Below are 57,671 nucleotides of genomic sequence, written 5' to 3'. Positions count from 1 at the left end.
CCGGCGGGCCAAGCAGGGCCTGATCAAGCGGCCGTCGTTCCGCCTGCCCTGGTCCCCGGTCACCGAGATCGTCACGATCGTCTTCCTGCTGCTCGTGCTCGGCCTCATGTGGAACGACCCGGACACGGGCCGCAAGACCCTGATGCTGATCCCGGTCATCGTGGTCCTGCTCGTCGCGGGCTGGTTCGCCGCCCGCCGCCGCATCCGGCGCGAGGCGACCCAGGAACTGGCCAAGCTGACCGACGGCGAATAGCGCCGCCCCCCACTGTCAGCGGCAGCCCCTACGGTGGCGTCATATCGAAGATCGCCCATGTCTTCGAGGTGGCGCCACCGTGCCGTTGGGCATCGTGGTGACGGTGCAGGACCACCGGGGCTTCGCCGCACGTTGCGAGTCGGGGGTGGTCGGGTAGGCCCAAGGCATGGCCCTTGTACCCCTGCCCCTGGAATTCCACCTCAAGGTGGGTCAAGTCGGCGCATCGGTCGCCCTGTTCGCGGCGGGGGTCCTCGGCCGGGCGCGGCGGTGGTCCGGCGCGCAGGGCGCGGCCGCCCCTGGGTGCGAGCAACCGCCTCAGCCTTGCCAGTGCGCCCCCGTCCGGCCCCGCGCGGACCTCACCGGCGTGCCGCTCGGCCCGGTCGCCGCCGCCGAGACGGACCTGCGCACCTGCGTCTCGGAGCTCGCGTCCGACCTGGCGTCCCGGTTGGGCAGTGAGTCGACGGGCAGTGGCGGCATGGCACACCCCTGACCGGTACCACCGGGGTCCCGGGGTCGCATACTGGATCACGTATCACCCGGGAACCGCTGGGGAGCCGCATGAAGCAGCACGAGCCCGATCCGGAGCCGCCCCCGCCCGGCGGCATCCTGTGGGACATCGCAGGTGAGGTGCGGTCTCTGCTCGCGCTTCCGGCGGCGCTCACCCTTCAGGTCGCCCACCCGGCCGTCGGCGCCGGCGTAGACGAGCACTCCGTGTTCCGCACGGACCCCTGGGGCCGCGGCGAGCGCTCCCTGCGCTCGGTGATGCTGTGGGTCTACGGCGGTGACGCCGCCGCGCAGGAGGGGCGCCGCCTGCGGCAGCTCCACCGCACCATCCGCGGCACCGACACCCGGGGCCGCAGCTACCACGCGCTGACCCCCGCCTACTACGCCTGGGTCCACGCCACCGGCTTCCCCGTCTACCGCCAGGCCCAGCGCTACCTCGGCCGCCGTCCCTTCACCGAGACGCAGGAGCGCCGGCTCTACGCGGAGTGGCTCCAGGTCGGCCGGATCCTCGGCCTGCACGACCGGGACATGCCGCAGACCGTCGAGGAATTCTGGCCCTACTACCGCAAGGTCCTGGCCGACGAGATCGAGCTGACCACGGTCGTCCGTGAACTCGTCGCGGTCGACGTGCCTGTCCCGCCGCCCGACCGCGGGCCGCTGCCGGTCAGGCTCGCGCTGCGCGCACTGTGGCCGGTGCTGCTGCCCCCGCTGGCCCGCTTCCGCCGCTTCCTCACGATCGGGCTGATGCCGCCCGACGCGCGGGAGGCCATCGGCCTGCCATGGACCCCGGCCCAGGAGCGCGGGCTGAGACGGTTCGGCGCGGTCGTACGGCGGGTGGCGCCGCTCCTGCCGGAGCGCCTGCGCTATCTGCCGATGGCGAGACGGGCACGAGCCGCCGAAGCGGCCCGCGCCCGCTGACAGGCACTCCGTGCGTCAGTGGTCGTGCACCGAGTTCGTCGCGGCGATCTGCTTCCACGACTTCGGCTTCGCCGGCGCCACCCCGGCCCGCGCCACCCGGTCCCGCTGCGCCGCGGCCGTGCCCGGCTTCGACGCCTGGTAGAGCCACGTGTCGAAGAGACCGGCCAGGGGCTTGCCCGAGACCTTCTCGGCGAACTTCACGAAGTCGGAGACCTTCGCGTTCCCGTACGCGTGCTCCTGCGGCCAGCCCTTGAGGATCGCGGCGAACTTCTTCTCGCCGACCTCGTTGCGCAGCGCCTGGATGGCCAGCGCGCCGCGGTCGTACACGGCGATGTCGAACTGGTTCTCCGCGCCCGGGTCACCGGGCTTCACCTTCCAGAACGCGTCGTCGGCCGGGTGCTGCGCGTACACGTAGTCCGCCAGCTCCTGTGCCGTGCCCTCGCCCTCCTTCTCCGACCACAGCCACTGGCTGTAGCGGGCGAAGCCCTCGTTGATCCAGATGTCCTTCCAGCCGTCGACGGAGACGCTGTCGCCGTACCACTGGTGCGCCAGCTCGTGCACGATCACCGACACGTTGGAGCCGTTCGCGAACTGCGCGGGGGAGTAGAAGGGCCGCGTCTGCGTCTCGAGCGCGAAGTGCGACGGCACGTTCGGGACGTACCCGCCGAGCGCGTTGAACGGGTACTTCCCGAACTTCGTCTCCAGCCACTCGGCGACCTCGGTGGTCCGCTCGACGCTCGCGCGCGCCGCGCCGTAGTTGTCGCCCAGGTCTTTGCTGTACGCGTTCACGACCGGCAGGCCGTCCGCCGTCTTGTCGGTCGTGATGTCGAACTTGCCGACCGCGAGGGTGGTCAGATACGTCGCCTGCGGCTTGTTGGAGCGCCAGTTGAAGCGCGTCCAGCCGAGCTTCGACGACTGCGACTGGAGCACGCCGTTGGAGATCGCCTGCGTCCCGTCCGGCACGGCCACCGACACGTCGTACGTCGCCTTGTCGCGCGGGTGGTCGTTCGACGGGAACCACCAGGCCGCGGACTCCGGCTCGTTGGCGAAGACGGCCCCGTCCGCGGTGCGCTGCGGGGACGTGAAGCCGTACAGCTTCACGTCGGACGGTTTGCCCGCGTAGCGGACGACGACGGTGAACGTCGATCCCTTGGGCAGGCCCGCCGGCGGAGTGATCTCGAGCTCCTCCACGCCGGACGTGGCGAACTTGGCCTTCTTGCCGTTGACGAGGACCTCGCTGACCTTGAGGCCGAAGTCGAGGTCGAAGCGCGAGAGGTCCTGCGTGGACGTGGCGAGGATCGTCGCCGTGCCCTCCAGGAGGTCCGTCTTCGGCTGGTACTTCAGCCGCAGGTCGTAGTGGGAGACGTCATAGCCGCCGTTCCCGTAGTCCGGGTAGTAGGGGTCGCCGATGCCCGATGCCCCAGGCGCGAAGTCCGCCGCCGATGCCGGGATCGCCAGCATGAGAGCGGCCGCCAGTGCGCCCGGGGCGATGAGTCTGCGGTACACGAAAGCTCCAAGTCGTAGGGCCGTGAACGTTGTTGCCGACCCTATTCAGCCCCTCCCGCCCCGGTCATGTCCATGGCCTCACGTGTCACACGATCGCCATTCGGCCGACATGTGCCATAACGTCCCACACACCTTTCATCGCACCTTTCATCGTCACGGACTGCCCTCTTTTGCGCGGGAGTTGACCGGGGTAGCTTCCGCCCCATGCCGATACCTGAGAGACGCACGCGCCCCCTGTGGAGGACGCTTGCGACAGCGGCCGCCGCCGCACTCCTTGCCGTCCTCGTCTCTCCCGGGGCCGCCCAGAGTGCCGCGCCCCGCGAGTCGAAGCCCGTCTACTCGTACGACAAGGCCATCCGCGAATCCGTCTGGGTCGACACCCGGCTCGACGGGGACGGCGACGGAAAGACCGACCGGGTCGCCGTCGACATCATCCGGCCGCGCGAACCCGCGCAGCAGGGCCGCAAAGTCCCCGTGATCATGGACGCGAGCCCGTACTACTCCTGCTGCGGCCGCGGCAACGAGAGCCAGCTGAAGACGTACGACGAGCATGGCAACGTCGTCCAGTTCCCGCTGTACTACGACAACTACTTCGTGCCGCGCGGCTACGCCTTCGTCGCCGTCGACCTCGCCGGAACCAACCGCTCCGACGGCTGTGTCGACGTCGGCGGCCGCTCCGACATCCAGTCCGGCAAGGCCGTCGTCGACTGGCTGAACGGCCGCGGCAAGGGCTACACGACCCGCACGGGCACCGAACGCGCCAAGGCCGGCTGGACCAACGGCAGAACCGGCATGATCGGCAAGAGCTACGACGCCACCATCGCGAACGGCGTCGCCGCCACCGGAGTCGAGGGCCTGAAGACGATCGTCCCGATCGGCGGCATCTCCTCGTGGTACGACTACTACTTCCAGCAGGGCGCGCCCCTGTACGACAGCGGACCCGAGTGGCTGTCCGACTACGTCGAGAGCCCCGAGGCCCGCGCGCGCTGCGCCACCGTGCAGAAGCGACTTGTCGACGAAGCGCCCAGGACCGGCGACTGGACCGGCCTGTGGGACGAGCGGAACTACGTGCCCGACGCCGGCAAGGTCAAGGCCAGCGTCTTCGTCGTGCACGGCATGCAGGACCTCAACGTCCGCGCCAAGCACTTCGGCCAGTGGTGGGACGCCCTCGCGAAGGCCGGCGTCGACCGCAAGATCTGGCTCGCGCAGACCGGCCATGTCGACCCCTTCGACTCCCGCCGCAGCGCCTGGGTCGACACTCTCCACCGCTGGTTCGACCATGAACTCCTCGGCTACGACAACGGCGTGGACCGCGAGCCGATGGCCGACATCGAACGCACCCCCGACCACTGGACCACTGACCGCGTCTGGCCGCCCCGCACCACCGACGCCGTGCGCCTGAGCCCCGCCAAGGGCAGCGCCGCCGGTGTCGGCAAGCTCGGCCTGAAGCACGGCTCGGGCACCGAGACGTTCACCGACGACCCGAAGCTGAGCGAGACCGACTGGGCCGCGCAGATCGACAAGTCGACGCCCGACAAGGCCGGGTTCATCACCGAGCCGCTCGGCAAGGACCTGCGCCTGTCCGGCTCGTCGAAGGTCACCGTCACCGCCACCCCGTCGACCACGACCGCCCACCTCTCGGCCGTCCTCGTCGACCTCGGCCCGGCCACCATCCGCGACTACGCCGACGCCGGGGAGGGCATCACCACGCTCACCGACCGCACCTGCTGGGGCGCGAGCACGGCCGGCGACAGCTCCTGCTTCCTGCGGACCGAGGCCAAGACCGCCGACGTCGACCGGACCGTGTTCAGCCGCGGCTGGGCCGACCTCGGCAACTACGCCTCCGACCGCACGGGCAGGCCGCTCACCCCGGGCAAGCCCTACACGATCACCCTCGACCTGGCCCCGAGTGACCATGTCGTGCCGGCGGGCCACCGCCTCGCGCTGATCGTCGCGGGCACCGACAAGGACCTCATCGACCCGCCGTCCACCAAGCCCACGCTCACCCTCGACCTGGCCAGGACGTCCGCGCGCGTCCCGTTCGTCGGCGGAGCCCACGCGTTCGCGTCCGCCACGGCCGGCACCCACACCGCCGCGCCGCGCACGTCGGCACCCGAGCGCCTGGCCGACCCCCGCCCGTTCCGCCCTGTCCCGGGAGGCAGTGCCCGATGACACCGCGCTCCATGACACCCCACATCCGTACCCTCGCCCTGGCCGCGACGGCGGCCGCCCTCGCCGCGCCCCTGCTCACGGCCCCGGCCCAGGCGTCCTCCGCGGTGCCGCGAACCGGCTTCGAGCAGCGCGACGGAGCCGACTGGACCAGTCAGCCCGAGGAGCAGGACTTCCTCGCGGCGGTCGACAAGGGCAGTGACCGCGTCTCCGTCGACACGGCCGGCACGACCAAGCAGGGCAGGCCCGTCCAGCTCGTCCGCATCGGCGAGCACCGGACCGCGAACACCGTGCTGCTCATCTGCAGCCAGCACGGCAACGAACCGTCCGGCCGCGAGGCGTGTCTCACCACGATCCGTGATCTCGCCTACGCCAAGGACAAGAAGACGCAGGCCTTCCTGTCCCGCACCACCCTGCTCGTCGTCCCCACCGCCAACCCCGACGGCCGCGCCGCGAACACCCGCGGCAACTCCGACGGTGTCGACATCAACCGCGACCACATCGCCCTGGACACCGCCGAGGCGCGGGCCATGGCCGCCGTCATCCGCGACCGCAAGCCCGACGTGATCTACGACCTTCACGAGTACGGGGCCACACCCAAGTACTACGACAAGGACCTCTTCGACCTCTGGCCGCGCAACCTCAACACCGACACCCAGGTCCACGACGAGGCGGAGACCCTCTCCAGGGCGTACGTCCGTCCTGCCGCCAACTCGGGCGGATACTCCACCGGCACGTACGGCATCTGGACCGACCCGGTGACCGGTGAGCCCGTCAAGCAGACCGCGGGGGACGGGCAGGAGCGCATCCTGCGCAACGTCTCCGGCGTGAAGCACGCGGTCGGACTGCTCATCGAGAGCCGCGTCGACCCCCAGACCGACGCGGAGAAGGCCGACCCGGCGCTCAACAACCGGCGTCGGGTGAAGAGCCAACTCTCTGCTCTCGGCGGCTTGTTCACGTTCACCGATCAGCATCGTGGCAGGATCGAGGCGGCCACCGGCGCCGCCCGCGTGGCCGGCTACCGCGACCGCGGACCCGTCTACGTCGGCGGCGCGGACAACGACCCGGCCGAACCCGCGGAGATCATCCAGAACCCGCCGTGCGGCTACCGTCTCGACGCGGCGCAGTACGCGGCCGTGAAGGACAAGCTGGCGCTGCACGGGATCACGGTGCGCAAGGACCGGGCGGGGGAAGGGGTGTTCGTGCCGCTGCGTCAGTCCGAACGGGCGCTCGTGACGCTGCTCCTCGACGCGCGTGCTCCGTACCACCTCATCGAGGGGGAGCCCGACACAACCTGCTGAATCCGGGGCATTCGCCTCATTTGTGGTAGGTCCTGAGGGGTGAACAATCCCGAAATCAAACCTGCCGCGGAGGCGACGGGGCGACGGAGTCCGGCGACCGACCGGGTGGTGTTCGGCGTGACAGCCGCACTCACCGTGGCGTTCGTCATCTGGGGCTCCGTCGCCACCGACTCCCTTGAGGACATCTCGACACGCCTCCTCAAAGGGCTGATCCACAACGGCGGTTGGGCGTTCATGCTGGCCGCGTCCGGCTTCGTCGTCTTCGCCCTCTGGCTGGCGATCAGCCGGTACGGGAAGATCACGCTGGGCGACGAGGGCGAGACGCCCGAGTTCAGGACCGTCTCCTGGGTCGCCATGATGTTCAGCGCCGGCATGGGCATCGGCCTGATGTTCTACGGAGTCAGCGAGCCCCTCGCCCACTACACCACGCACCCGCCGGGCACCCAGCCCGTCGACTCCGCCCAGGCCATGGAGACGTCCATGGCCACGACCCTCTTCCACTGGACGCTGCACCCCTGGGCGATCTACGCCGTCGTCGGACTGGCCATCGCCTACAGCACGTTCAGGCGCCGCCGCCGGCAGACCATCAGCTCGGTCTTCGTGCCGCTGATCGGCGAGCGGCACGCGCACGGGGCCTGGGGCCGCGTCATCGACATCGTCGCGATCTTCGCCACGCTCTTCGGCTCCGCCGCGTCCCTCGGCCTCGGCGCCCTGCAGATCGGCAGCGGATTCGAGGTGCTCCACTGGATGGACACGGCGAGCACAGGGCTTCTCGTCACCATCATCGCGGTCCTCACCGTCGCCTTCGTCGCCTCGGCGGTGTCCGGGGTCGAGAAGGGCATCCAGTGGCTGTCCAACATCAACATGGTCCTCGCCCTGATCCTGGTCGTGTTCGTGTTCATCGCCGGGCCGACGATCCTGGTCCTCGACCTCGTGCCCACGTCATTGGGCGCGTATCTCGGTGACCTGCCCCAGCTCATCGGCAGGACGGAGGCGTCCAGCGGCAGGGGCGTCGCGGCCTGGCTGGGCAGCTGGACGGTCTTCTACTGGGCGTGGTGGATCTCCTGGACGCCGTTCGTCGGCATGTTCATCGCCCGCATCAGCAAGGGCCGCACGATCCGGCAGTTCGTCGGCGGCGTCATCCTCGTGCCCAGCACCGTCAGCCTCATCTGGTTCGCGGTCTTCGGCGGTACGGCGATGAGCCTGAAGGAGGGCGGCGCACTCGGCAGCGCCTCCACCCCCGAGGCCCAACTCTTCGGTGTTCTGCACGAGTTCCCCATCGCCACCGCGACGAGCCTGCTCGTGATGATCCTCGTCGGGATCTTCTTCGTGTCCGGCGCCGACGCGGCCTCCATCGTGATGGGCACGCTCTCGCAGAAGGGAGCCCTCGAACCCGGCCGCTTCGTGGTCATCTTCTGGGGCGTCGTCACCGGAGCCGTCGCCGCCGTCATGCTCCTCATCGGCAACGGCTCGGGCAACGCGCTGACAGGCCTGCAGAACCTGACGATCCTCGTCGCCGCGCCCTTCACCCTCGTCATGATCGGGATGTGCGTGGCCCTGATGCGGGACCTGCGCCACGACCCGCTGATCGTCCGCGGCGACCTGGGCGTCGAGGCCGTCGAGGCGGCGGTCATCGCCGGACACGAGCAGTACGACGGCGACTTCGAGATCCGGATCGGGCCGGGCCAGGGCACGGAGCGCGAGGGCGACCCGATCGGCTAGGGCCTCTCGTTCGGATCAGGCCGGACCAGGGAGGGGGGTCTGGCGCCGTGCATCGCAAGGCGGAGCAGGGAGCCCACGCGGAGCGTCGGCGACTGACGACAACGCCGCGAGGCGCGATGCCAGGCCCCGCGAGCCCGGCGTGATCCCAACGAAAGGCCCTAGCCTCCGGTCCGTGCGGTCGAAGCGCTCAGGAGACGGCGAGCCCGGCCGCCTCCTGGGCGCAGCCCCACGCGACCGTCACACCGGCCCCGCCCTGGCCGTAGTTGTGGACCAACACCCCGCCCCACGGCGCCCGTTCACGCTCCACCCGCACCTCGGGCCGCGTCGGCCGCAGCCCCACCCGATGCCCGATGACGCGCGCCCCCGCGATCTCGGGCCGCACCCCCGCGCACCGCGCCACGATCGCCTCCGCCACGGCGGGATCGGGTTCGAGCGACCAGTCGTTCTCCTGCGTCGTGCCGCCCAGGATCAGCCGGCCGGGCTGCGGAAAGAAGTACGTCGAGGTGTCGGGGGAGTCACCGCCGCCGGTGAACCACGTGTCCACGCCCGGGTTCTCCACGAGGACGAGCTGCCCGCGCAGGGGGCGCACGGAATCGTCCGGTACGAGCGTCCGGGCGCCGATGCCCGTGCAGTTCACCACGACCGGAGCCGCCGCGCCCGCCTCCGCGAGGTCCGTGACCTCCCGCGTTTCCACGCGCCCGCCGGCCGCCAGGAAGCGCTCCTTCAGCCACTCCAGGTGCACCAGCATGTCGACCAGCGGAAGCCGTGCCCACAGGCCCGCGCCACCGCCGTACTCCGCCGCGGTCGCCGGACGAAGCCCCGCCACCCCGTCCGCCCACGGTCCCAGACCGTCGAGGACGGTGTCGGCGTGCACGCCCTCCGCCATGCGCACGCCCGCGGGACCGGGCCGCGCCGCCAACTCCTCGTACACGCGCAGGGACCGCAGCGACCAGTTGGTCACCCGCTCCACCGGGTCGATCCTGTACGGCCACCACAGCGCGCCCGCGACCGCCGACGTCGTCAGAGGCGTGGGATCCCGCGTCCAGACCCGCACGCGCCGCCCCATGCCCACGAGTTCCAGAGCCGTCGTCAGGCCGATGACCCCGCCGCCGACCACGATCACATCACTGCTCGCGTCACTGTCCACGAACGGACCGTAGCGGAATGCGTCCTGCCGTGCTCACATCAGCTCTCGGGTGGGAATACTCCGGACATGTCTGCCGAGTACGCGACCTTCGGCCTGGCACCGGCCATGCGCGCCGGTGGAGTTCTCACGAACGGGGACTACCAAGTCCACCGGGAGTTCCTGGACTTCATCGTGAACGGCTCGCCGCTGCTGTTCCAGCTCTCCGACCTCGACGCCGTCTCCCCGCTCGCCTCCGACATCCCGCCGGCGATCTTCACGGCCCACGTCCGCAGCCTGCTCCTCGAAGCGGACGCGCCGCTGCCCGGCGGCCGCTACGTCATCTACGGGTGCCCCGAGTGCGAGGACCTCGAATGCGGGGCCGTCACCGCGGTCATCGAGGCGGACGGGCCCGACGTCATCTGGCGGAACTTCGCCTGGCAGACCGAGGAGCAAGCCGACCTGGAACTCAACGGCTACCACGGCATGGGCCCGTTCCGCTTCCACGGCGACGCGTACCGCGAGGCCCTGCGGCCACTGCTCGACGGCGCCGCGGAGCCGGCCCCGGACCGCCGTGTCCTGCTCATCGGGGCCCGAGTCGCCGTCCTCGCCAAACTCGCCGCCGCTCTGCGCACCATCGGCATCGGCGCCGAGATCACCCAGGACGTGGCCGGTGTGCCGCCCGAGGAACTGCGTACCTACGGCGCGGTCGCCTTCGGTCGCGCCGTCAGCGAGTCGGACCGGGCCGCGGTGCGCGAACAGTTCGAGCGGGTGGGCGTCGAGGCGGCGTACGTGGACGGGCTCGCCCCGATCATCCCGCTTCTCGTCGCCCAGATCGAGAGCGCCCTGGACCGCCGCGCCGTCCCGCAGCGGCGCCTCACCCGCCTCGTCGCCGCCGACGGGGAGGCGGGCCTGGAGGTCACCTCCGCCTGCCGGGTCCGCCTCACCGCGTACCGCCTCGACCGGCTCTACCGCGCCCACGCCGAGGACGTCTTCGACGCCGTACTCGAACCGGGCCGCCACCGCATCGCGCTCGACCCGAAGGCGACCAGGGGCGAGTCGTTCGTCGTGGCCCGCACCACAGGGAGCGTGCTGGTGGCGCCCATGGCCCGGTGAGGGGGGTCTTGCGCCGACGGGGAGCGGCGGGCGTGGGCGGTCCGCCCGATCGCTAAAATCGGCGGTCTGATGACTGCCACTCTCGTAGCCAAGAACCTCGCCGCCGGGCACGGCGACCGGTCCCTGTTCTCCGGGCTCGACCTCGTGGTCGCGCCCGGCGACGTGATCGGGCTCGTCGGCGCCAACGGCGCCGGGAAGTCCACGCTCCTCAAACTCCTCGCCGGCCTCGACACCCCCGAGCAGGGCGAGCTGCGGCTCTCACCGCCCGGCGCGACCGTGGGGCACCTGCCCCAGGAGCCGGAGCGCCGTCCCGGCGAGACTGTGCGCGAGTTCCTCGCCCGGCGCACCGGCGTCGACGCCGCGCAGCGCGCCATGGACGAGGCCACCCAGGCCCTCGTCGACGGGGCGCCGGGGGCCGACGACGCCTACTCCGTCAGCCTGGAGCGCTGGCTCGACCTCGGCGGCGCCGACCTCGACGAGCGCGCCGAGGAGATCACCGGGTCCCTCGGCCTCGGCGTCGGCCTCGACCAGGCGATGACCTCGCTCTCCGGCGGCCAGGCCGCCCGCGCGGGTCTCGCCTCGCTGCTGCTGTCCCGCTACGACGTGTTCCTGCTCGACGAGCCGACCAACGACCTCGACCTGGACGGCCTGGAGCGCCTGGAGTCCTTCGTGCGCGGGCTGCGCGCCGGCACGGTCGTCGTCAGCCACGACCGCGAGTTCCTGACCCGCACCGTCACCAAGGTCCTTGAGCTCGACCTCGCCCAGCAGGAGATCAACCTCTACGGCGGCGGATACGAGGCCTACCTGGAGGAACGCGAGGTCGCCCGCCGGCACGCCCGCGACGAGTTCGACGAGTACGCCGACAAGAAGGCAGCCCTCGAAGGCCGCGCCCAGATGCAGCGCGGCTGGATGGACAAGGGCGTCAAGAACGCCCGCCGCAAGGCCACGGACAACGACAAGATCGGCCGCAAGTTCCGCAGCGAGGCCAGCGAGAAGCAGGCGGCCAAGGCCCGGCAGACGCAGCGCATGATCGAGCGCCTCGACATCGTGGACGAGCCGCGCAAGGAGTGGGAGCTGCGTATGGAGATCGCGGCGGCGCCGCGCTCCGGCGCCGTCGTCGCCACGCTGCGCGACGCCGAGGTGCGGCGCGGCGACTTCACGCTCGGTCCGGTCTCGCTCCAGATCGACTGGGCCGACCGCATCGCGATCACCGGGGCCAACGGCGCCGGGAAGTCGACGCTGCTCGGCGCGCTCCTCGGCCGGGTGCCCCTGGACGCGGGGCACGCGACGCTCGGCTCCGGCGTCGTCGTCGGTGAGGTCGACCAGGCGCGGGCCCTGTTCCACGGCTCGGAGTCGCTGCTCGACGCGTTCTGCGCGGCCGTGCCGGACACCGAGCCGGCCGACGTGCGCACGCTGCTCGCGAAGTTCGGCCTGAAGGCCGAACACGTCCTGCGGTCGGCGGCCACGCTGTCGCCGGGCGAGCGCACCCGCGCCGCGCTGGCGCTGCTCCAGGGCCGCGGCGTCAATCTGCTCGTCCTGGACGAGCCGACCAACCACCTCGACCTGCCCGCCATCGAGCAGCTGGAGTCGGCGCTCGACTCCTACGAGGGCACGCTCCTGCTCGTCACCCATGACCGCCGCATGCTGGACGCCGTCAGGACGCAGCGGCGCCTCGAGGTCGCCGACGGCAAGGTGACGGAGCTGTCCGTCTGACGTTTCTGCGGTGTGCGGCGTGGGCCGGCGTGTGCGCGTGGGCCGGCGTGTGTTGCGTAGGCCGACGCGTGGCCCTGGCTGACGTGTGCCGCCCGCGTCGGCGTGGCGCCCGGGGCCGGTCACCTGTGTGGTGACCGGCCCCGGGTGTGTCAGCGCCCCTTCGGGTCGAGCAGGCCCGCGCGGCGCAGCGCCTCGGCCATCTCGCTGTTCGCGGGCGCGGGTGCGGACGCGCCACCACGCCGCTGTCCCTGAGACTGCTGCCGCTGACCTTGCCCCTGGCCCTGCTGGCGTCGGCCCTGGCCGCCCTGGCCCTGACCGCCGCCCTGTGCCTGGCCCTGGCGCTGCTGCCCCCGCTGCTGCGGCGGGCGCCCGCCACGCTCCCGACGGCCACCACCGGCACCGGCCCCGGCCCCGCCCCCGGCACCCGGCTCGCCCGCCGCCGCCTCGTCGTCGAGGCGCAGCGTCAACGAGATCCGCTTGCGCGGGATGTCCACGTCGAGGACCTTCACCTTGACGATGTCACCCGGCTTCACGACGTCCCGCGGGTCCTTCACGAACGTCTTCGACATCGCGGACACATGCACGAGCCCGTCCTGGTGCACACCGACGTCCACGAACGCGCCGAACGCCGCCACATTCGTCACGACGCCCTCGAGGACCATCCCGGAGGCCAGGTCGGAGATCTTCTCGACGCCGTCCTTGAAGGTCGCCGTCTTGAAGGCGGGACGCGGGTCGCGCCCGGGCTTCTCCAGCTCCTTCAGGATGTCCGAGACCGTCGGCAGACCGAACTTGTCGTCCACGAACTCGGCCGGCCGCAGCCCGCGCAGCGCCGCCGCGTTCCCGATCAGGGACGCGACCTCGCCGCCCGTCGTCTTCACCATGCGCCGGACCACGGGGTACGCCTCCGGGTGCACGGACGACGCGTCGAGCGGGTCGTCGCCGCCGCGGATCCGCAGGAAGCCCGCGCACTGCTCGTACGCCTTCGGGCCCAGCCTGGACACGTCCTTGAGACCCTTGCGGGACGTGAACGGGCCGTTCGCGTCGCGGTGCGCCACGATGTTCTCAGCGAGGCCCGAGCCGATGCCGGACACGCGGGCCAGCAGGGGAGCGGACGCCGTGTTCACGTCCACGCCCACGCCGTTCACACAGTCCTCGACGACCGCGTCCAGGGAGCGCGACAGCTTCACCTCGGACAGGTCGTGCTGGTACTGGCCGACACCGATCGACTTCGGGTCGATCTTCACCAGTTCGGCCAGCGGGTCCTGGAGGCGGCGGGCGATCGACACGGCGCCGCGCAGCGACACGTCCATGTCGGGCAGCTCCTGCGAGGCGAAGGCCGACGCCGAGTACACCGACGCGCCCGCCTCCGAGACCATCACCTTGGTGAGGTTCAACTCCGGGTGCTTGGTGATCAGTTCACCGGCGAGCTTGTCGGTCTCGCGCGACGCCGTGCCGTTCCCGATCGCGATCAGGTCGACCTTGTGCTCCTGGGCGAGACGGGCCAGCTTGGCCAGCGCCTCGTCCCACCGGTTCGCGGGCACGTGCGGGTGGATGACGTCCGTCGCCACGACCTTGCCCGTCGCGTCGACGACCGCGACCTTCACGCCCGTACGGAAGCCGGGGTCGAGGCCCAGCGTCGCGCGCGTGCCCGCCGGGGCGGCGAGCAGCAGGTCCCGCAGGTTCGCCGCGAAGACCTGCACGGCCTCGTCTTCCGCCGCCGTGCGCAGCCGCAGCCGCAGGTCGAGGCCGAGGTGCACCAGGATGCGGGTCCGCCAGGCCCAGCGCACCGTGTCGGACAGCCACTTGTCCCCGGGCCGTCCCTGGTTCCTGATCCCGAACCGGTCCGCGACGATCGGCTCGTACGAGGACGGGCCACCGGCCGTGTCTCCCGGCTCCTCAGGCTCCAGGGTCAGGTCGAGGATCTCCTCCTTCTCGCCGCGGAGCATCGCGAGGATCCGGTGGGAGGGCAGCGCGGTGAACGGCTCCGAGAAGTCGAAGTAGTCGGCGAACTTCGCGCCCGCCTCCTCCTTGCCCTCGCGGACCTTGGCGGCCAGCTGTCCCCTGCCCCACATGCGCTCACGCAGCTCGCCGATCAGGTCGGCGTCCTCCGAGAAGCGCTCGGTGAGAATGGCGCGGGCGCCGTCGAGCGCGGCCTGCGCGTCCGCGACGCCCTTGTCGGCGTCGACGAACGCGGCCGCAGCGGCGGCCGGTTCCACCGTGGGGTCCCCGAGCAGCCCGTCCGCCAGCGGCTCCAGCCCCGCCTCACGCGCGATCTGCGCCTTGGTGCGGCGCTTCGGCTTGAACGGCAGGTAGATGTCCTCGAGGCGCGCCTTGGTCTCGGCGGCCATGATCTGCGCCGCCAACTCGTCGGTCAGCTTGCCCTGTTCCCTGACCGAGTCGAGGACCGACGCGCGCCGCTCCTCCAGCTCCCGCAGATAGCGCAGCCGCTCCTCGAGCGTGCGCAGCTGCGCGTCGTCGAGCATCTCGGTCGCTTCCTTGCGGTAGCGCGCGATGAACGGGACCGTCGAACCGCCGTCGAGCAGCTCGACGGCGGCCTTCACCTGCCGCTCCCGTACGCCGAGCTCCTCGGCAATCCTGCCTTCGATGGACCCCGTGATGGGACCTGCGCTGGGTGTTGCCACGATGCCGTACCGCCTTCTCAACTGAGGGTGCGCGGCAATTGTGGCAGGTGGTGCCGACAACGGGGGGCAGCCCACCGGCCTGCCGGCGCCGGGTGTCCGTTCAGGCGGCCTTGCCGATCAGGTCGGCCGGGAACGCGCCGGCGCCGAGCGCGGTGCCCATGAAACCGCCCGCCAGCTCCGTGAGCCGGGCCACGCCCGCCTCGCCCAGGTGCGCGTACGGCGCCCGGTCGAGCCGGTCGGTCTGCGCCTCCAGATCGTGGCGCAGCGCCACCCCGAGCTCGGTCAACTCGCCCTGCGCGTCGAGCACCTTGCGCTCCCGCAGCCGGTCGGCGGCCGCGTCGAAGTCGTCGTGGGTCCAGCCGCGCGTGGCGAGCAGCCACTTCGGGGCCATGCCCTTGCCGGTCGCCACATGGCTCACCAGCGCCTCGACGGGGTCGAGGTCGGCGGCGAGCAGCGCGGCAAGGTGCCCGTCGCCGCGGTGCTCACGCAGCAGGGTGGCGGCGTGCCAGTACGCGAGGTGCGGCTCTTCGGGCACCGGCAGGTCGGCGTGGCCGGCGTAGAGCGGCCGGGCGTGGCGGGTGCAGGCCTCCGTGGCCCGCAGCGCGAGAGTGGCGGCCTCGGCCATTTCCGGGGAGGTCACGATCTCGTCGCCGAGGAGCCTGCGCAGCGTCGAGTCGACGGCACGCGCGCGTGCCGCGAGGACCGTCTCCGGGGAGGCCGTCTCCCACACCGCGGGCACGTGTTCGGCGACGAGTTCGTGCTTGAAGTTGTAGAACGTCGCCGTCACGGTCCCCGCGCCGACGGCCCCCATCGCCGCCGCGCGGGCCGCGAAGTACGCCGCGCTCCGATGGGTGATCCCGATGGCGCCCAGCTCCTTGCCCAGGTCGGGCGAGAAGTAGTGCATCGAGTGGAACGGGTTGAGCATGTTGTGGCAGCGGCGGGCGGCGCGGGGGTCTGAAGCCGGGGAGGTCGTCATACGGGTACGTTACCGACTGGTTGGTACGGGTGGAACGTGCGGGGCGCGGACCATTCGCCGAACCGTTCGCCGAGCCGCCGGCCGGACGCTCCCACCGCACCAGGCGCGGATGGCAGGAAAGGTGGGGTACTCGTCGTTGCGGCCGTCGTGCCGTGCCCGAAGACTGGCCGTATGGCCGCCCGCACCGTGCTCATCCTGTTGTTCGACGACGTCCAGAGCCTGGACGTGACCGGCCCGGCAGAGGTCTTCGCCGGCGCCGCCCTCTGCCGAGGGCCGCGCCCCGCGGACACGTACCGCATCCGCACCGCCTCCCTCGACGGCGGCCCCGTCCGCACGTCCAGCGGGCTCACGCTCGTCCCCGACCACGCACTCGCCGACGCGCCCACGCCGCACACGCTCCTCGTCCCCGGCGGTCGCGGCACGCGCCGCCCGGATCCGCGCCTGACCGCCTGGCTGCGGGAGCACGGCCCGCGCGCACAACGTCTCGTCTCCGTCTGCACGGGCGCCATCCTGCTCGCCGGGGCGGGCCTGCTCGACGGCCGCCGGGCGACCACGCACTGGGCGTACTGCGACCGCCTCGCGCGCGACCACCCCGCCGTCGAGGTCGACCCGGACCCCATCTACGTACGCGACGGGAACGTGGTGACCTCGGCCGGCGTCACCGCGGGCATCGACCTCGCCCTCGCGCTCGTCGAGGAGGACCACGGCCGCGACACCGCGCTGACGGTCGCCCGCCACCTCGTCGTGTTCCTGCGACGCCCGGGAAACCAGGCCCAGTTCAGCGCCCAGCTCTCCGCCCAGACCGCGCGGCGCGAGCCGCTGCGCGAGGTCCAGCACTGGATCACCGAGCACCCCGACGACGACCTCTCCGTCGAGTCGCTCGCCACCCGCGCCCGCCTCTCGCCACGCCACTTCGCCCGCGCCTTCCAGGCGGAGACCGGCATGACCCCAGGCCGGTACGTCGACCTGGTCCGCCTCGAACAGGCGCGCCGCCTCCTGGAGGACACCTCCGACGGCGTCGAGAAGATCTCCCGCACCTGCGGCTACGGCACCCCCGAAGCCATGCGCCGCGCCTTCGCCAGAACGCTCGGCGCGTCCCCGGCCGAGTACCGCCGCCGCTTTTGCGCACCCGGAACCCGGACACCGGGCCGACGCTCGTCCGAAGCCCGCACATCCTGACCGAAAGGCACTCGATGAAGATCGCCATCGTCCTCTTCGACCGCTTCACCGCGCTCGACGCCGTCGGCCCCTACGAGACGCTCGGCAGGCTCCCCGACGCGGAACTCACCTTCGTCGCCGAGCGGACCGGGCCCGTGCGGTCGGACACCGGGCGGCTCGCGCTCACCGCCGACAAGGCACTGTCGGAGCTGACCGAGCCGGACGTCGTCATCGTCCCCGGCGGCCCGGGCCAGAGCGCGCAGATGGAGAACGAGGTGCTGCTCGACTGGCTGCGCACCGCCGACACCACCAGCACCTGGACGACCTCCGTGTGCACGGGTTCCCTGCTCCTCGCCGCGGCCGGTCTGCTCGACGGCCGGCGCGCGACGTCGCACTGGCTGGCGCTCGACACGCTCAAGCAGTTCGGCGCCGAGCCGACGGGCGAACGGGTCGTCGTCGACGGCAAGTACGTCACCGCCGCCGGGGTCTCCTCAGGCATCGACATGGGCCTGACCCTCGTCGGCACGATCGCGGGCGACGAACACGCGCAGGCCGTACAACTGCTCACCGAGTACGACCCGCAGCCGCCCTACGACGCGGGTTCGCCCGAGAAGGCCCCCGTGCACCTCGTCGAGAAGCTCCGCGCGCAGAGCCGCTTCGTCCTGGAGTAGTCCGAGATGGTCCGGGAGACCGGCTTCACCCTGAGGTGGTTCGGGAGGTTCTCCTCACCCTGACGTGGTCCACGTGAAGTGCGGCTTCCTACGCTCAAGGAACGCGGCGACGCCCTCCGCGGTGTCGCCGCTTCCACGCGCCTGCTCGGCCCAGTGCGCCGCCCGGTCCACGCGCCCGTCGGCGAACTCCTTCGCCGCTGCCTGCGTCAACTGCGAACGCTCACCGAGAATCCGCGCGAACTCGCCGACGCGCTTGTCCAGTTCGTCCCCGGCGAGCACCTCGTCCACGAGCCCGGTCCGCAGGGCACGCTCCGTACCGATCAACTCGCCCGAGAACAAAAGGTACTTGGCCGTCGCGGGACCCACCAGGGAGGCGAGGCGGCGCGTCGAGCCCGCCGGGTAGACGATCCCCAGCTTCGACGGGGTGACCCCGAACAGCGCGTCCTCGGCCGCGAACCGCAGGTCACAGGCCGCCGCCAGCTGACAGCCGCCGCCCACGCAGTACCCGCGCACCGCGGCCAGCGTCGGCTTGGCGAAGGCCGCGAGCGCCTCCTCGGCCGCGACCGCGAGCTCCTGCGCCCGCGACCCGGAGCCGCCGAGCGTGGAGATGTCGGCGCCCGCGCAGAACGTCTTGCCCGCCCCGGTCAGCACCAGCACCCGCACCGCCGGGTCGGCCTCGAGCCGGGCGAGCAGCGGCGGGAGCGAGCGCCACATGCCGTCCGTCATGGCGTTCCGTTTGGGGGCGTGGTCGATGACGACGGTGGCGATGCCGTCGGTGACCGAGTGTGTGAGCTGCGGCGGCGTGTGCGACATGCGCCGGATGCTATCCGCAGGCCTCGGACGTGCGATCAGCAAGGAGTGGCCGGCGAGGAGCCGTCATGGCGCGGTCCGGCCGACACGTCGTCGGGTTCATGACGGCCGATGACGAGGCCAAACACGTACAACCTGAAGTGCCCTGGAAGAGGAAACTAGAACGGCAGGATCAGTCGCACACCTGACGCTGTCATACGCCAACGGTCAAATTGCGTCGATACTCGCTGACTTCTGGTCAGTCATTCGGTATGGACCAGTGGATTCCCAACACTCGATGCGTGGTGACAATCGAGCGCAAGGGCGGCGACCGGACGATGAGCGACCAGGGGTGGGGGTCCCGCCCGCGTCCTCAAGACACTGGGGGAGCGCCCCCCGTGCAGGAACCGGGAAGTCCGCTGCCGTACGAGGGCGTCTGGCGCTTCACGGCGCAGGCCGTCGACGCGTCCGTGCCGCAGGCCCGGCACGCTGTGCGTGACCTGCTGTTCCGGCAGGGCGTACCCGCCTCCGACGACCTCGTCCAGGGGCTGCTGCTCATCGTCTCCGAGCTGGTCACCAACGCCGTGCGGCACGCGGCCCTGCTCTCGCCCGTCCTCGCGGTGGAGGTCGCCGTCGGCGCCGAGTGGGTGCGCGTCTCCGTGGAGGACGAGCACCCCTACCGTCCGACGGCCCTGGAGGCCACCGACGGGCAGACGGGCGGGCGCGGCCTCCTCCTCGTACGCGAGGTCACCCGGGAGGCGGGCGGGGTGTGCGACGTCGAGCACACGGCGAGCGGGGGCAAGGTGATCTGGGCCGCCCTGCCCCTCAAACCCGCCGGCGTCTGAGCGGCGGACTCACCAGCCGGCGGACGGTCCCGTCAGCTCCCGGATCGCGGGCCGCGCCGAGTCCAGCACGGTCATGAACCATGCCGAGAACGGCCCCTTGGCGTGCCGTACGGCCAGCTCCTCCGCCGTCACATACGCGGTCTCGCCCACCTCGGAGGGGTCCGGCCGCAGCGGCGCCTGGACCATCCCCACGAACAGGTGGTTGAACTCCTGCTCCACCAGGCCCGAGTCCGGGTCCGGGTGGTTGTAGCGCACCGTCCCCGCCTCCGCGAGCAGCGAGGGCGAGACCCCCAGCTCCTCGAACGTCCTGCGGGCGGCCGCGGCGAACGGCGCCTCGCCCGGATACGGGTGCCCGCAGCACGTGTTCGACCACACACCGGGGGAGTGGTACTTGCCGAGCGCGCGCTGCTGGAGCAGCAGCCGGCCCTGTTCGTCGAAGAGGAACACGGAGAACGCTCTGTGCAGCTGTCCGGGCGCCTGATGCGCGGAGAGCTTCTCCGCCGTGCCGATCGTCCTGCCGTCCTCGTCCACGAGTTCCAGCAAGATCGCTTCTCCGGTGCCGGTCGACGAACTGTTCGCCGCGGTGGCAGGTGTGGTCGGCATACCCATCCTTCGCTTCGGTCCTCGAACCCCAAGTCTGCCGTACGGGACAGACAGTCCCGGCACTTGGCAGCGCCCGCATGTCCCGCCCGGAGGGCCGGGCGGGACATGCACAGGGTCAGACGCCGAAAGCGGCCGGGTAGGTGATCGTGCCCTGCGGCACCTGCCAGGAACCGTCTGCCGCGCCCACGACGAGCGCCATCATCGCCTCGTCGGGCACCTCGAATCCGGGCCGGATGCCGTACCCGGAGGCGGGCGTGAAGCCGAACCTCGGGTAGTACTCCGGGTGCCCGAGCACGAGGACGAGCCGCTCCCCACGCGCGCGTGCCGCGTCGAGCACCGCGCTGACGACGGCCGAACCGGCGCCTGTGCGCTGGTGTCGCGGAAGTACCGCGACGGGTGCCAGGGCCGCCGCGGGCGCGCCGCCGACCAGGCAGCGGGTGATCAGCGCGTGCGCCGCCACGGTGCCGTCCGGCGCCTCGGCGACGTACGACAGGCCGGGCAGCCACGCGTCGGTGTCGCCTCCACCAGGTCGGCCTCCGCCTGCGTCGGGAAGGCGGCGGCGTTCACGGCGTGCACGGCCGCGGCGTCGGCGGCCGACTCCGGCCGTGTGGGCCACGACGTCGCGGGGCGCAGCGCGTAGCCGGTGTATCCGTAGTCCTCGCCGTGGTCGCGCCGCATCGCCAGTTCGGCGCGCGTGCCCGCGAGGGCGTCGGCCATACCGGGTGCCTGCGGGTCCGCGGCGTCGGCGCGCTCGGCGAGCGGGCCGTAGTACTCGTCCCAGTCGGACTCGGGCTGCCGGTGGACGCCGAGCACGGAGTACCCGGCGCCGGTGCAGGCCCGGACGTTCTCCTCGGTCGTCCGCAGCGCGTAGTGCGGCTCCCAGAAGGCGCGTGCCTCGGGGGACGGATCGGCGGTGGTCCACTCGCACTCGGTGAGCACGAGCGAGCCGCCCGGGGCGAGTAGCCGCTTCCACCGCCGCAGTGCCTCGTCGAAGCCGATGGAGTACGCCGAGCTCTCGGCCCAGATCAGATCGAACGAAGCATCCTGATGGGGGAGTTCGCCCATGTCGGCGTTGGCGGGGTGGATCCGGCCGGCGAGGCCCCGCGCCTTCGCGGCGGCGCGCAGCTCATCGAGGAACGGCTCGTGGAGGTCGACCGCGGTGACCTCGCCGCCGGTCTCGGCGGCCAGGAGCAGAGCGGAGCGGCCGGGGCCGCAGCCGAGGTCGAGCACGCGCGGGCGCTCGGGCAGCGGCCCCACGAGGGAGAGGAGACGCAGGGTGGTGGAGTCGGAGCCGGGGCCCTGCCGGGGAAGTCCGTGGTGCAGGGCGAAGAAGGCGTCACGTACGACGTTGTCTGTCAACGGTTCGAACCCTTGGGTGTGAGGGCCTCGCCGACGCGCACCCCGACGACCGAAAAGGGGCGTGGGGAGGGTCAGCCGGCGGCCCGGGAGATGGGGATGCACCTGTCGCTGCGCGGGGCAGCGCTCACCGCGACGACAGTCATCAACCCACCTCCTCAAAGATCCATGGCCAAGCTAGCACGCAGCGTGCGCACCTGCCCCTAAATGATGAGCGGTCAGTGGCAGAGCTTCGCCTCGTGCTCCGCGTGTCCGACCGGCTCCAGCTGGAACGTGCAGTGCTCGACGTCGAAGTGGACGCCGAGGCAGCCCTGGAGCTCGTGGAGCATCTTCTCGTGTCCGATGGCGTTGAGGGCCTCCGAACTCACGACCACGTGCGCGGACAGGACGGGCATGCCCGAGGTGATCGTCCAGGCGTGCAGGTCGTGGACGTCCAGGACGCCGGGGAGCCCCGCGATGTGCGCGCGTACCTCCGCCATGTCGACGCCCTTCGGAGCCGCTTCGAGCAGCACGTTCAGCGTCTCCTGCAGCAGCTTCACGGTCCGCGGGACGATCATGAGGCCGATGGCGATCGACGCGATCGGGTCGGCGGCCTGCCAGCCGGTGGCCAGGATGATCGTCGCCGAGATGATCACGGCGACCGAGCCCAGCGCGTCCGCGGCCACCTCGAGGAAGGCGCCGCGCACATTGAGGCTGTCCTTCTGGCCGCGCACCAGGATCGACAGCGAGATCATGTTCGCGACGAGGCCGATCACGCCGAAGACGATCGTCAGCCCGCCCTGGGTCTCGGCGGGTTCCATGAACCGCTGGATCGCCTCGACCAGCACATAGCCGCCGACGCCGAGCAGCAGCAGGCAGTTGGCGAGCGCGGCCAGGATCTCGGCGCGCGCGAAGCCGAAGGTGCGCTGTTCGCTCGCGGGGCGGTTGGCGAAGTGGATGGCGAGCAGCGCCATGCCGAGGCCGAGCGCGTCGGTCGCCATGTGTGCCGCGTCCGCGACCAGGGCGAGCGAGTCCGCGAGAACCCCGCCGACGATCTCGACCACCATCACGGTCAGCGTGATGCCGAGCGCGATGCGCAGCCGGCCCAGGTGCGCGGCCGAGGCCGTGCCCGTGGGCGCGTGACTGTGCCCGTGATCGTGTCCGGCCCCCATGGAAACCGCCCTCCGTCCGTTGCTCGGCGCACCTCGTCGGCCGCCCCCGCGATCACAGTGAACTACGGGTAGGGGGTATCTGCAAACACTGCACTGAACACCGTTGTCATGTGCCCTGACCTGCGGAAATGGGTGCAGGTCAGGGCGTCGCGAGGCTCAGTTGCCGGCGGTCTCCGGGTGCCGCAGCCGCCAGCCCGCCCACGCCGACTCGACCATCTCGCGCACCCCGCGACTCGTCGCCCAGCCGAGCTCCTTCGCCGCGAGTTCGGCGACGGCCACCGCGCGCGGGGAGTCGCCCGCGCGGCGCGGCTCGACCACGGCCGCCCGCGGGTCGCCGCTGACCTCGGAGATCAGGTCGACCAGTTCGCGTACGGAGACGCCCTCGCCGGAGCCGATGTTCACCGTCAGATCGCCCGTCGCGCCCGGCTCCGTGACCCGGCGCGCGGCCGCGAGATGGGCCTCGGCGAGATCGGCGACGTGCAGATAGTCACGTACGCAGGTGCCGTCCGGCGTCGGATAGTCGTCGCCGAAGATCCGGGGGGCCTCGCCGCGGCTCAGCCGGTCGAAGACCATCGGGATCACGTTGAAGACGCCGGTGTCCGCGAGCTCGGGGGCGGCGGCGCCCGCCACGTTGAAGTAGCGCAGGCACACGGTCGCCATGCCGTGGGCGCGGCCGGCCGCCCGCACCAGCCACTCGCCCGCCAGCTTCGTCTCGCCGTAGGGGCTCATCGGCGCGCAGGGGGTGGACTCGGTGATGAGGTCCACATCCGGATTGCCGTACACGGCGGCGGACGAGGAGAAGACGAAGCGCCGCACGCCGGCCGCGGCGACCGTGTCCAGGAGTACCGCCAGGCCGCCCACGTTGTCGCGGTAGTAGAGCTCGGGCCGCTCCACGGACTCCCCGACCTGCTTGCGGGCCGCGAGATGCACCACACCGGTCACGGAGTGCTCGGCGCACACCCGCTTCACCAGCTCGGGGTCCAGGGCCGAGCCCCTGACCAGCTCGATGTCCGACGGCAGCCGTTCGGCCACCCCGGTCGAGATGTCGTCGAGGACGACCACGTCCTCACCGGCGGCAGCCATCGCCCGCGCCACATGTGCCCCGATATAACCCGCTCCACCTGTGATCAGCCATGTCATGGTCGACCACCCTAGGGTGTGCCCCTATGTGCTCTCGCGACGTGCCGTCCCGGGCCTTCGCGGGACCGGCAGTTTGTGGGGCGGGGCCTTGATCGACAATGATGACGGGGCGGTCGCGCACACTCAGACCGCTCTTATCGGGCCGTAAACGGGCGGTGAACGTCGGCTTCTCATCATCCGATAGCCTCTGCCGACGTGCCGCCCGGCCGATCTCGGCCCGGGGCGCCCCCATCACGCCTGTGCCCCGCTGCGCCGGCGTGCAGGCAATCCAAGGAGTGAGTTCGTCTGTCGACCGCCATCGTCACCGGTCAGCCGGTACCCGGGTCGTCGCTCGAGGGCGAGCTGCGGGCACTCGGCTTCGACGTGCGGCTCGCCCCGGACGCCGCACAGGCAGGGACGGCGCTCGCCGCGGTCCCGGCAGGACAGCGGGTCGCGCTCGTCGACGCGGGCTTCGTGGGCCACACCCACGCCCTGCGTCTCGGCCTCACCGACCCCCGCTTCGCCGCCTCGGCCGTCCCCGGAGCCGTCTCCGTACAGCCCGCGGCCCGCGAGGCGCTGACCGGCGCCCTGCGCGACACCGCCCAAGAGCCTTCCCCGACGGACTTCGGTACGCGCGCCGGCACCCTGGCCGGCGTGCTCGCCGATCGCGTCGCCGAGCGCCTGGCAGCGGCATACGGCACCGAGGTGCACCGCCCCGACCTCGGTGAGCTCGTCGCCGCCGTGCCCGCCGACCCGCAGGCCCGCAACGAGGCCCGCCAGGCGGTCGCCGCCGTCGACGACGAGGCGATCCGGCTGCGTACGGCGGTCAAGGCGCGCGACGGCTTCTTCACGACCTACTGCATCAGCCCGTACTCCCGCTACATCGCCCGCTGGTGCGCCCGGCGCGGTCTCACCCCGAACCAGGTGACGACCGCCTCGCTGCTCACCGCGCTGATCGCGGCGGGCTGCGCGGCCACCGGCACCCGCGTCGGCTTCGTCGCCGCGGGGCTGCTGCTCCTCTTCTCCTTCGTCCTGGACTGCACGGACGGGCAGCTCGCCCGCTACTCCCTGCAGTACTCGACGCTCGGCGCCTGGCTCGACGCGACCTTCGACCGCGCCAAGGAGTACGCCTACTACGCGGGCCTCGCGCTCGGCGCATCGGCCGCGAGCGGCAGTGGGGGAGGCGACGACGTGTGGGCGCTCGCGCTCGGCGCGATGGTCCTGCAGACCTGCCGCCATGTCGTGGACTTCTCCTTCAACGAGGCGAACCACGACGCGACGGCCAACACCAGCCCCACCGCGGCCCTCTCGGACAAGCTCGACAGCGTCGGGTGGACGGTCTGGGTGCGCCGGATGATAGTGCTGCCGATCGGCGAACGCTGGGCCCTGATCGCGGTGCTGACCGCGCTGACGACGCCGCGCATCACGTTCATCGTCCTGCTGATCGGCTGCGCACTCGCGGCGACGTACACCACGGCCGGCCGCGTCCTGCGCTCGCTGACCCGCCGCGCCACCCGCACGGACCGGGCCGCGCAGGCCCTCACGGAGCTCTCCGACAGCGGGCCCCTGAGCCAGCTGCTCCAGCGCGCGGTGCGCGGTGTGCCTCGTCACACGGCCCCCGCGATCGCCGCACTCGGCGCCCTGGTCCTCGTACTCGCCACCGCGCTGTCGGACTACGGCAGCTGGTGGCCCGTCCTCGGCGCCGCCGTCTACGCGCTGACCTCCGCCGCGGCCGTCTCGCGCCCCCTCAAGGGCCCCCTCGACTGGCTGGTCCCGCCCGTCTTCCGCGCCGCCGAATACGGCACGATCCTGTTGATCGCAGCGAAAGCGGACGTAAACGGAGCGTTGCCGGCGGCTTTCGGACTGGTGGCCGCGGTCGCCTACCATCACTACGACACGGTGTACCGCATCCGCGGTGGCACCGGCGCGCCCCCGCACTGGCTGGTCCGGGCGATCGGCGGGCACGAGGGCAGGACGCTGGTGGTCACTGTGATCGCCGCACTGCTCACCAACACAGATTTCACTGTCGCGCTCACGGTTTGCGCCGTGGCCGTGGCACTGGTGGTGCTCGTCGAGAGCATCCGCTACTGGGTGACCGCCCACAGGCGCGGCGCACCCGCCGTACACGATGAAGGAGAACCCGCATGATCGGCCTCGTGCTGGCTGCCGGCGCCGGACGGCGTCTGCGTCCCTACACCGACACCCTGCCCAAGGCCCTGGTGCCGGTCGGCCCCGAGGGTGACGAGGAGAGCCTCACGGTTCTGGACCTGACCCTCGGCAACTTCGCCGAGATCGGTCTCACCGAGGTCGCGATCATCGTCGGGTACCGCAAGGAGGCCGTCTACGAGCGTCGCGAGGCGCTCGAGCAGAAGTACGGCGTCAAGATCACCCTGATCGACAACGACAAGGCCGAGGAGTGGAACAACGCCTACTCCCTGTGGTGCGGCCGTGACGCGATCAAGCACTCCGTGATCCTCGCCAACGGCGACACCGTGCACCCGGTCTCCGTCGAGAAGACGCTGCTCGCCGCCCGCGGTGACGGCAAGAAGATCATCCTCGCCCTCGACACGGTGAAGTCCCTCGCCGACGAGGAGATGAAGGTCGTCGTCGGCCCCGAGGGCGGCATGACGAAGATCACCAAGCTGATGGACCCGGCTGAGGCGACCGGTGAGTACATCGGCGTCACGCTCATCGAGGGCGAGGCGGCCGACGAGCTCGCCGACGCGCTCAAGACCGTCTTCGAGACGGACCCGCAGCAGTTCTACGAGCACGGTTACCAGGAGCTCGTGAACCGTGGCTTCAGGATCGACGTAGCCCCGATCGGCGACGTCAAGTGGGTCGAGATCGACAACCACGACGACCTCGCCAAGGGACGTGTTATCGCGTGCCAGTACTGACGAGGCTCATCCCCTCGCCGGTTGTCGTCGACATCCGGGCGGGGGCGATCGACGACCTGGCGACCGTTCTCGCCGACCAGCGGATCTCGTCGTCCACCGGACGCCTGGCCATCGCGATCAGCGGTGGCTCGGGCGCCGTCCTGCGCAAGCGCCTCGAGCCGCAGCTGCCCCGTGCGGAGTGGTTCGAGGTCGGCGGCGGGACGCTCGACGACGCGATCAAGCTCGCCGAGGCCATCAAGAAGGGCCGCTACGACGCGGTCGTGGGCCTCGGCGGCGGCAAGATCATCGACTGCGCCAAGTTCGCCGCGGCGCGCGTCGGCCTGCCGCTTGTCGCCGTCGCGACGAACCTGTCGCACGACGGCCTGTGCTCGCCGGTCGCGACGCTCGACAACGACGCGGGCCGTGGCTCGTACGGTGTGCCGAACCCGATCGCGGTCGTCATCGACCTCGACATCATCCGTGAGGCCCCGGTCCGCTTCGTGCGGTCCGGGATCGGTGACGCCCTGTCCAACATCTCCGCGATCGCGGACTGGGAGCTGGCCGCGCGCGAGCGCGGCGAGGACATCGACGGCCTGGCCGCCGCCATGGCCCGCCAGGCCGGCGAGGCCGTGCTGCGCCACCCCGGCGGCGTGGGGGACGACGCGTTCCTCCAGGTCCTGGCCGAGGGGCTGGTCCTCACCGGTATCGCGATGTCGGTGTCGGGCGACTCCCGTCCGGCCTCCGGTGCCTGCCACGAGATCAACCACGCCTTCGACCTCCTCTTCCCCAAGCGCGCCGCCAGCCACGGCGAGCAGTGCGGCCTGGGCGCGGCCTTCGCGATGTTCCTGCGGGGAGCGCGCGAGGAGTCGCTGTACATGGTCGAGGTCCTGCGCAGGCACGGCCTGCCCGTGACCCCCGAGGAGATCGGCTTCACCGTGGACGAGTTCGTCCAGGTCGTGGAGTTCGCGCCGCAGACCCGTCCGGGCCGGTACACGATCCTCGAGCACCTCAATCTGTCCACCGACCAGATCAGGGACGCCTACGCCGACTATGCAAAAGCCATCGGTAGCTGAGCTGCGCCCGGTCGTTCACCCCGCAGGGGTGAAGGACCGGCGCAGCGGCGAGCACTGGGGCGGCCGGCTCTACATGCGCGAGATCTCGCTGCGCATCGACCGCCACCTCGTGAACACCAAGGTCAGCCCCAACCAGCTGACCTACCTGATGACCGTGTGCGGCGTCCTCGCGGCGCCCGCGCTGCTGGTCCCGGGTGTCTGGGGCGCCGTTCTCGGCGTCGTCGCGGTCCAGCTGTACCTGCTGCTCGACTGCGTCGACGGCGAGATCGCCCGGTGGCGCAAGCAGTACTCGCTCGCCGGCGTCTGGATGGACCGCGTCGGCGCGTACCTGACCGACGCCGCGGTCCTCGTCGGCTTCGGCCTGCGCGCCGCCGACCTGTGGGGCTCGGGCCGGATCGACTGGCTGTGGGCCTTCCTCGGCACGCTCGCCGCGCTCGGCGCCATCCTGATCAAGGCCGAGACGGACCTGGTCGGCGTGGCCCGCGCGCAGAGCGGCAAGGAGCAGGTCAAGGAGTCCGCGTCCGAGATCCAGGCCTCCGGCATGGCGCTCGCCCGCAAGGCGGCGTCGGCGCTCAAGTTCCACCGCCTCATCCTCGGCATCGAGGCGTCGCTGCTGATCCTGGTCCTCGCGATCGTCGACCAGATCCGGGGCGACCTGTTCTTCACGCGCCTGGGCGTGGCGGTTCTGGCCGGCATCGCGCTGCTCCAGACCCTGCTGCACCTGGTGTCCATCCTGGCGTCGAGCAGGCTGAAGTGAGTACGCGGATGAAGGTCGGCGCGGTGATCATCACCATGGGCAACCGCCCCGAGGAGCTGCGCGCCCTCCTCGACTCCGTCGCCAAGCAGGACGGCGACCGGGTCGAGGTGGTCGTGGTCGGTAACGGCTCCCCGGTCCCGGACGTCCCCGCCGGTGTCCGCACCGTCGAACTGCCCGAGAACCTCGGTATCCCGGGCGGGCGCAACGTCGGCATCGAGGCCTTCGGGCCCTCGGGCTCCGACGTGGACGTGCTGCTCTTCCTCGACGACGACGGCCTCCTGCCGAACACCGACACCGCTCAGCTGTGCCGCGAGGCCTTCGAGGCCGATCCGAAGCTGGGCATCATCAGCTTCCGGATCGCCGACCCGGAGACCGGTGTCACCCAGCGCCGTCACGTCCCGCGCCTGCGTGCCGCCGACCCGATGCGTTCCTCGCGCGTCACCACGTTCCTCGGCGGCGCGAACGCGGTGCGCACCGGTGTCCTCGCCGAGGTCGGCGGCCTGCCCGACGAGTTCTTCTACGCCCACGAGGAGACCGACCTCGCCTGGCGTGCCCTCGACGCGGGGTGGATGATCGACTACCGCGCGGACATGGTGCTGCACCACCCGACCACGGCTCCCTCCCGGCACGCGGTCTATCACCGCATGGTCGCCAGGAACCGGGTCTGGCTCGCCCGCCGCAATCTGCCCGCGCTCATCGTCCCCGTCTACCTCGGGGTCTGGCTGCTCCTCACGCTCGCCCGACGCCCTTCCGGACCTGCGCTCAAGGCCTGGTTCGGCGGGTTCAAGGAGGGCTGGACGAGCCCGTGCGGCCCCAGGCGTCCCATGAAGTGGCGTACGGTGTGGCGCTTGACCCGACTGGGCCGACCTCCCATCATCTGACAAGCTCGTGTCTGAGAGCATTCGGCCCGTACCCCGGTCGTTGGCCCGTGCCTATGCCCGACCAGGCTGCGCACTTTGAAGACGAAAGTTTCCACTAGTGAGTGAGACAACGCATGACGGCGGTGTCGCGGTGACCGCGCGTCCGTCGCCCGACGAGGGGCTGTCCCCGGCCGACCTGGCCACCAAGTACGGTCTGACCGTCAGTGGTGCCAGGCCGGGCCTGTTCGAGTACGTCAGCCAGCTGTGGGGGCGGCGTCACTTCATCCTCGCCTTCTCGCAGGCGAAGCTCACCGCCCAGTACAGCCAGGCCAAGCTCGGCCAGCTCTGGCAGGTGGCGACGCCGCTGCTGAACGCGGCCGTGTACTACCTCATCTTCGGCCTCATCCTGCACGCCAGCCGGGGCATGTCGATGGACGTATACATCCCGTTCCTGGTCACTGGCGTCTTCGTCTTCACCTTCACGCAGAGCTCGGTGATGGCGGGCGTGAGGGCGATCTCGGGCAATCTGGGTCTGGTGCGCGCCCTGCACTTCCCACGGGCCTCGCTGCCGATCTCGTTCGCGCTCCAGCAGCTCCAGCAGCTGCTGTTCTCGATGATCGTCCTGTTCATCGTCGCGATCGGCTTCGGCAGCTACCCGGGTATGTCCTGGCTGCTGATCATCCCGGTGCTCGCGCTCCAGTTCCTCTTCAACACCGGACTCGCGCTGATCATGGCGAGGATGGGCTCGAAGACCCCGGACCTGGCGCAGCTGATGCCGTTCGTGATGCGTACGTGGATGTACGCGTCCGGTGTGATGTTCTCCATCCCGATCATGCTGGCCGACAAGCCCGCGTGGGTCGCCGACCTCCTGCAGTGGAACCCGGCCGCCATCTACATGGACCTGATGCGCTTCGCGCTCATCGACGGATACGACTCCGGGAACCTGCCGCCGCACGTGTGGGCGGTCGCGGCCGGCTGGTCGGTGCTGGTCGCCGTCGGCGGCTTCGTCTACTTCTGGAAGGCAGAGGAGCGGTACGGCCGTGGCTGACGAAGACATCCTGGGCAAGAACGCAGGCAAGGGACACATCCCGACCGTCATCGCGGACGGGCTGCACATCGTGTACCGCGTCAACGGTGCCAAGACGGGCAAGGGCAGCGCCACCGCCGCGCTGAGCCGCATCGTCAAGCGGGGCTCCGACGACGCCGCGCGCGGCGTGCGCAAGGTGCACGCCGTCAAGGGCGTCACCTTCACCGCGTACCGCGGCGAGGCGATCGGCCTGATCGGCTCGAACGGGTCCGGCAAGTCGACCCTGCTGCGCGCGATCGCCGGGCTCCTGCCGGCGGAGAAGGGCAAGGTCTTCACCGACGGCCAGCCCTCGCTCCTCGGTGTGAACGCGGCGCTCATGAACGACCTGACGGGCGAGCGGAACGTCATACTCGGCGGGCTCGCGATGGGTATGTCCCGCGAGCAGATCCGGGAGCGTTACCAGGAGATCGTCGACTTCTCGGGCATCAACGAGAAGGGCGACTTCATCACGCTCCCGATGCGCACCTACTCCTCCGGTATGGCGGCGCGGCTGCGCTTCTCCATCGCGGCGGCCAAGGACCACGACGTCCTCATGATCGACGAGGCCCTGGCTACGGGTGACCGCAAGTTCCAGAAGCGCTCCGAGGCCCGCATCCGCGAGCTGCGCAAGGAGGCCGGCACGGTCTTCCTCGTCAGCCACAACAACAAGTCGATCCGCGACACCTGCGACCGCGTGCTCTGGCTGGAGCGCGGCGAGCTGCGTATGGACGGACCGACAGCTGAGGTACTCAAGGAGTACGAGAAGTTCACGGGCAAGTAGCCGGGACGGCCTCCGGGCAACCCTCTGCTCCCGTTTCGCGTCTCAAGGCCCCGCCGGGAACTCTTCGGCGGGGCCTTGATATGCATGTAGACGGCAATTGTTTCTCTCCGAGGTCAAGCGAGGTTCAACTTCCTTGCGCGCAGGGAATCTTGGAGCCAATCGGTGTGTTGTTGTGATCCGCAGGAAACCCCGTCGGGGCAGGGCCGGTTGTACAACGTAAGCTGTACCGGTGCCGATTCGCGGCAAAGGGGCGATAATGCGCGACACCCTGACTCAAGGGTCGGTCTGCCGTGCGTAAGGCTGGGCGGCGTGTCCGAAATGGGATGTTTTGGGTCAGCAGTGTAGAACGGGAGATGTGACGGCAATGGCTATGGAAACTTTCCAGCTCCACGATGCTTTCGCCGTCCTGGTACCGGGCAGCGCGTGGTGACGGGATCATCGGGAGCGCCCGCCGCCGGGTCCCCGGCCGGTGCGACACTCGACAAGGCCGCCGACGAGAACTTCCCGGTGGCCCCTTTCTTCCTGCCCCGGGACTGGCGCGACGACCTCATGGCGGTCTACGGCTTCGCCCGCCTCGTCGACGACATCGGTGACGGCGACCTCGCTCCCGGCGGTGCCGACGCCCGCCTCCTGGGCGTGTCACCCGAACGGGCCGACGGGGACCGGCTGGCTTTGCTCGACGCTTTCGAGGCCGACCTTCACCGGGTGTTCGATTCCACCCCCCGTCACCCCCTTCTGCGCGCCCTGCAGCCCACCGTGCACCGCCGCGGCCTCACCCCCGAACCCTTCCTCGGCCTCATCGAGGCCAACCGCCAGGACCAACTCGTCACGCGCTACGAGACGTACGACGACCTGCTGGCCTACTGCGAGTTCTCCGCCAACCCGGTCGGCCGCCTCGTCCTCGCGATCACCGGCACCGCGACCCCGGAGCGCATCCGCCGCTCGGACGCCGTGTGCACGGGCCTGCAGATCGTCGAACACCTTCAGGACGTCGCGGAGGACCTGAGGCAGGGGCGCATCTACCTGCCCGCCGAGGACATGAAACAGTTCCATGTCCAGGAGTCCGACCTCGCCGCTCCCACGGCGGGCGCATCGGTGCGCGCCCTGGTCGCGTTCGAGGCCGAACGCGCCCTCGGTCTCCTGAATGAAGGCACCCCCCTCGTGGGTAGCGTCCACGGCAGGCTGAAGCTGCTGCTTGCCGGGTTCGTGGCTGGGGGGAAGGCGGCGGTCACCGCGATCGCCGCCGTTTCGTACGACGTACTTCCCGGACCGCCCAAGCCCACCAAGCTCCGGTTGCTGCGTGAGGTGGGAGCGACTCTGCGAGGAGAGGGGTGAGCCGGACCGTGGAGTCAGATCAGCAGGTGTCGGCAGCGGTACTCGCCGCATACAGCTACTGCGAGACCGTGACCGGACAGCAGGCACGTAACTTCGCCTACGGCATCAGGCTGCTGCCGACGGCCAAGCGGCGCGCCATGTCGGCGGTGTACGCGTTCTCGCGCCGCGTCGACGACATCGGCGACGGAGCGCTGCCGCCGGACGTCAAGGCCGACCGGCTCGACGAGACCCGGGCACTGCTCGCCCGGGTGCGCGACGGCGACGTGGCGGAGGACGACACCGACCCGGTGGGCGTCGCCCTCGCGCATGCCGCGCACCGGTTCCCGATCCCGCTCGGCGGCCTCGACGAACTCATCGACGGCGTCCTGATGGACCTGCGCGGCGAGACGTACGAGACCTGGGACGACCTCAAGGTCTACTGCCGCTGCGTCGCCGGCGCCATCGGCAGGGTCTCGCTCGGCATCTTCGGCACCGAGCCGGGTGCGCGCGGCGCCGAGCGTGCCTCCGAGTACGCGGATACGCTCGGGCTCGCGCTCCAGCTCACCAACATCCTTCGCGACGTGCGGGAGGACGCGGCGGACGGCCGCACCTACCTGCCCGCCGACGACCTCGCCAAGTTCGGCTGCTCGGCCGGCTTCGACGCCCCCACACCGCCGGCGGGATCGGACTTCGCGGGCCTCGTGCACTTCGAGGTGCGCCGCGCCCGCGCCCTGTTCGCCGAGGGGTACCGGCTCCTTCCGCTGCTCGACCGGCGCAGCGGCGCCTGCGTCGCAGCCATGGCCGGCATCTACCGGCGCCTGCTCGACCGCATCGAGCGCGAGCCCGAGGCGGTCCTGCGCGGCCGCGTCTCGCTCCCCGGGCGCGAGAAGGCGTACGTCGCCGTGCGTGGCCTGTCCGGTCTCGACGCCCGCAGCGTCTCCCGGCAGCACCTCAGGAGGCGTGTCTGATGAGCCCGTCCGACAGAGCGGTCCGCACCGACGGGAAACGGCGGGCAACCCTCCACGCCGACCCGGCGTCCATGACTTCAGCGGCTTGCCGTGCGTCTTTCAACCATCGCGCGCACACTGACGGAACGGCCGGAGGGGAGGGCGCATGAGTACCGGGAACATGCGGCCCGACGGGCCGGGCGCGGACATCGCCGAAGAATCCGGACGGCAGACCGCGGTCGTGGTCGGCGGTGGTCTCGCCGGGACCACGGCCGCACTCGCGCTCGCCGACGCGGGCCTCGACGTCACCCTGCTCGAAGGGCGCCCGAGGCTGGGCGGTCTCGCGTTCTCCTTCAAGCGCGGCGACCTCACCATCGACAACGGTCAGCACGTGTACCTGCGCTGCTGCTCCGCATATCGCTGGTTCCTCGACCGCATCGACGGCACGGCCCTGTCGCCCCTGCAGGAACGTCTCGACGTACCCGTCCTCGACGCCGACAGGAACCGGCTCGGCAGACTGCGCCGCACCGCACTGCCCGTGCCGCTGCATCTCGCCGCGAGCCTCGCCACGTATCCGCATCTCTCGCTCGCCGAGCGCGCCAACGTAGGGCGTGCCGCGCTGGCCCTCAAGGGGCTCGACCTGGACGATCCGGCCCTGGACGAACGGGACTTCGGTAGCTGGCTGGCCGAACACGGCCAGTCGCGGCGCGCCATCGAGGCCCTCTGGGACCTGGTGGGCGTCGCCACCCTGAACGCCGTCGCCGGCGAGTCCTCGCTCGGGCTCGCCGCCATGGTGTTCAAGACCGGGCTGCTGTCCGAACCGGGCGCGGCCGACATCGGCTGGGCACGCGTCCCCCTCGGTGAACTCCACGACACTCTCGCCCGCAAGGCGCTCGACTCCGCGGGCGTACGCACCGAACTCCGTACACGCGTCACCTCCATCTCCCGTACCGAGAACGGACGTTGGAGCGTGGAGGTTCCCGGGGAGCGGATCGCGGCGGACACCGTCGTCCTCGCCGTGCCCCAGCGCGAGACGTACGACCTGCTGCCCGACGGCGCGCTCGACGACGCCGAGCGGCTGCTCGCCATCGGGACCGCGCCGATCCTCAACCTGCACGTCGTCTACGACCGCAAGGTCCTCAAGCGGCCCTTCTTCGCCGCGCTCGGCTCGCCGGTGCAGTGGGTCTTCGACCGCACGGAAGCGTCCGGACTGCTGAGGGGCGGGCCCGAAGGGCCCTCGGCCGAGGGTGGCGGTGGGGGACGCGTGGGCCAGTACCTCGCGGTGTCGCAGTCGGCCGCGCAGGACGAGATCGACGAGCCCGTCGCCGTGCTCCGCGAGCGCTACCTGCCCGAGTTCGAGCGGCTGTTGCCGGCAGCTCGGGGTGCGAAGGTACTCGATTTCTTCGTCACCCGGGAGCGCACGGCGACTTTCGCGCCGGCTCCCGGTGTCGGCGCGCTGCGGCCCACGGCCCGCACCAACGCCCCCGGCCTGTACCTGGCCGGCGCGTGGACCGCCACCGGGTGGCCCGCGACCATGGAAAGCGCGGTACGCAGCGGTGTCAGCGCCGCCGATGCCGCTCTCGCCGCACTCGACCGCCCACGCGGTCATCTGTTCCGGGAGGCGGCATGAAGCTCGATCTCCAGGGGGCGGACCATCCGGCCCCCGGCGACGCAACAAAAGGAGACCCTGTGCCCGCTGTGCCCTCGGCCGAACCGGCCGCCGACGCGGTGGACGTGACCGCGCTGCTCGAGCGCGGCCGGACCCTGGCCACCCCGGTGCTGCGGGCCGCCGTGGACCGCCTCGCACCCCCGATGGACACCGTCGCCGCCTATCACTTCGGCTGGATCGACGCCCAGGGCAACCCGGCCGACGGCGACGGCGGCAAGGCGGTACGCCCCGCGCTCGCCGTGCTGTCCGCCCAGGTCCCCGGCGCGGCGCCCGAGGTGGGCGTACCCGGCGCGGTCGCCGTCGAGCTGGTGCACAACTTCTCCCTCCTGCACGACGACCTGATGGACGGCGACGAACAGCGCCGCCACCGGGACACCGTCTGGAAGGTGCACGGCCCGGCGCAGGCCATCCTCGTCGGCGACGCGCTCTTCGCCCTCGCCAACGAGGTGCTCCTCGAACTCGGCACCGTCGAGGCAGGCCGCGCCACGCGCCGACTGACCGCCGCCTCGCGCGCCCTGATCGACGGGCAGGCGCAGGACATCAGCTACGAGCACCGCGAGCGGGTCACCGTCGAGGAGTGCCTGGAGATGGAGGGCAACAAGACCGGCGCCCTGCTGGCCTGCGCCTCCTCCATCGGCGCCGTGCTCGGCGGCGCCGACGACCGGACCGCCGACCAGCTGGAGAAGTACGGCTACCACCTCGGCCTCGCCTTCCAGGCCGTCGACGACCTGCTCGGTATCTGGGGCGACCCGGAGGCCACCGGCAAGCAGACCTGGAGCGATCTGCGCCAGCGCAAGAAGTCACTGCCCGTCGTCGCCGCGCTCGCCGCGGGCGGCCCCGCGTCCGAGCGGCTCGGTGAACTCCTCGCCGCCGACGCGAAGAGCATCGACTTCGACACCTTCTCCGAGGAGGAGTTCGCGGCCCGCGCGGCCCTCATCGAGGAGGCCGGCGGCCGCGACTGGACCGCCGAGGAGGCGCGCCGGCAGTACGCCGTCGCCATCGAGGCCCTGGACTCCGTCCAGATGCAGGACCACGTGCGGGCGCAGTTCGTCGCGCTCGCGGACTTCGTCGTCGTACGAAAGAGATGATCGCTATCGGCCGCATATGACTCGCAGTCGCCGGCCGGTGCCCATCCAGGGCATCGGCCGACGGCGGACCCAGCAGAGATCGAGCACTGCACGAAGGGGAAGCCATGACAGCGACGACCGACGGAAGCAGCGGAGCGGCAGCTCCCGGCGCGACCTCGGCCACCACTGCCCAATTGACCGACACGAGCCCCGGGGCGGCCGGGACGCACGACGCCGCCAGCGCTGTCCGTCGCGCCACGGACTTCCTGCTCGCCCGGCAGGACGCCCAGGGCTGGTGGAAGGGCGACCTCGACACGAACGTCACGATGGACGCCGAGGACCTGCTGCTGCGCCAGTTCCTCGGGATCGGGGACGAGGCGACCACCCGCGCCGCCGGGCTCTTCATCCGGGGTGAACAGCGCGACGACGGCACCTGGGCCACGTTCTACGGCGGCCCCGGCGAACTCTCCACCACCATCGAGGCGTACGTGGCCCTGCGCCTGGCCGGGGACGCCCCCGACGCGCCGCACATGGCGAAGGCCTCCGCCTGGATCCGGGAGCGGGGCGGCATCGCCGCGAGCCGCGTCTTCACCCGCATCTGGCTGGCCTTGTTCGGCTGGTGGAAGTGGGACGACCTGCCCGAACTGCCCCCGGAACTCATCTACTTCCCGAAGTGGATGCCGCTCAACATCTACGACTTCGGCTGCTGGGCCCGACAGACCATCGTGCCGCTCACGGTCGTCTCCGCGAAGCGCCCCGTACGGCCCGCGCCCTTCCCGCTCGACGAGCTGCACACCGACCCGCGCAACCCCAACCCGGCCAGGCCCCTTGCTCCGATTGCGAGTTGGGACGGCGCCTTCGAGCGGCTCGACAAGGCGATGCACCTGTATCGCAAGTTCGCGCCGCGCAGGCTGCGCAAGGCGGCCATGAACTCGGCCGCCCGCTGGATCATCGAACGCCAGGAGAACGACGGCTGCTGGGGCGGTATCCAGCCCCCGGCGGTGTACTCGGTCATCGCCCTCCACCTGCTCGGCTACGACCTCGAACACCCCGTGATGAAGGCGGGGCTGGAGTCGCTCGACCGGTTCGCCGTGTGGCGCGAGGACGGGGCCCGGATGATCGAGGCCTGCCAGTCGCCCGTGTGGGACACCTGTCTGGCCGTGATCGCCCTCGCCGACGCCGGTCTGCCCGCCGACCACCCCCGGCTGGTCAAGGCCGCCGACTGGATGCTCCGGGAGCAGATCGACCGGCCCGGCGACTGGTCCGTCCGCAGGCCCCAACTCGCCTCCGGCGGCTGGGCGTTCGAGTTCCACAACGACAACTACCCCGACATCGACGACACCGCCGAGGTCGTCCTCGCGCTGCGCCGCGTCCGGCACCCGGACACCGTGCGTATGGAGAAGGCCATCGAGCGCGGCGTGCGCTGGAACCTCGGCATGCAGTCGAGGAACGGCGCCTGGGCCGCCTTCGACGTCGACAACACCAGCCCGTTCCCCAACCGGCTGCCGTTCTGCGACTTCGGCGAGGTCATCGACCCCCCGTCCGCGGACGTCACCGGGCACGTGGTGGAGATGCTTGCCGTCGAGGGCATGTCGCACGATCCGCGCACCCGGCGCGGCATCGAGTGGCTGCTCGCCGAACAGGAGCCGAACGGCGCCTGGTTCGGCCGCTGGGGTGTCAACTACGTATACGGGACAGGGTCGGTGCTGCCGGCCCTGACCGCCGCCGGGCTGCCCCCCTCGCACCCCGCGGTCCGCCGCGCCGTCGCCTGGCTCGAATCCGTCCAGAACGACGACGGCGGCTGGGGCGAGGACCTGCGCTCCTACCGCTACGAGGACTGGAAGGGCCACGGCGTCTCGACCGCCTCGCAGACCGGCTGGGCGCTGATGGCGCTTTTGTCGGCGGGGGAGCGGGACTCCAAGGCCGTCGAGCGGGGCGCCGCCTGGCTGACCGAGACCCAGCTGGAGGACGGCACCTGGGACGAGCCGTACTTCACCGGCACCGGCTTCCCGTGGGACTTCTCGATCAACTACCACCTCTACCGCCATGTCTTCCCGCTCACGGCACTCGGCCGGTACGTCCACGGGGAGCCGTTCGCCGACCAGGCGTCCTTGCCGGGCAAGGGGGGCTGATGGCCCGATCCCCGGCGGCCCCGCGCCTGCCGGACGCCGCCCCGCTGCTGGTCGCCTGCGCGCTCGGCATCGAGCACCTCGCCCTGCGCACCGGCGCCCGCACCGGAGCACCGGCCCCCGTGACCGTGCTGCGCACGGGCATGGGCCCCAAGGCGGCCGAGCGGTCCGTGGCCAAGGTGCTCGAGGACCCCGCCCTGCAGGACGCGGCGGTCGTCGCGACCGGCTTCTGCGCCGGCCTCGCCCCCGGGATGCACCCGGGTGACCTGGTCGTCGCCGAGGAGACCCGCGACCCGTACGGCTCCACGCCGTGCACCGGCACGGAACTCCTCGTCAAGGAGCTGATCAGGGCCGTACCGGGACGGACCGTGCACACCGGTCCGCTCACCGGCTCCGACCATGTCGTGCGCGGCCACGAGCGCGGTGACCTGCTGGCCATGGGCGCGATCGCCGTGGACATGGAGTCCGCGGCCACGCTGCGCACGGCGGCCGCGCGGGGCCCGCGTCCGGTTGCGGCCGTACGAGTGGTCGTGGACGCTCCAGAACATGAACTCGTCCGTATCGGCACGGTGCGCGGTGGAATATCGGCTTTCCGCGTTCTTCGTGCCGTGCTTCCCGCATTTTTCGAATGGCACCGTTCTTTGCTGCTCCCTCGGAGGTGAGCCAGATGGCCATGCCGCTTCGCCAGTCCATCAAGGTCGCGACGTACCTCTTTGAACAGAAGGTTCGCAGGCGCGACAAGTTCCCGCTCATTGTCGAACTGGAGCCGCTCTACGCCTGCAACCTCAAGTGCGAGGGCTGCGGGAAGATCCAGCACCCCGCCGGAGTGCTGAAGCAGCGGATGCCCGTGGCGCAGGCCGTGGGCGCCGTCCTGGAGTCCGGCGCGCCGATGGTGTCCATCGCCGGCGGCGAGCCGCTCATGCACCCGCAGATCGACGAGATCGTCCGGCAGCTGGTGGCGAGGAAGAAGTACGTCTTCCTCTGCACGAACGCGTTGCTCATGCGCAAGAAGATGGACAAGTTCACGCCTTCGCCGTACTTCGCCTTCACGGTGCACATCGATGGGATGCGCGAGCGTCACGACGAGTCCGTCGCCAAGGAAGGCGTCTTCGACGAGGCGGTGGAGGCGATCAAGGAGGCCAAGAAGCGGGGCTTCCGGGTCACCACGAACTCCACCTTCTTCAACACGGACACCCCTCAGAACATCATCGAGGTCCTGAACTACCTCAACGACGACCTCGAGGTCGACGAGATGATGCTCTCGCCCGCCTACGCCTACGAGAAGGCGCCCGACCAGGAGCACTTCCTGGGCGTCGAGCAGACTCGCGAGCTCTTCAAGAAGGCCTTCGCGGGCGGCAACAGGCGCCGCTGGCGCCTCAACCACTCGCCGCTGTTCCTCGACTTCCTCGAGGGCAAGGTCGACTTCCCGTGCACGGCGTGGGCGATCCCGAACTACTCGCTCTTCGGCTGGCAGAAGCCCTGCTACCTGATGGCGGACGGGTACGTGACCACGTACAAGGACCTCATCGAGAAGACCGACTGGGACGCCTACGGGCGCGGCAAGGACGAGCGCTGCAACAACTGCATGGCGCACTGCGGTTACGAGCCGACGGCCGTCCTCGCCACCATGGGCTCGCTCAAGGAGTCCATCCGCGCCGCCCGCGAGACCGTCTCCGGAAACCGCGGGTGACACCGACATGACCTCCGGAGAGCCCGGCGGGGGTCTGGGGGGTTCCCCCCGGACAAGCACAGCACTGGGGCTCCCTTCGCTGCCGGTCCGACCGATCGCCGACCGCAGAACGAGTCGGCAGATCCACGTCGGACCGGTGGCAGTGGGGGGCGGAGCGCCGGTGTCCGTGCAGTCGATGACGACGACACGGACCTCGGACATCGGGGCCACGCTGCAGCAGATCGCCGAACTGACGGCGTCCGGCTGCCAGATCGTGCGGGTGGCGTGCCCCACGCAGGACGACGCGGACGCGCTCGCGACGATCGCGAGGAAGTCGCAGATCCCCGTGATCGCGGACATTCACTTCCAGCCGAAGTACGTCTTCGCCGCCATCGAGGCGGGCTGCGCGGCGGTCCGGGTGAACCCGGGCAACATCAAGCAGTTCGACGACAAGGTCAAGGAGATCGCGCAGGCGGCCAAGGACCACGGCACCCCGATCCGCATCGGTGTGAACGCGGGCTCGCTCGACGCCCGGCTCCTGAAGAAGTACGGCAAGGCCACCCCCGAGGCGCTCGTCGAGTCCGCCCTGTGGGAGGCGTCCCTCTTCGAGGAGCACGGCTTCCGCGACATCAAGATCTCGGTCAAGCACAACGACCCGGTCGTGATGGTGAACGCCTACCGCCAGCTCGCCGCGGCCAGTGACTATCCGCTGCACCTAGGTGTGACCGAGGCGGGGCCGGCCTTCCAGGGCACCATCAAGTCGGCTGTCGCCTTCGGGGCGCTGCTGAGTGAGGGGATCGGCGACACGATCCGCGTCTCGCTGTCCGCGCCGCCCGTCGAGGAGATCAAGGTCGGCATCCAGATCCTGGAGTCGCTGGGCCTTCGGGAGCGGCGTCTGGAGATCGTGTCGTGCCCGTCGTGCGGCCGGGCGCAGGTCGACGTCTACAAGCTGGCCGACGAGGTCTCGGCGGGCCTCGACGGGATGGAGGTGCCCCTTCGGGTCGCCGTCATGGGGTGTGTGGTGAACGGTCCCGGCGAGGCGCGCGAGGCGGATCTCGGCGTCGCGTCGGGCAACGGCAAGGGCCAGATCTTCGTGAAGGGCGAGGTCATCAAGACCGTCCCCGAGTCGAAGATCGTCGAGACCCTCATCGAAGAGGCGATGAAGATCGCCGAGCAGATGACGGACGCCGGGGTGGCCTCGGGCACCCCTGACGTCACCGTGAGCTGAGGAACAACCGGAGAGGGGGCCCGAGCGTGACAATTCTGGAAAGCATCCGGGGGCCGCGCGATCTGAAGGCGCTGAGCGAGGAACAGCTCGACGAACTGGCCGCGGAGATCAGGGAGTTCCTGATCCACGCGGTCGCGAGGACCGGCGGCCACCTGGGACCCAACCTCGGGGTGGTGGAACTCTCGATGGCCCTGCACCGGGTCTTCGAGTCGCCGGTCGACCGGATCCTGTGGGACACCGGACACCAGAGCTACGTGCACAAAATGCTGACAGGACGTCAGGACTTCTCGAAGCTGCGCGGGAAGGGGGGCATGTCCGGCTACCCCTCGCGCGAGGAGTCCGAGCACGACGTCATCGAGAACAGCCACGCGTCCACCGCGCTCGGCTGGGCGGACGGCCTCGCCAAGGCCAACCAGGTCCTGGGGGAGCGGGGCCACGTCGTGGCCGTCATAGGGGACGGGGCGCTCACCGGCGGCATGGCCTGGGAGGCGCTCAACAACATCGCGGCCGCCAGGGACCGCCCGCTGATCATCGTCGTCAACGACAACGAACGGTCCTACGCCCCGACCATCGGCGGCCTCGCCAACCACCTGGCAACCCTGCGTACCACCGACAGCTACGAGAAGGTCCTCGCCTGGGGCAAGGACGTCCTCCTGCGCACCCCCGTCATCGGGCACACCGTGTACGAGTCCCTGCACGGCGCCAAGAAGGGGTTCAAGGACGCCTTCGCGCCGCAGGGCATGTTCGAGGACCTGGGGCTCAAATACCTAGGGCCCATCGACGGGCACGACCTGGGCGCGGTCGAGTCGGCGCTGCGACGTGCGAAACGGTTCCACGGGCCGGTGCTCGTGCACTGCCTCACCGAGAAGGGCCGCGGCTACGAGCCCGCCCTCGCGGACGAGGCCGACCGGTTCCACACCGTCGGCGTGATGGACCCGCTCACCTGCGAGCCCCTCGCGCCGTCCAACGGCCCGTCCTGGACCTCGGTGTTCGGCGACGAGATCGCCCGCATCGGACGGGAGCGCGACGACGTCGTGGCGATCACCGCGGCGATGCTGCACCCGGTCGGACTCACCAAGTTCGCGCAGGAGTTCCCCGGCCGGGTGTGGGACGTGGGGATCGCCGAGCAGCACGCGGCGGTCTCGGCGGCGGGGCTCGCGACCGGCGGCCTCCACCCGGTCGTCGCCGTCTACGCCACCTTCCTCAACCGCGCCTTCGACCAGCTCCTCATGGATGTCGCGCTGCACAACTGCGGTGTCACCTTCGTCCTCGACCGGGCGGGCGTGACCGGCGTCGACGGTGCCTCGCACAACGGCATGTGGGACATGTCCGTCCTCCAGGTCGTCCCCGGACTGCGCATCGCCGCGCCCCGGGACGCCGAGCGGCTGAGGGCGCAGCTGCGCGAAGCGGTCACCGTGGACGACGCCCCGACGCTGATCCGCTTCCCGAAGGAGTCGGTCGGCCCCGAGATCCCGGCGGTCGACCGGATCGGCGGCCTCGACGTACTGCACCGGGCCGACGACCCCGACGTCCTTCTGGTCTCCGTCGGGGTGATGGCGCCGGTGTGCCTCCAGGTCGCGGATCTCCTGGAAGCGCGCGGTATCAACTGCACGGTCGTGGACCCGCGGTGGGTCAAACCCGTCGACCCGGGCCTCGCGCCGCTCGCCGCACGGCACCGGCTCGTCGCCGTCGTCGAGGACAACAGCAAGGCGGCCGGCGTCGGCTCCGCCGTGGCACTCGCGCTCGGCGAGGCCGAAGTCGACGTACCCGTGCGGCGGTTCGGGATCCCCGACCAGTTCCTCGCGCACGCCAAGCGCGGCGAGGTGCTCGCCGACATCGGGCTCACGCCCGTCGAGATCGCCGGGCGGATCGGCACGAGCATGGCCCTGAAGGCCGAGACCGCGGCCCTCGTGGCCGGCAAGGAGAGCGACGACGTATGAGCAAGGAGTTCGATCTCGCAAGACTCCTGGCCGACCGCGGCGCCGAGCGCTACGAGCTGCATGCCAAGTACCTCAACCACCAGCTCCCGCGCATGCTGCACACCATCGGCTTCGACAAGGTCTACGAACGGGCGGAAGGCGCCTACTTCTGGGACGAGGACGGCAGCGACTACCTGGACATGCTCGCCGGGTTCGGTGTGATGGGCCTCGGCCGGCACCACCCCGTCGTCCGCAAGGCGCTGCACGACGTCCTCGGCGCCTCGCTCGCCGACCTCACCCGCTTCGACTGCCAGCCGCTGCCGGGCCTCCTCGCCGAACGGCTCCTCGCGCACAGCCCGCACCTGGACCGGGTCTTCTTCGGCAACAGCGGTACGGAGGCCGTCGAGACGGCACTGAAGTTCGCCCGGTACGCAACGGGCAGGCCCAGGGTCCTGTACTGCGGTCACGCCTTCCACGGACTGACCACCGGGTCTCTGTCCGTGAACGGCGAGTCCGGATTCCGGGACGGCTTCGCGCCGCTCCTGCCGGACACGGCGGTGCCGCTCGGTGACCTCGACGCCCTGCGCGCGGAGCTCGCCAAGGGCGACGTGGCCGGGCTGATCGTCGAGCCCATCCAGGGCAAGGGCGTCCACGGGACGCCGCCCGGCTATCTGCGCGCTGCCCAGGAGCTGCTCCACCGGCACAAGGCGCTGCTCATCGCGGACGAGGTGCAGACGGGCCTCGGCAGGACGGGCGACTTCTACGCCTACCAGCACGAGGACGGCGTCGAACCCGACCTCGTATGCGTGGCGAAGGCGCTCTCCGGCGGCTACGTGCCCGTCGGCGCGACCCTCGGCAAGGACTGGATCTTCAAAAAGGTCTACTCGTCCATGGACCGCGTGCTTGTGCACTCGGCCAGCTTCGGCTCGAACGCGCAGGCCATGGCCGCAGGGCTCGCCGTGCTCTCCGTGATGGAGAACGAGGAGGTCGTCGCGAACGCCCGGGCCACCGGTGAGCTCCTGAAGTCCCGGCTCACCGCGCTCGTCGACCGCTACGAGCTGCTGAGCGACGTACGCGGCCGCGGCCTGATGATCGGCATCGAGTTCGGGCGGCCGAAGTCGCTGAAGCTGCGCAGCCGCTGGACGATGCTCCAGGCCGCGCGCAAGGGTCTCTTCGCGCAGATGGTCGTCGTGCCGCTGCTCCAGAAGCACCGGATCCTCACGCAGGTCTCCGGCGACCACCTGGAGGTCATCAAGCTGATCCCGCCGCTGATCATCGGGGAGCGCGAGGTGGACCGCTTCGTGGAGGCGTTCACCGCCGTCATGGACGACGCGCACTCGGGCGGCGGACTGATGTGGGACTTCGGCAAGACGCTGGTGAAGCAGGCGGTCGCCAACCGCTGACCGCTTCGCAAGGGCGCTTCTGAAGAAGAAAGCTGTTTGCCTCTGGGGCAATAAATTTGCCTCAGAGGTACAGCTCTGGCTCAATCGACGGTATGAGCCCTGCCCCTCCGGAGCCGGCTCCGGAACCCACGGAGCTGCCCGCCGTCGCCCCTCAGCTGCGCGAACTCCGGCGCCGCGCCGCCCTGACCCTGGAGGCCGCGGCCCGCGCCGCCGGGCTCTCGCCCGCGCACCTCTCCCGCCTGGAGACGGGTCGCCGTCAGCCCTCGCTCCCGATGCTGCTCGCCCTCGCCCGCACCTACGGTACGACGGTCTCCGAGCTCCTGGGCGAGACGCCCGCCGACAGGGACGCCGTCGTGCGCTCCGGCAACATGGAGCCCACCGGGGCGGGCGGCTGGATCTACCGGCAGGCGGGCGCCCCGGGGCGCGGCATGCAGGCCTTGCGCGTGCACGTGCCGTTCGGCGCCGAGGGCGACATCGTGCGGGTCCACCCCGGTGAGGAGTGGCTGTACGTGCTCGAAGGGCGGCTGCGGCTGCGCCTCGGGGACACCGCGCACGCGCTCGAGCCGGGGGACAGCGCGCACTTCGACTCGCTGACCCCGCACCGGATCGCCGCCGCCGACCGCGACGGCGCCGAGCTCCTCTTCGTACACACCCTGCTGCAGAGCCCGTCCGCCGCGCTGTGTCTAGGCCCGGCGACGGGCGGCGGCGAACGGACCCAGGGAGGCCCCCAATGAGCTCAGAGCCGAACGACGTGACCGAGCCGGAGCGGCCCGCCCGCCGCGACATCGAGGACAAGCTCCCGCGCGGCATCTGGGTGCGCCTGCTCGTCTACGTCTTCGCCGGGCACCTCGTCGCGGGTTTCATCTATCTGCTGTTCGCGCTGGGGGCGTCGCACGGGTGACGTGTCCCGCGTGTGGCCGATGAGTCTCAGTCGAGGAGGCGCTCGCGCAGCCGCTCGCGCTGGGCGGCGGACAGCTTGAGGCCCTCCTCCAGGTAGCGGTCGGTGGAGCCCCAGGTCTGCGCGACCTGCTCGAAGGCGGCCGCCAGATAGGTGGCGCGGGCGTCGAACAGCGGGCTCAGCAGCTCCATGACCTCGGGGGACATCGCGTCCTTCGAGGCACTGCTGCGGTGCACCTTGTAGCGGCGGTGCGTCGCGTTCGACTCCAGGTAGTCCGCCTCGATGGCGTCGCGCTCCACACCCACGGCCAGGAGCGTGACCGCTATCGACAGGCCCGCGCGGTCCTTGCCGGCCGCGCAGTGCATGAGCGCCGGCACGCTGTCCTCGGCGAGGGAGTGCAGGACCTGGCTGTGCTCGGCGGTGCGCTCCGTGATGATCGCCCGGTACGACGTGATCATGCGGTCCGCGGCCTGACCCTCGGACAGGGCGGCGCGCAGGTCGTCGAGGTTGCCGTCGCGCACCATCTGCCAGAACTCGGCGCCGTCCGCCGGGTCGGTCAGCGGCAGATTCACGTTCCGCACGCCGGGCAGCGTGACGTCGGGGCCTTCGAGACGCTGGTCGGCGGCGTTGCGGAAGTCGAAGATCGTGTGCAGCCCGAGCGAGGAGAGGAACGCGGCGTCCTCAGCCGTGGCGTGCGCGAGGTGACCACTGCGGAACAGCACGCCCTGCTTGACCCGCCGGCCGTCCACGGTCGGGAGACCACCGACATCGCGGAAGTTGCGCACTCCGGCCAACTCGGGCTCGGTGGACGGGACCTGCTGCGTCACGGGGGCTCCTCCCGGTCGGCCGCGGCGCTGCTCGCCTGCGGGCGCCTTCGACGATACGACACGGCTGCCAGGGGCAACCATGTGAGAGGAGACTGGTGATTGCGTGTTAAATGCCCGAAATGAACCGATAGATGTGCAATCGCGCAGTACGGGATAACTAACCCTGAAATGAGGGCATATGGCGGCTGATAGGTGAGCAGGGTCATAGCGGTGACCGTGCGTGGCGGCGGGCCCGAATGAATTTCCAGTAGGTATCGCAGTTGCAAAGATCGTGAATCGACGGAGCGTGACGGCCTTTTCCGGAAAGGATCATTTGAGGATCAAGAACCGGAATGCCCAGGGGAATTCGCTGCTTGTCCCCGCGCTCCCCGCTCGCTTACGTTCAGCGTAATCCGGACGGACCGCCAAATCCTGCCGCCGCCCGGAATCCGCACATCGATCCGTGCTCGGCAGGAGCGGGGGACCCAGGTGGACCGCCGTTTCCGGGACACCGGAAACGGCTCGGGGTGAAGCCGCGCCCGAAAGGGGCGCGGCCGGGCAGCTCCAGCCCGAACCCGACAGCTCACCTCGCAGGCGACGGAGAGGAATCCCCCATGCCCGCGAAGGGTAAGCACCGCCGTCCCAAGTCCCAGAGCTTCTCCCGCACGATCGCCATTGCCGGTGTGGGTGGCGTCGCACTCGCACTGCCGCTGATGGGTGCCGCCGGCGTCCATGCCGCGACTCCCGCGGCCGCCCACTCGGTCGTGAAGGCCGCGGCCGCTCCCGCCGCTGCCAAGACCTACGCCGTCAAGGCCGGGGACACCCTTTCGAAGATCGCCGACGCGCAGAACGTCAGCGGCGGTTGGAAGAAGCTCTACTCCGACAACCGCTCGGTCGTTGGCGGCAACCCGTCCCTGATCCATCCGGGCCTCAAGCTGACGATCGGCCAGAAGGCCGCGGCTCCCGCCGCGAAGTCCCCGGCCACCGCCACGCAGGCTTTCGCGCCCAAGGCCGCTACCGGCGCCGGCTACACGCTGCCCGTCCAGAGCGCCTCCATCGGCACGGCGTACAAGACCGCGGGCAGCATGTGGTCCAGCGGCTACCACACCGGTGTCGACTTCGTGGTCCCGACGGGCACTCCGCTCAAGGCCATAGCCGCGGGCACCGTTGTGTCGGCCGGCCTTGACGGCGCCTACGGCAACGAGGTCGTCATCCAGCACGCCGACGGCAAGTACTCGCAGTACGCCCACCTGTCGTCCCTCGCCGTCTCGTCCGGGCAGACCGTGACCGAGGGTCAGCGGATCGGCCTCTCCGGCGCGACCGGCAACGTCACGGGACCGCACCTGCACTTCGAGATCCGCACCACCCCGAGCTACGGCTCGGACGTGGACCCGGTCGCCTACCTCCGTGCGCACGGGGTCTCGCTCTGACCTCGACGGTGTGACGTCGCTCCGACCCTGACGGTGTGACGTGAAGGTGTCTCGTCGAGGCGTGACGTGAAGGGGCGGGTCCGGTTCCGGGCCCGCCCCTTCGTCGTATCCCCGTCGTATTCCTGAAATCGCGAAACTGACCGGGTGGGCTATATCACCACCCGTCAACCCCTTCCTACGGTCGCGTAGGTCACATCGCAGGGTGAAAGATGTGTGGTCGTGGCAAACGAATCGAGATCACTCAGCGGCGGCACGATTCGGTCCTACGCGGCGGTGGGGGACAGCTTCACCGAAGGCGTCGGGGACCCCGGTCCCGACGGGGCCTTCGTGGGCTGGGCCGACCGTCTCGCCGTCCTCCTGGACGACCGGACCCCCGAGCACTCCTTCCGGTACGCGAACCTCGCCGTACGCGGCAAGCTCCTCGACCAGATCGTGGAGGACCAGCTCCCGCGCGCCGTCGAACTGGCCCCGGACCTGGTGACCTTCGCCGCCGGCGGCAACGACATCATCCGTCCCGGCACCGACCCCGACGACGTCGCGGAGCGCTTCGAGAAGGCCGTGGCCCGGCTGACCTCCGCCGTCGGCACGGTCATGGTGACCACCGGCTTCGACACCCGGGACGTCCCGGTCCTCAAGCACCTGCGCGGCAAGATCGCGACGTACAACGGGCATGTGCGCGCGGTCGCCGACCGCTACGGCTGCCCGGTGCTCGACCTGTGGTCCCTCAAGACCGTCCAGGACCGCCGTGCCTGGGACGACGACCGGCTGCACCTCTCGCCCGAGGGGCACACGAGGGTCGCGCTGCGGGCGGGGCAGGCGCTCGGCGTCGAGGTGCCGGCGGACCCGGACCAGCCGTGGCCGGCGCAGCCGCCGCGCGGCACGCTGGAGGTACGGCGCGACGACATCCACTGGGCGCGGGAGTTCCTGGTGCCGTGGATCGGCCGACGCCTGCGCGGCGAGTCGTCCGGGGACCATGTGGCGGCGAAGCGGCCGGATCTGCTGCCGCTCTGACGGGAGCTGCGCGCGTCATGGGGGAGCCGGCCCTTGGAGGCTGCTCCCCCGCGTCATTTCCACGCGGTCACCCCGGGCTCCCTTCGGAGCCCGACGTCGCGGCGCCGTCAGCCCGCCGTCGTCGCCGTCAGGTCCGCCCGCTCAAGTCCCAGCTCGCGGGCCAGCGCGTCGTCGACCCACTCCTGCATGCGGGCCCGTGAGACCGTCCCCGTGTACGCGGTCATCTGCACCGCGAGGCCGTCGAGGAGCGCCGTCAGGCGCAGTGCCGCGCCCGCCGGGTCCGGGCAGCGGAACTCGCCCGCCGCCACGCCCTCCGCGACGACCTGCGTGATCGCCGCCTTCCACTGCTTGTCCAGGTCGCGCGTGACCTCCCGCAGCGCGGGCTCACGCAGTGCCGCGGACCAGCCCTCGATCCACAGCCGCCACCCCTTGGCCTGCCCGGTCGGCGCGTACCAGCGCACGGCCGAGCGCAGTCGGCGCAGCGCCGTCGTGCGCTTGCCCAGCAGCTTGCGCAGATGCGCCAGGTCGCCCTCGGCGGCGTGCGCGAACGCGGCGGAGACGAGCTTTTCCTTCGTCGAGAAGTGGTACAGAACCAGCGCGTTGCTCACCCCGAGCGCTGAGGCGACGTCGGCGATGCGCACGGCTGCCACGCCCCGCGCCTCGATCTGCTCGATGGCGGCCCCCAGCAACTCTTCGCGCCGCTCGGCCACGCTCAACCGCACTCTTGCCACGCGGTAACCCTACACACGGGCACTGGCGGTGGGCGCCGAGTGGTGAACCCGGTGCGAACGCCTCGTGCACGACTCTTGACAGTGCCCAGTGGTGCCCGTCACAGTCTCGCTTACTGACTGGCTGTTCAGTCAATAGAGCGACCGGGGAGCCGGTCGCGGCAACCGTCGCAACAAGAGTCGCAGCACAGTCCGAGAACAACCGTCACGCCCCGTGCCCCGCCGTGCAGCAGGAGTTTCCCCGTGACCCAAGCGCCGCCGATACCGCCGACCGAGCCGTCCGCCAAGGGCGCACCCGACCTGCCTGACCTGTCGGAGGGATGGGGTGAACAGCGCTCCCGGCTCAAGAAGGACCTGCGCAGGCTGGACGTGCTGTTCTTCCTGATCTGCACCCTCGTCGGCCTCGACACGATCGGCTCCGTGGCCGCCCAGGGTCCGCAGGGTCTGACCTGGATGGCGATCCTCGCCCTCGCGTTCTTCCTCCCGTACGGCCTGCTCGTCGCCGAACTCGGCTCGGCCTTCCCCGTGCAGGGCGGCCCCTACGTGTGGACGCGCCTGGCCTTCGGCAGGCTCGTCGCCGGTGTGAACCAGCTCCTCTACTGGATCTCCAACCCCGTCTGGGTGGGCGGCAGCCTGTGCATCATCGCGCTCACCACGTGGGAGGAGTTCTTCACCCCCCTGCCGGGATTCTGGAAGTACGCGGCCGGCCTCGTCTTCATCTGGGGCGGAGCGCTGGCCGTCGTACAGTCCGTGCGCATCGGCAAGTGGGTGCCCATCGCGGGCGCCGTCGCCCGGATCGTGCTCCTCGGGTTCTTCCTCGTCTCCGTGGCGGTGTTCGCCGTCCAGCACGGCGTGCACGCGCTGCCCGCGGGAGAGTTCGTCCCGACGTACGCCGGTTTCGTGGCACTCGTCCCGGTCCTGATCTTCAACTACGTCGGCTTCGAACTGCCCAGCTCCGCGGCCGAGGAGATGACGAACCCGCGGCGCGACATCCCCCTGTCGATCCTGCGCTCGGGCTTCGCGGCGGTGCTCCTCTACGGCGGCCCGATCCTCGGCATCCTCTTCGTGCTGCCCAGCAAGGAGATCGGCAGCCTCGGCGGATTCATCGACGCCTGCAAGGCCGTGTTCACGGTCTACGGCGGGTCGATCGCGGCCGACGGCACGGTCACGCTCACCGGCCTCGGCTCCGTCTTCGGCGGGGTCGCCGCAGCGGGCCTGATCATCGGCCTGCTGACCTCGGGCGTCACCTGGGCCATGGGCGCCCACCGCGCGCAGGCCGTCGCCTGCGCGGACGGCGCCGGTCCGGCGTGGCTCGGCCGCATCTCCGAGAAGCACGGGACGCCGGTGCGGGTGAACCTGCTCTCCGCCGTGCTCGGTTCGATCCTCTTCGTGGTCGCCCTCAACCTCACGGGCGGCAACGGCGAGAAATACTTCGCGGCGGGCCTCGGCCTGACGATCTGCACCACCTTCATCTCGTACGTCATCACGTTCCCCAGCCTCGCCGTGCTGCGCCGCAAGTACCCGGACACGCCCCGCCCGTACGCCGTCCCGGGCGGACGCGTGGGCGCGTGGGTCGTGAGCGTCCTCGCCACCGGCTTCGTGGCGTTCACCGTGATCGTGCTGATCTGGCCGGGCTTCGGGGTCGGCTGGTTCGGCTCGGCGGGCAGCGCAGCGGACTCACTGCCCGAGTCGTTCGCCGGTGAGCGCGCCCAGTACACACTGAGCCAGGTGCTGCCCCTGCTGCTCTTCGTCGGCATCGGGCTTGTCTTCTACGCCATGGGCGCGCGGACGCGCAGGCGCGTGGGCGAGTAGCGCGCCCGCGCGCAAGGGAGGGCCTTCCCCGTGACGGGGAAGGCCCTCCGGCGTGTCGGATCCCGACGGACGATCTGCCGCGTCAGACGCCCACGAACTGGTAGTCGCGCAGGATGCGTCCGTCCTCCGCCACGACGACGAACTCCAGCCCTCCACCCGTCACTTCGCCGCTTTGCGTGAGGACCGACTCCCAGCGGAACGTGACGACGTCCTTCAACTGCTGCGCGTGTGCGGCCGTCGCCCTGAACGTGTACTCGCCGGACGCCACGAACTCTTCATGGGCCCGCGCCACACGCGCCTCAAGCTCCTCGTGACCGCGCGCCTCCAAGGCGGCCGTGGGGAAGCCGAGGTGCACGGCCGTCTCCCGCAACTCCTGCGGCGGCAGCAGGGCGTGCACACCGTCCGGGGACCACAGCGCGTGTACCGCCTTGCGGCGCAGCTCGGGGTCCCTCTCGTTCCAGACGGCCGCGTACCGGCCGGCCAGCTCCTGTGCGTCGATGTGCGGCATTGACTCGCCCTCTTCCTGATCTGTCCCTGACGGCTGTCGGTGATGTTTGAACTGTGCGCGGCGGGGTGCGGCGCGACAATTCCCCGCAGGGAATGGCCCGTAGGCCCCGCCGTCGGGTAGATACGGTCCGGTGACGACGCAGGCGGAACCGGCTGAGGCGGGGACAGGGACAGGGCCCTCGGGCAGGGCGGCGCAGGGCGGGCTCGGTGACGCGTTGCGTGAGTGGCGGGTGCGGCGGCGCGTCAGCCAGCTGGAGCTGGCCACGCGCGCGGGGACCACGCAGCGGCATGTCAGCTTCGTGGAGAGCGGCCGATCGGTCCCGGGCCGGGCCATGGTCGTACGCCTGGCGGAGGCGCTGAAGGTGCCGCTGCGGGAGCGCAACGCCCTTCTCCTTGCGGCGGGTTACGCACCCGCGTACCAGGAGTCGCGCTTCGGGGGTCCGCAGCTGGCCGCCGTCCGTACGGCACTGGAGCGTGTCATGGAGGCGCATCTGCCGTATCCGGCGGTCATCATCGACCGGTGCGGGGATCTCGTCTCGCGCAACGAGGCCTTCGGCGCGCTGACCGAAGGGGTCGATCCGGCGCTGCTCTCGGCGCCGGTGAACATCGCGCGCGTGCTGCTGCATCCGCGCGGCCTCGCGCCGCGGATCGTGAACCTGGACGAGTGGGCCTGGCATGTCATCGACGGACTGCGCGACGAGTCCGTCCGCAATTCCAACCGAGCTCTCACGGAGCTGGTCGCCGAACTGGAGGGCATGGTGCCGGACCGGCCCCGACAGGCCGGTCCGGACTACCTCGGCTTCGCCGTCCCGCTGCGGCTGCGTACGGAGCGCGGTGAGCTGCGCCTGCTGAGCACGCTCACCCACTTCGGGACGGCGGTCGACGTCACGCTCGCCGAGCTGAAACTGGAGGCGTTCCTACCGCTCGACCAGGAGACCGCCGCCCTCCTTGCCGACGCCATGGACGGGCGCCGGTGAGGTGCCGGCCCGGTCGAGCACCCCGTGCGCGTCCAGGGCGATCGCGCCGCCCGGGTGCACGAGCAGGGGATTGACCTCCAGTTCGGCCAGCTCCGGATGGTCGACGGCGGCCCGCGCGACGGCGCACACGGCGGCGGCCGCCGCGTCCAGATGCGCTCCGGGCGCGCCGCGCCAGCCTGTCAGCAACGGCGCGTGCCGCAGCCGCAGGAGCAGGGCACGCGCGCGTGCCGGTGTCAGGGGTGCGAGGGCCAGCGCCGTGTCGGCGAGCAGTTCGGCGGTCACCCCTCCGATGCCGACCATGACGACGGGCCCGAACGACGGGTCGCGCCGCACACCGACGATCAGTTCGTGTCCGTACGGCGGTGTGGCCATCGCCTCCACGGCGTAGCGGTCCGCGCCCGTCGCCGCCTTCATGCGGGCGAACGCGGCCCTCAGGGCGTCAGCGTCGGCGATCGACAGGGCGACCCCGCCCGCCTCGGTCTTGTGCGCGAGCCCCATCGCCTTGAGGACGAGCGGATACCCCGTCCGGTGTTCCGCCGCCTCCACGGCTTCGTCCGCGCCTGTCACGAACTCGGCCGCAGGGAAGGCGAGTTGATAAGAAGAGAGCAGCTCCCGCACGTTCTCGTAACCGCCGTCCGCCAGCCTGTACGTCGCCGGGGCCGGAGGATCCTCGAGGGTGAGCGGAGGATCCGTGAGGCGGGCCGCCGTGGCGACGGCGGTCGCGGCCTGCTCGATGCGCTCGTAGACGGGCACACCGCGCTGCCGCAGAACCGTCAGGGCGGGGGTGTCACGGGCCATCGTGTGCACCACGAGGGCGCGCCCGGACGTGACGGCGGCGTCCGCGAGGGCGTGTGCGACCTCGCATTCGCGTTCCGTCTGGGCCGGGTTGGCGGTCGCGTAGTCGCCGAAGTAGCCCGTGAGGACGACGGCGTCGGTGTCTCCCGAGTGCAGCAGGGTGCCCGCCACGCGCGCGTAGTTGCCGAGATCGACCTCACCCGCGCCCGCCAGGTCGACCGGGTTGCCGCACCCGGCCCCAGTCGGCAACTGCTCGGCCACCGCATCGCGCGTGCCTTCCGCGAAGGCGGGCACATCGAGGCCCTGAGCGGCGAACGCGTCGGCGGCGAGGGCACCTTGACCGCCGCTGTCCCCGACCACGGCGACGCTGCGCAGGTGAGGCGACCGGCCGGCCGCCGTGTGCCCCGCACTCCGGTCGCGTACACCCTGCGCCAGCAGGTACACCGCCGTGTCGACCAGGTCGCCCGCCGTGTCGAGCAGCAGGGCGCCGGCGTCGCGGCACACCGCCTCCACGGTGGCGCGCGCGCTCACCAGGGCGCCGGTGTGGGACGCCGCGGCGCGCCCGGAGGCGGCGCTGCGTCCCACGGTCAGGAGCAGGACGGGTTTCCCGGCGGCGTGGGCGGCCGTCAGGACCTGTGCGAGCCGCCGGCCGTCGCGGAAGTCCTCGATGTACGCGGCGAGCGCTCTGGTGGGCCCGTGCGTGATCAGCGACTCCAGGGCGTCCGCCGCGTCGATGTCCCGCTGGTTGCCCAGCGACACGAACCGGGAGAAGCCCTGTCCGGAGCGTGCGAGGAGTCGGCCGATCTCCAGGGCGAGATTCCCGCTCTGGGACACGAGACCGAGGCTGCCCGAGGGGAACTCGCCCCAGCTGAGCCGCAGTTCGCTCGTCGTGTCCACCACGCCCATGCAGTTCGGGCCGAGCAGCCGCGCGCCCCGGGCCGTGACGAGCTCGGCGAGCGCCCGCTCCTCCTCGGCGGTGGCGCCGCCCGAGGTGATCACGGTGAAGCACCGGGCGCCCGCCGCGAGACCGTCCGTGACGACCGGTCGCACATGGTGGGGCGGCACGGCGACGACGACGTGCTCGGGGGGCACGGGCAGCGACGCGAGATCCGGCAGGAACGGTTCGCCGTCCAGGGCGCCCCCGCGGTGGTTGACGAGGTGGACGGCCCGGCGGTCACGGCCCGACAGGGCCCCCGACGCCAGCCAGTAACCCCACTTCTCCGGGTTGTCGGACGCCCCGACGACGGCGACCGACCGAGGGTCGAAGAGCGCGTCCAGGTCCACGCGCGCGTGCACGCCGGTCTCTGGCGGGGGCGTCACCTGTACCACCCGAACCGCTCCGCGATCACCGGGAGACGGTCCGCGACGATCGCGTGCGCGGCGGCGCGCGGCGTCGTCCCGTCCGCCTCGGCGCGCGCCAGCATCTGGTCGATCAGCGCGCGCATGGAGCGCCGCGTGTACGCGAACGCCTCGTCCGCGTTGGCGTCGATGTCCCCGAACAGCGTCCACCACCACCAGGCGTTCGTACCGGAGTTGACGACGACGTCGGGCAGGACGGTGATGCCGCGCCGGGCGAGCAGCTCCTCCGCCTCGGGCAGCACGGGCATGTTGGCGGCCTCGACGATCCAGCGTGCCGTGATCTGTTCCTGGTTCGCAGCGTCCACCGCGTACGACACGGCGGCGGGCACGAGGACCTCGGCGTCGGCCGACAGCCAGGCGTCGCCCGGCAGTTCACGGTCAGCCTCGCGCAGCGCGGAGCGGTCCACCGTCCCGTAGGCGTCGCGGGCGGCGAGGAGCGCGTCCACGTCCAGGCCTTCGGGGTTGGCGACGGTGCCCTTCACGTCGGCGACGGCCACGACCCGCAGGCCCGCGCGCGCCAGGAAGCGGGCGGTCGCCCCGCCCATGGTGCCCAGGCCCTGCACGGACACCCGGGTGCCCTCGTAGGGGACGCCCGCGCGGTCCAGGGCCGCGAGCACCGACTCGGCGACTCCGCAGCCGCCGACGAGCTCGTCGAGGCCGATGCCGTCGACGTCGACAGCGAAGGCGTCGGCGAGCCGTCGTCGCGCGGCCGTCTCGTCGTCGAGCAGCGGGTAGACCGCCTGGATGGACGAGACGAGCCCGGCCTCCTCGGCCGCCCTGTCGACGAGGTCCTGGGTGAGCCCCAGGTCCTCGCCGGTCGTCCAGAAGGACTCGATGTAGGGCCGCATGGCGCGCAGATAGCGCACGAGGACGCCGTACGCCTGCGGGTCCTGCGGGTCGCAGTCGATGCCGCCCTTGGCGCCGCCCAGCGGGATGTAGCGGCCCTGCGGGTTGTAGTGCAGGGCCTCCTTCATCGTCATGCCGCGCGCGAGGCCCGCGACCTCGTCGAGGGTGCAGCCCTGACGCATCCGTAGTCCGCCGCTGGACACGCCGCGCACCAGCCGGTCGACGACCAGGTAGCCGTGCCTGCCGGTGACGTGGTCGGTCCAGGTGAGCGACATCAGGGGGGTGGCGGGCGCGGTCATGCGGTCTCCTCGGGGACGGTGATCAGGGTGGGTCCGGGGGTGGCCAGGGCCCGGGTCAGGAGCGCGGCGAGTTCACCGGGGGAGTGCGCGGGGGCGCCCCTGCCGCCGAAGGCCCGCGCGAGGCCGGCGAGGTCCACGCGTGCGTGGTCGACGGCGGCAGGTGTGTCGCCGCGCGCGGCCATCTCGTCGCGGATCTCGCCGTAGCCGCCGTTGTCGAACACGACGACGGGCAGAGGCAGTTGGAGCTGTGCGGCCGTGGCCAGCTCCTGCACGGAGAACTGGAGCCCGCCGTCCCCGCTGATCGCGATCACCTGCCGGTCGGGGCAGGCGGTCTTCGCGCCGATCGCGGCGGGCAGCGCGTAGCCGAGCGTGCCGAACCCGGTGGGGTGCAGATAGCGCCCGTCGGGGCCGACGGGGAGGTGCGGGAGCGCGCCGTAGTAGCAGCACTGGGCGCTGTCGGAGGTCACCACGGCATCGGCCGCGAGGACGCTCCTGATCGCTTCGAGATACGGCACCCAACGAGCGTCACGCGCGCGTGTCTCGTCGTCGCGGGCGGCGCGCACGGCGGCCGTGGTCCGCGTGGCCGCGTCCGTGGACGCCGGGCCCGGCACCTTGGCGAGCCGCTCCTTGAGCGCCTGCATGGTGGCCTGCGCGTCGCCCACCAGGGCGACGTCCGCAGGGAGGCCCGCGTACATCTGCGCCGGATCGACGTCGACACGGATCAGCCTGCCGTCGAGCGGAGGCGGCGCGGACCACAGGTCCGACTCGGCGAGTTCCGTCCCGACGGCGAGCACGACGTCGCGGTCGGCCAGCCACTTCTGTACGGACGGGCTGTGCAGGGACACACCGAGGGAGAGGGGATGCCGTTCGTCGACGATGCCCTTGCCGTTCGCGGTCGTCGCCACCGGAGCGCCCAACTGCTGTGCCAGTGCCCGGCATTGCTCGGCCGCACCGCGTGCGCCACCGCCCAGGACCAGGCCGGGGCGCACCGCGCCGGCGAGGAGAGCGGCCGCCGCGTCGAGCGACGGACCGTCCGCCGCGCGGGGCGCCACCAGGGGAGCGCGCCGTACCGGCCCGGCGGGCTCCGTCGCCTCGAGCAGGTCGAGCGGCACCTCGATGTGCACGGGCCGGGGCCTCTCCGTACGGAACAGGCTGAACGCGCGCGCCACCGCCGCTCCGATCTCCTCCACAGAGGACACCCGATGGCTGAACGCCGCCACGTTCCGCAGCGCCTCCGTCTGGCTGCGCATCTCGTGCAGGAGACCCGTCGACTGGTGCGGATGGCGCAGCGGCATGCCCGGTGACACCACGAGAAGCGGCACGCTGTCCGAGTACGCCTGCCCGACTGCGGCCGCGATGTTCAGGAGAGCGGGCCCCGTCGTCGTGATGGCCACCCCGGGATCGCCCGTCACGCGCGCGTAGGCGTCGGCCGCGTACCCGGCGCCCTGCTCGTGACGCGGGGCGACATGCGTGATGCCGTACGCCGCCAGGTGCCGGTAGATCTCCAGGTTGTGGGTCCCCGGGATGCCGAACGCGGTGGAGACCCCATGGGCGGCGAGTGCCCTGACGAGCGCCTCGCCGCCGGTCGACGTCCGCATCTGCTCCGTCACCGTCTCCTCTGTCGCCGTCTCCTCGGTCACAGCGACCTCGATATGACCAGGCGCATGATGTCGGAGGTGCCTTCCTCGATCTCCTCCAGCTTGGCGTCCCGCATCCACTGCTCGACCGGGAACTCGCGCGAGTAGCCCCAGCCGCCGAGCGTCTGCACGGCCGCCCAGGTGCAGTACGCCGCCGTCTCCGACGCGGTCAG

The 57,671-nt window shown here is 71.1% G+C and carries 50 protein-coding genes, 1 pseudogene and 1 riboswitch (2 of these 52 cut by a window edge); of the genes and pseudogenes, 35 read left to right on the top strand and 16 right to left on the bottom strand.

All coding sequences use genetic code 11. The features are described from left to right. The 3 genes from OG456_RS05380 to OG456_RS05370 all read left to right on the top strand — a co-directional run. Positions 1-253 carry the final stretch of an amino acid permease gene (locus tag OG456_RS05380; RefSeq protein WP_266557714.1) on the top strand. It extends 1,220 nt beyond the left edge of the window, so only the last 253 of its 1,473 coding nucleotides appear in the window; the start codon falls outside the window, past its left edge; it ends in the stop codon at positions 251-253. A 166-nt stretch (positions 254-419) separates the two neighbouring features. Beyond that, a complete protein-coding gene (locus OG456_RS05375) occupies positions 420-743 on the top strand; it encodes a hypothetical protein (protein ID WP_266557712.1) in 324 nt (107 codons plus the stop codon). 68 nt (positions 744-811) lie between these two features. Continuing rightward, positions 812-1,675 carry an oxygenase MpaB family protein gene (locus OG456_RS05370; RefSeq protein WP_266557710.1) on the top strand — a complete coding sequence of 288 codons (864 nt, stop codon included), beginning with the start codon at positions 812-814 and terminating at the stop codon, positions 1,673-1,675. Positions 1,676-1,690: 15 nt separating this feature from the next. On the opposite strand, the gene OG456_RS05365 is transcribed toward OG456_RS05370, so the two are convergent. Next, a complete protein-coding gene (locus OG456_RS05365; protein ID WP_266557708.1) occupies positions 1,691-3,181 on the bottom strand; it encodes a M1 family metallopeptidase in 1,491 nt (496 codons plus the stop codon). Positions 3,182-3,385: 204 nt separating this feature from the next. On the opposite strand from OG456_RS05365, the gene OG456_RS05360 reads away from it, so the two are divergent. The 3 genes from OG456_RS05360 to OG456_RS05350 all read left to right on the top strand — a co-directional run bounded on the left by OG456_RS05360 (position 3,386) and on the right by OG456_RS05350 (position 8,373). Next, entirely contained in the window at positions 3,386-5,353 is a 1,968-nt protein-coding gene (locus tag OG456_RS05360; protein WP_266557706.1) for a Xaa-Pro dipeptidyl-peptidase, read from the top strand. Positions 5,354-5,364: 11 nt separating this feature from the next. Then, on the top strand, positions 5,365-6,651 hold the full coding sequence (locus OG456_RS05355; protein WP_266557704.1) for a M14 family metallocarboxypeptidase: 1,287 nt from the start codon (positions 5,365-5,367) through the stop codon (positions 6,649-6,651). A 108-nt stretch (positions 6,652-6,759) separates the two neighbouring features. After that, a complete protein-coding gene (locus OG456_RS05350) occupies positions 6,760-8,373 on the top strand; it encodes a BCCT family transporter (RefSeq protein ID WP_266569058.1) in 1,614 nt (537 codons plus the stop codon). Between the two features lie 187 nt (positions 8,374-8,560). Here the strand turns inward: OG456_RS05350 and OG456_RS05345 are convergent, their stop codons facing one another. Next, positions 8,561-9,520, bottom strand: a complete 960-nt coding sequence (locus OG456_RS05345; protein WP_266557702.1) for an FAD-dependent oxidoreductase — start codon at positions 9,518-9,520, stop codon at positions 8,561-8,563. A gap of 66 nt (positions 9,521-9,586) precedes the next feature. Here OG456_RS05345 and OG456_RS05340 point away from each other — a divergent pair, with 66 nt between their 5' ends. Then, entirely contained in the window at positions 9,587-10,612 is a 1,026-nt protein-coding gene (locus tag OG456_RS05340) for an oxidoreductase (protein ID WP_266557700.1), read from the top strand. A 69-nt stretch (positions 10,613-10,681) separates the two neighbouring features. Next, positions 10,682-12,325: an ABC-F family ATP-binding cassette domain-containing protein gene (locus tag OG456_RS05335; protein ID WP_266557698.1), complete on the top strand. Its 1,644-nt coding sequence runs from the start codon at positions 10,682-10,684 to the stop codon at positions 12,323-12,325. Between the two features lie 149 nt (positions 12,326-12,474). On the opposite strand, the gene OG456_RS05330 is transcribed toward OG456_RS05335, so the two are convergent. Continuing rightward, positions 12,475-14,967: a Tex family protein gene (locus OG456_RS05330; protein ID WP_266557696.1), complete on the bottom strand. Its 2,493-nt coding sequence runs from the start codon at positions 14,965-14,967 to the stop codon at positions 12,475-12,477. Positions 14,968-15,067: 100 nt separating this feature from the next. Then, entirely contained in the window at positions 15,068-15,943 is an 876-nt protein-coding gene (locus OG456_RS05325) for a hypothetical protein (RefSeq protein WP_266557694.1), read from the bottom strand. A 171-nt stretch (positions 15,944-16,114) separates the two neighbouring features. On the opposite strand from OG456_RS05325, the gene OG456_RS05320 reads away from it, so the two are divergent. Then, positions 16,115-17,122, top strand: coding sequence for a GlxA family transcriptional regulator (locus OG456_RS05320; protein WP_266557692.1), 1,008 nt, complete (start codon positions 16,115-16,117; stop codon positions 17,120-17,122). Positions 17,123-17,136: 14 nt separating this feature from the next. Further along, positions 17,137-17,772, top strand: coding sequence for a DJ-1/PfpI family protein (locus OG456_RS05315; RefSeq protein WP_266557690.1), 636 nt, complete (start codon positions 17,137-17,139; stop codon positions 17,770-17,772). 54 nt (positions 17,773-17,826) lie between these two features. Here OG456_RS05315 and OG456_RS05310 read toward each other — a convergent pair whose 3' ends face one another. Beyond that, complete coding sequence (locus tag OG456_RS05310) at positions 17,827-18,585, bottom strand: enoyl-CoA hydratase/isomerase family protein (RefSeq protein WP_266557688.1); 759 nt, start codon at positions 18,583-18,585, stop codon at positions 17,827-17,829. Between the two features lie 314 nt (positions 18,586-18,899). Between OG456_RS05310 and OG456_RS05305 the strand changes: the two genes are divergently transcribed. Beyond that, complete coding sequence (locus OG456_RS05305) at positions 18,900-19,406, top strand: ATP-binding protein (RefSeq protein ID WP_266569056.1); 507 nt, start codon at positions 18,900-18,902, stop codon at positions 19,404-19,406. 9 nt (positions 19,407-19,415) lie between these two features. Here the strand turns inward: OG456_RS05305 and idi are convergent, their stop codons facing one another. The 4 genes and pseudogenes from idi to galE all read right to left on the bottom strand — a co-directional run bounded on the left by idi (position 19,416) and on the right by galE (position 23,656). Next, positions 19,416-20,009: an isopentenyl-diphosphate Delta-isomerase gene (gene idi / locus OG456_RS05300; protein WP_266557686.1), complete on the bottom strand. Its 594-nt coding sequence runs from the start codon at positions 20,007-20,009 to the stop codon at positions 19,416-19,418. A 115-nt stretch (positions 20,010-20,124) separates the two neighbouring features. Then, positions 20,125-21,368: pseudogene (locus tag OG456_RS05295) on the bottom strand (bifunctional class I SAM-dependent methyltransferase/N-acetyltransferase). Positions 21,369-21,583: 215 nt separating this feature from the next. Next, complete coding sequence (locus OG456_RS05290; protein WP_266557684.1) at positions 21,584-22,516, bottom strand: cation diffusion facilitator family transporter; 933 nt, start codon at positions 22,514-22,516, stop codon at positions 21,584-21,586. A 156-nt stretch (positions 22,517-22,672) separates the two neighbouring features. Then, on the bottom strand, positions 22,673-23,656 hold the full coding sequence (gene galE, locus OG456_RS05285; protein WP_266557682.1) for a UDP-glucose 4-epimerase GalE: 984 nt from the start codon (positions 23,654-23,656) through the stop codon (positions 22,673-22,675). A 285-nt stretch (positions 23,657-23,941) separates the two neighbouring features. On the opposite strand from galE, the gene OG456_RS05280 reads away from it, so the two are divergent. From OG456_RS05280 to OG456_RS05190, 20 genes are all read left to right on the top strand, one after another. After that, positions 23,942-25,783: a DUF5941 domain-containing protein gene (locus OG456_RS05280; RefSeq protein ID WP_266569054.1), complete on the top strand. Its 1,842-nt coding sequence runs from the start codon at positions 23,942-23,944 to the stop codon at positions 25,781-25,783. Next, complete coding sequence (locus OG456_RS05275) at positions 25,780-26,532, top strand: phosphocholine cytidylyltransferase family protein (RefSeq protein ID WP_266557680.1); 753 nt, start codon at positions 25,780-25,782, stop codon at positions 26,530-26,532. Before OG456_RS05280 ends, OG456_RS05275 begins: the two co-directional genes overlap by 4 nt. Continuing rightward, positions 26,520-27,584, top strand: a complete 1,065-nt coding sequence (locus OG456_RS05270; RefSeq protein WP_266557678.1) for an iron-containing alcohol dehydrogenase family protein — start codon at positions 26,520-26,522, stop codon at positions 27,582-27,584. The genes OG456_RS05275 and OG456_RS05270 overlap by 13 nt, the downstream gene beginning before the upstream one ends. Continuing rightward, positions 27,562-28,341, top strand: a complete 780-nt coding sequence (locus tag OG456_RS05265) for a CDP-alcohol phosphatidyltransferase family protein (protein ID WP_266557676.1) — start codon at positions 27,562-27,564, stop codon at positions 28,339-28,341. Before OG456_RS05270 ends, OG456_RS05265 begins: the two co-directional genes overlap by 23 nt. Further along, entirely contained in the window at positions 28,338-29,222 is an 885-nt protein-coding gene (locus OG456_RS05260) for a glycosyltransferase family 2 protein (RefSeq protein WP_266557674.1), read from the top strand. The genes OG456_RS05265 and OG456_RS05260 overlap by 4 nt, the downstream gene beginning before the upstream one ends. 97 nt (positions 29,223-29,319) lie before the next feature. Next, positions 29,320-30,249 carry an ABC transporter permease gene (locus OG456_RS05255; RefSeq protein WP_266557672.1) on the top strand — a complete coding sequence of 310 codons (930 nt, stop codon included), beginning with the start codon at positions 29,320-29,322 and terminating at the stop codon, positions 30,247-30,249. Beyond that, on the top strand, positions 30,242-31,048 hold the full coding sequence (locus OG456_RS05250; RefSeq protein ID WP_240654191.1) for an ABC transporter ATP-binding protein: 807 nt from the start codon (positions 30,242-30,244) through the stop codon (positions 31,046-31,048). Before OG456_RS05255 ends, OG456_RS05250 begins: the two co-directional genes overlap by 8 nt. Before the next feature lie 426 nt (positions 31,049-31,474). Beyond that, positions 31,475-32,383: a squalene synthase HpnC gene (gene hpnC, locus OG456_RS05245; RefSeq protein WP_266569052.1), complete on the top strand. Its 909-nt coding sequence runs from the start codon at positions 31,475-31,477 to the stop codon at positions 32,381-32,383. After that, positions 32,380-33,330: a presqualene diphosphate synthase HpnD gene (hpnD, locus tag OG456_RS05240; RefSeq protein WP_266557662.1), complete on the top strand. Its 951-nt coding sequence runs from the start codon at positions 32,380-32,382 to the stop codon at positions 33,328-33,330. Before hpnC ends, hpnD begins: the two co-directional genes overlap by 4 nt. Continuing rightward, a complete protein-coding gene (locus OG456_RS50795; protein WP_354006139.1) occupies positions 33,330-33,479 on the top strand; it encodes a DUF6380 family protein in 150 nt (49 codons plus the stop codon). Before hpnD ends, OG456_RS50795 begins: the two co-directional genes overlap by 1 nt. After that, positions 33,476-34,939 carry a hydroxysqualene dehydroxylase HpnE gene (gene hpnE / locus OG456_RS05235; protein ID WP_266557660.1) on the top strand — a complete coding sequence of 488 codons (1,464 nt, stop codon included), beginning with the start codon at positions 33,476-33,478 and terminating at the stop codon, positions 34,937-34,939. The genes OG456_RS50795 and hpnE overlap by 4 nt, the downstream gene beginning before the upstream one ends. Then, entirely contained in the window at positions 34,936-36,066 is a 1,131-nt protein-coding gene (locus tag OG456_RS05230; RefSeq protein WP_266557658.1) for a polyprenyl synthetase family protein, read from the top strand. The genes hpnE and OG456_RS05230 overlap by 4 nt, the downstream gene beginning before the upstream one ends. Before the next feature lie 104 nt (positions 36,067-36,170). After that, positions 36,171-38,177 (top strand): squalene--hopene cyclase, encoded by a 2,007-nt coding sequence (gene shc / locus OG456_RS05225; RefSeq protein ID WP_266557656.1) that lies wholly within the window; start codon positions 36,171-36,173, stop codon positions 38,175-38,177. Next, positions 38,177-38,836 carry a 1-hydroxy-2-methyl-2-butenyl 4-diphosphate reductase gene (locus OG456_RS05220; protein ID WP_266557654.1) on the top strand — a complete coding sequence of 220 codons (660 nt, stop codon included), beginning with the start codon at positions 38,177-38,179 and terminating at the stop codon, positions 38,834-38,836. Before shc ends, OG456_RS05220 begins: the two co-directional genes overlap by 1 nt. Positions 38,837-38,841: 5 nt before the next feature. Next, positions 38,842-39,864: an adenosyl-hopene transferase HpnH gene (gene hpnH, locus OG456_RS05215; RefSeq protein ID WP_266557652.1), complete on the top strand. Its 1,023-nt coding sequence runs from the start codon at positions 38,842-38,844 to the stop codon at positions 39,862-39,864. Between the two features lie 7 nt (positions 39,865-39,871). Then, positions 39,872-41,071, top strand: coding sequence for a flavodoxin-dependent (E)-4-hydroxy-3-methylbut-2-enyl-diphosphate synthase (gene ispG / locus OG456_RS05210; RefSeq protein ID WP_266557650.1), 1,200 nt, complete (start codon positions 39,872-39,874; stop codon positions 41,069-41,071). 26 nt (positions 41,072-41,097) lie between these two features. After that, positions 41,098-43,011, top strand: a complete 1,914-nt coding sequence (gene dxs, locus OG456_RS05205; RefSeq protein ID WP_266557648.1) for a 1-deoxy-D-xylulose-5-phosphate synthase — start codon at positions 41,098-41,100, stop codon at positions 43,009-43,011. Further along, positions 43,008-44,393, top strand: a complete 1,386-nt coding sequence (locus OG456_RS05200; RefSeq protein WP_266557646.1) for an aspartate aminotransferase family protein — start codon at positions 43,008-43,010, stop codon at positions 44,391-44,393. Before dxs ends, OG456_RS05200 begins: the two co-directional genes overlap by 4 nt. A gap of 92 nt (positions 44,394-44,485) precedes the next feature. Continuing rightward, complete coding sequence (locus tag OG456_RS05195; RefSeq protein ID WP_266557644.1) at positions 44,486-45,127, top strand: helix-turn-helix domain-containing protein; 642 nt, start codon at positions 44,486-44,488, stop codon at positions 45,125-45,127. Further along, entirely contained in the window at positions 45,124-45,294 is a 171-nt protein-coding gene (locus OG456_RS05190; RefSeq protein ID WP_266557642.1) for a DUF6126 family protein, read from the top strand. Before OG456_RS05195 ends, OG456_RS05190 begins: the two co-directional genes overlap by 4 nt. Before the next feature lie 26 nt (positions 45,295-45,320). On the opposite strand, the gene OG456_RS05185 is transcribed toward OG456_RS05190, so the two are convergent. Beyond that, complete coding sequence (locus OG456_RS05185) at positions 45,321-46,118, bottom strand: tyrosine-protein phosphatase (protein WP_266557640.1); 798 nt, start codon at positions 46,116-46,118, stop codon at positions 45,321-45,323. 408 nt (positions 46,119-46,526) lie between these two features. Continuing rightward, positions 46,527-46,707: riboswitch (cyclic di-AMP (ydaO/yuaA leader) on the top strand. A 4-nt stretch (positions 46,708-46,711) separates the two neighbouring features. Here OG456_RS05185 and OG456_RS05180 point away from each other — a divergent pair. Both OG456_RS05180 and OG456_RS05175 read left to right on the top strand, forming a co-directional pair. Next, the gene (locus OG456_RS05180; protein ID WP_266557638.1) at positions 46,712-47,527 is read left to right on the top strand and encodes a LysM peptidoglycan-binding domain-containing M23 family metallopeptidase; all 816 of its coding nucleotides are present in this window, start codon (positions 46,712-46,714) and stop codon (positions 47,525-47,527) included. Positions 47,528-47,746: 219 nt separating this feature from the next. Beyond that, positions 47,747-48,538: an SGNH/GDSL hydrolase family protein gene (locus tag OG456_RS05175; RefSeq protein WP_227298375.1), complete on the top strand. Its 792-nt coding sequence runs from the start codon at positions 47,747-47,749 to the stop codon at positions 48,536-48,538. Between the two features lie 107 nt (positions 48,539-48,645). Here the strand turns inward: OG456_RS05175 and OG456_RS05170 are convergent, their stop codons facing one another. Beyond that, positions 48,646-49,269 carry a TetR/AcrR family transcriptional regulator gene (locus tag OG456_RS05170; protein WP_323136299.1) on the bottom strand — a complete coding sequence of 208 codons (624 nt, stop codon included), beginning with the start codon at positions 49,267-49,269 and terminating at the stop codon, positions 48,646-48,648. A 240-nt stretch (positions 49,270-49,509) separates the two neighbouring features. On the opposite strand from OG456_RS05170, the gene OG456_RS05165 reads away from it, so the two are divergent. Continuing rightward, on the top strand, positions 49,510-51,078 hold the full coding sequence (locus OG456_RS05165; RefSeq protein WP_266557634.1) for an APC family permease: 1,569 nt from the start codon (positions 49,510-49,512) through the stop codon (positions 51,076-51,078). Between the two features lie 82 nt (positions 51,079-51,160). Here OG456_RS05165 and OG456_RS05160 read toward each other — a convergent pair whose 3' ends face one another. Then, entirely contained in the window at positions 51,161-51,586 is a 426-nt protein-coding gene (locus OG456_RS05160) for a hypothetical protein (RefSeq protein WP_266557632.1), read from the bottom strand. Positions 51,587-51,800: 214 nt separating this feature from the next. Between OG456_RS05160 and OG456_RS05155 the strand changes: the two genes are divergently transcribed. Further along, positions 51,801-52,562, top strand: a complete 762-nt coding sequence (locus tag OG456_RS05155; RefSeq protein ID WP_266569048.1) for a helix-turn-helix domain-containing protein — start codon at positions 51,801-51,803, stop codon at positions 52,560-52,562. Here the strand turns inward: OG456_RS05155 and OG456_RS05150 are convergent. The 4 genes in view from OG456_RS05150 to OG456_RS05135 are tightly spaced (each overlapping or abutting the next) and all read right to left on the bottom strand, a layout consistent with a single transcriptional unit that may run on beyond the window. Continuing rightward, the gene (locus OG456_RS05150; protein WP_266557630.1) at positions 52,503-54,677 is read right to left on the bottom strand and encodes an acetate--CoA ligase family protein; all 2,175 of its coding nucleotides are present in this window, start codon (positions 54,675-54,677) and stop codon (positions 52,503-52,505) included. The two genes, OG456_RS05155 and OG456_RS05150, sit on opposite strands and share 60 nt — an antisense overlap. Then, a complete protein-coding gene (locus OG456_RS05145; RefSeq protein ID WP_266557628.1) occupies positions 54,674-55,861 on the bottom strand; it encodes a glutamate dehydrogenase in 1,188 nt (395 codons plus the stop codon). Before OG456_RS05145 ends, OG456_RS05150 begins: the two co-directional genes overlap by 4 nt. Beyond that, the gene (locus OG456_RS05140) at positions 55,858-57,501 is read right to left on the bottom strand and encodes a 5-guanidino-2-oxopentanoate decarboxylase (RefSeq protein WP_266557627.1); all 1,644 of its coding nucleotides are present in this window, start codon (positions 57,499-57,501) and stop codon (positions 55,858-55,860) included. The genes OG456_RS05145 and OG456_RS05140 overlap by 4 nt, the downstream gene beginning before the upstream one ends. Continuing rightward, positions 57,498-57,671, bottom strand: partial view of an acyl-CoA dehydrogenase family protein gene (locus OG456_RS05135; RefSeq protein ID WP_266557625.1) — the final stretch only. Its footprint extends 984 nt past the window's final position; 174 of the gene's 1,158 nt are visible here — the last part of the coding sequence; its start codon lies beyond the right edge, outside the window; its stop codon occupies positions 57,498-57,500. The genes OG456_RS05140 and OG456_RS05135 overlap by 4 nt, the downstream gene beginning before the upstream one ends.

The sequence above is a fragment of the Streptomyces sp. NBC_01446 genome (assembly GCF_026340095.1).
GTDB classification, from domain to species: domain Bacteria; phylum Actinomycetota; class Actinomycetes; order Streptomycetales; family Streptomycetaceae; genus Streptomyces; species Streptomyces aureus.
The sequence above is the reverse complement of the archived record's forward strand: the minus strand, read 5'-3'. Positions and strand labels throughout refer to the sequence as shown.

Bases quoted from the DNA above. Each gene is read 5' to 3' on its own strand.
- ispG (WP_266557650.1), top strand. From the start codon at position 39,872: ATGACCTCCGGAGAGCCCGGCGGGGGTCTGGGGGGTTCCCCCCGGACA.
- galE (WP_266557682.1), bottom strand. From the start codon at position 23,656: ATGACATGGCTGATCACAGGTGGAGCGGGTTATATCGGGGCACATGTG.
- shc (WP_266557656.1), top strand. From the start codon at position 36,171: ATGACAGCGACGACCGACGGAAGCAGCGGAGCGGCAGCTCCCGGCGCG.
- OG456_RS05160 (WP_266557632.1), bottom strand. From the start codon at position 51,586: ATGCCGCACATCGACGCACAGGAGCTGGCCGGCCGGTACGCGGCCGTC.
- OG456_RS05200 (WP_266557646.1), top strand. From the start codon at position 43,008: ATGAGCAAGGAGTTCGATCTCGCAAGACTCCTGGCCGACCGCGGCGCC.
- OG456_RS05360 (WP_266557706.1), top strand. From the start codon at position 3,386: ATGCCGATACCTGAGAGACGCACGCGCCCCCTGTGGAGGACGCTTGCG.
- OG456_RS05325 (WP_266557694.1), bottom strand. From the start codon at position 15,943: ATGACGACCTCCCCGGCTTCAGACCCCCGCGCCGCCCGCCGCTGCCAC.
- OG456_RS05315 (WP_266557690.1), top strand. From the start codon at position 17,137: ATGAAGATCGCCATCGTCCTCTTCGACCGCTTCACCGCGCTCGACGCC.
- OG456_RS05355 (WP_266557704.1), top strand. From the start codon at position 5,365: ATGACACCCCACATCCGTACCCTCGCCCTGGCCGCGACGGCGGCCGCC.
- OG456_RS05230 (WP_266557658.1), top strand. From the start codon at position 34,936: ATGAAGCTCGATCTCCAGGGGGCGGACCATCCGGCCCCCGGCGACGCA.
- OG456_RS05275 (WP_266557680.1), top strand. From the start codon at position 25,780: ATGATCGGCCTCGTGCTGGCTGCCGGCGCCGGACGGCGTCTGCGTCCC.
- OG456_RS05310 (WP_266557688.1), bottom strand. From the start codon at position 18,585: ATGTCGCACACGCCGCCGCAGCTCACACACTCGGTCACCGACGGCATC.
- OG456_RS05335 (WP_266557698.1), top strand. From the start codon at position 10,682: ATGACTGCCACTCTCGTAGCCAAGAACCTCGCCGCCGGGCACGGCGAC.
- OG456_RS05320 (WP_266557692.1), top strand. From the start codon at position 16,115: ATGGCCGCCCGCACCGTGCTCATCCTGTTGTTCGACGACGTCCAGAGC.
- OG456_RS05195 (WP_266557644.1), top strand. From the start codon at position 44,486: ATGAGCCCTGCCCCTCCGGAGCCGGCTCCGGAACCCACGGAGCTGCCC.
- hpnE (WP_266557660.1), top strand. From the start codon at position 33,476: ATGAGTACCGGGAACATGCGGCCCGACGGGCCGGGCGCGGACATCGCC.
- OG456_RS05340 (WP_266557700.1), top strand. From the start codon at position 9,587: ATGTCTGCCGAGTACGCGACCTTCGGCCTGGCACCGGCCATGCGCGCC.
- OG456_RS05220 (WP_266557654.1), top strand. From the start codon at position 38,177: ATGGCCCGATCCCCGGCGGCCCCGCGCCTGCCGGACGCCGCCCCGCTG.
- OG456_RS05145 (WP_266557628.1), bottom strand. From the start codon at position 55,861: ATGACCGCGCCCGCCACCCCCCTGATGTCGCTCACCTGGACCGACCAC.
- OG456_RS50795 (WP_354006139.1), top strand. From the start codon at position 33,330: ATGAGCCCGTCCGACAGAGCGGTCCGCACCGACGGGAAACGGCGGGCA.
- OG456_RS05290 (WP_266557684.1), bottom strand. From the start codon at position 22,516: ATGGGGGCCGGACACGATCACGGGCACAGTCACGCGCCCACGGGCACG.
- OG456_RS05370 (WP_266557710.1), top strand. From the start codon at position 812: ATGAAGCAGCACGAGCCCGATCCGGAGCCGCCCCCGCCCGGCGGCATC.
- OG456_RS05180 (WP_266557638.1), top strand. From the start codon at position 46,712: ATGCCCGCGAAGGGTAAGCACCGCCGTCCCAAGTCCCAGAGCTTCTCC.
- idi (WP_266557686.1), bottom strand. From the start codon at position 20,009: ATGCCGACCACACCTGCCACCGCGGCGAACAGTTCGTCGACCGGCACC.
- OG456_RS05190 (WP_266557642.1), top strand. From the start codon at position 45,124: ATGAGCTCAGAGCCGAACGACGTGACCGAGCCGGAGCGGCCCGCCCGC.
- OG456_RS05305 (WP_266569056.1), top strand. From the start codon at position 18,900: ATGAGCGACCAGGGGTGGGGGTCCCGCCCGCGTCCTCAAGACACTGGG.
- OG456_RS05265 (WP_266557676.1), top strand. From the start codon at position 27,562: ATGCAAAAGCCATCGGTAGCTGAGCTGCGCCCGGTCGTTCACCCCGCA.
- OG456_RS05375 (WP_266557712.1), top strand. From the start codon at position 420: ATGGCCCTTGTACCCCTGCCCCTGGAATTCCACCTCAAGGTGGGTCAA.
- hpnH (WP_266557652.1), top strand. From the start codon at position 38,842: ATGGCCATGCCGCTTCGCCAGTCCATCAAGGTCGCGACGTACCTCTTT.